57 protein-coding genes and 4 pseudogenes are annotated in these 55,985 nt (G+C 61.8%); 24 read left to right on the top strand and 37 right to left on the bottom strand.

Annotated elements, in window-relative coordinates; genetic code table 11:
- Window positions 1-419: 419 nt before the first annotated feature.
- Entirely contained in the window at window positions 420-1,223 is an 804-nt protein-coding gene (locus E1809_RS19735; RefSeq protein WP_165962402.1) for a nucleotidyltransferase domain-containing protein, read from the top strand.
- 623 nt (window positions 1,224-1,846) lie between these two features.
- On the opposite strand, the gene E1809_RS19740 is transcribed toward E1809_RS19735, so the two are convergent.
- From E1809_RS19740 to E1809_RS19760, 5 genes and pseudogenes are all read right to left on the bottom strand, one after another.
- On the bottom strand, window positions 1,847-2,611 hold the full coding sequence (locus tag E1809_RS19740) for a tyrosine-protein phosphatase (protein ID WP_133205945.1): 765 nt from the start codon (window positions 2,609-2,611) through the stop codon (window positions 1,847-1,849).
- Between the two features lie 81 nt (window positions 2,612-2,692).
- Entirely contained in the window at window positions 2,693-3,178 is a 486-nt protein-coding gene (locus E1809_RS19745; protein ID WP_133205946.1) for an AAA family ATPase, read from the bottom strand.
- Between the two features lie 84 nt (window positions 3,179-3,262).
- On the bottom strand, window positions 3,263-4,135 hold the full coding sequence (locus tag E1809_RS19750; RefSeq protein ID WP_133205947.1) for a hypothetical protein: 873 nt from the start codon (window positions 4,133-4,135) through the stop codon (window positions 3,263-3,265).
- A gap of 509 nt (window positions 4,136-4,644) precedes the next feature.
- A pseudogene (locus tag E1809_RS19755) lies at window positions 4,645-5,630 on the bottom strand (IS481 family transposase).
- Between the two features lie 88 nt (window positions 5,631-5,718).
- Window positions 5,719-6,084, bottom strand: coding sequence for a VOC family protein (locus E1809_RS19760; protein ID WP_133205949.1), 366 nt, complete (start codon window positions 6,082-6,084; stop codon window positions 5,719-5,721).
- 95 nt (window positions 6,085-6,179) lie between these two features.
- Here E1809_RS19760 and E1809_RS19765 point away from each other — a divergent pair, with 95 nt between their 5' ends.
- A complete protein-coding gene (locus tag E1809_RS19765) occupies window positions 6,180-7,151 on the top strand; it encodes a helix-turn-helix transcriptional regulator (protein ID WP_133205950.1) in 972 nt (323 codons plus the stop codon).
- Window positions 7,152-7,194: 43 nt separating this feature from the next.
- Here the strand turns inward: E1809_RS19765 and E1809_RS26820 are convergent, their stop codons facing one another.
- The gene (locus tag E1809_RS26820) at window positions 7,195-7,353 is read right to left on the bottom strand and encodes a hypothetical protein (protein WP_165962403.1); all 159 of its coding nucleotides are present in this window, start codon (window positions 7,351-7,353) and stop codon (window positions 7,195-7,197) included.
- Between the two features lie 63 nt (window positions 7,354-7,416).
- Between E1809_RS26820 and E1809_RS19775 the strand changes: the two genes are divergently transcribed.
- The 4 genes from E1809_RS19775 (at window position 7,417) to E1809_RS28020 (ending at window position 9,397) form a co-directional block, all read left to right on the top strand.
- Complete coding sequence (locus tag E1809_RS19775; RefSeq protein WP_133205951.1) at window positions 7,417-7,893, top strand: GNAT family N-acetyltransferase; 477 nt, start codon at window positions 7,417-7,419, stop codon at window positions 7,891-7,893.
- Window positions 7,894-8,342: 449 nt separating this feature from the next.
- A complete protein-coding gene (locus E1809_RS19780) occupies window positions 8,343-8,927 on the top strand; it encodes an NADPH-dependent FMN reductase (RefSeq protein WP_133205952.1) in 585 nt (194 codons plus the stop codon).
- A 70-nt stretch (window positions 8,928-8,997) separates the two neighbouring features.
- Window positions 8,998-9,240: a VOC family protein gene (locus E1809_RS19785; RefSeq protein WP_133205953.1), complete on the top strand. Its 243-nt coding sequence runs from the start codon at window positions 8,998-9,000 to the stop codon at window positions 9,238-9,240.
- Entirely contained in the window at window positions 9,191-9,397 is a 207-nt protein-coding gene (locus E1809_RS28020; protein ID WP_165962417.1) for a VOC family protein, read from the top strand. Before E1809_RS19785 ends, E1809_RS28020 begins: the two co-directional genes overlap by 50 nt.
- A gap of 167 nt (window positions 9,398-9,564) precedes the next feature.
- Here E1809_RS28020 and E1809_RS27140 read toward each other — a convergent pair whose 3' ends face one another.
- The 3 genes and pseudogenes from E1809_RS27140 to E1809_RS28110 form a co-directional block, all read right to left on the bottom strand.
- Window positions 9,565-9,966 (bottom strand): recombinase family protein, encoded by a 402-nt coding sequence (locus tag E1809_RS27140; RefSeq protein WP_205754266.1) that lies wholly within the window; start codon window positions 9,964-9,966, stop codon window positions 9,565-9,567.
- 52 nt (window positions 9,967-10,018) lie between these two features.
- Window positions 10,019-10,189, bottom strand: a pseudogene (locus tag E1809_RS28025) (hypothetical protein); the annotation flags it as partial.
- 4 nt (window positions 10,190-10,193) lie between these two features.
- Window positions 10,194-10,475 (bottom strand): annotated as a pseudogene (locus tag E1809_RS28110) (zinc finger domain-containing protein); the annotation flags it as partial.
- Between the two features lie 234 nt (window positions 10,476-10,709).
- Between E1809_RS28110 and E1809_RS19795 the strand changes: the two are divergent.
- Complete coding sequence (locus tag E1809_RS19795) at window positions 10,710-11,390, top strand: AAA family ATPase (protein ID WP_215279628.1); 681 nt, start codon at window positions 10,710-10,712, stop codon at window positions 11,388-11,390.
- A 45-nt stretch (window positions 11,391-11,435) separates the two neighbouring features.
- Here the strand turns inward: E1809_RS19795 and E1809_RS19800 are convergent, their stop codons facing one another.
- The 3 genes and pseudogenes from E1809_RS19800 to E1809_RS28030 all read right to left on the bottom strand — a co-directional run bounded on the left by E1809_RS19800 (window position 11,436) and on the right by E1809_RS28030 (window position 12,823).
- Window positions 11,436-11,900: a hypothetical protein gene (locus E1809_RS19800; RefSeq protein ID WP_133205955.1), complete on the bottom strand. Its 465-nt coding sequence runs from the start codon at window positions 11,898-11,900 to the stop codon at window positions 11,436-11,438.
- Window positions 11,901-11,953: 53 nt separating this feature from the next.
- Window positions 11,954-12,223, bottom strand: a pseudogene (locus tag E1809_RS19805) (Tn3 family transposase); the annotation flags it as partial.
- Between the two features lie 21 nt (window positions 12,224-12,244).
- Window positions 12,245-12,823, bottom strand: a complete 579-nt coding sequence (locus E1809_RS28030; protein ID WP_205754267.1) for a DUF4158 domain-containing protein — start codon at window positions 12,821-12,823, stop codon at window positions 12,245-12,247.
- Here E1809_RS28030 and E1809_RS19815 point away from each other — a divergent pair.
- Entirely contained in the window at window positions 12,728-13,243 is a 516-nt protein-coding gene (locus E1809_RS19815) for a recombinase family protein (RefSeq protein WP_133205958.1), read from the top strand. The genes E1809_RS28030 and E1809_RS19815 overlap by 96 nt on opposite strands.
- Window positions 13,244-13,690: 447 nt before the next feature.
- Here E1809_RS19815 and E1809_RS19820 read toward each other — a convergent pair whose 3' ends face one another.
- From E1809_RS19820 to E1809_RS19870, 11 genes are all read right to left on the bottom strand, one after another.
- Window positions 13,691-13,876, bottom strand: a complete 186-nt coding sequence (locus tag E1809_RS19820) for a hypothetical protein (RefSeq protein ID WP_133205959.1) — start codon at window positions 13,874-13,876, stop codon at window positions 13,691-13,693.
- A gap of 179 nt (window positions 13,877-14,055) precedes the next feature.
- Window positions 14,056-15,711 (bottom strand): thiopeptide-type bacteriocin biosynthesis protein, encoded by a 1,656-nt coding sequence (locus tag E1809_RS19825; protein WP_133205960.1) that lies wholly within the window; start codon window positions 15,709-15,711, stop codon window positions 14,056-14,058.
- Window positions 15,712-16,723: 1,012 nt separating this feature from the next.
- On the bottom strand, window positions 16,724-18,541 hold the full coding sequence (locus tag E1809_RS19830) for a YcaO-like family protein (protein WP_133205961.1): 1,818 nt from the start codon (window positions 18,539-18,541) through the stop codon (window positions 16,724-16,726).
- Window positions 18,538-20,094, bottom strand: coding sequence for a hypothetical protein (locus E1809_RS19835; protein WP_133205962.1), 1,557 nt, complete (start codon window positions 20,092-20,094; stop codon window positions 18,538-18,540). Before E1809_RS19835 ends, E1809_RS19830 begins: the two co-directional genes overlap by 4 nt.
- Complete coding sequence (locus tag E1809_RS19840) at window positions 20,091-21,224, bottom strand: lantibiotic dehydratase C-terminal domain-containing protein (RefSeq protein ID WP_133205963.1); 1,134 nt, start codon at window positions 21,222-21,224, stop codon at window positions 20,091-20,093. The genes E1809_RS19835 and E1809_RS19840 overlap by 4 nt, the downstream gene beginning before the upstream one ends.
- Window positions 21,190-23,580, bottom strand: a complete 2,391-nt coding sequence (locus E1809_RS19845; RefSeq protein WP_165962406.1) for a lantibiotic dehydratase — start codon at window positions 23,578-23,580, stop codon at window positions 21,190-21,192. Before E1809_RS19845 ends, E1809_RS19840 begins: the two co-directional genes overlap by 35 nt.
- Window positions 23,581-23,780: 200 nt before the next feature.
- Window positions 23,781-24,644: an ABC transporter permease gene (locus E1809_RS19850; RefSeq protein ID WP_133205965.1), complete on the bottom strand. Its 864-nt coding sequence runs from the start codon at window positions 24,642-24,644 to the stop codon at window positions 23,781-23,783.
- Window positions 24,641-25,603 (bottom strand): ABC transporter ATP-binding protein, encoded by a 963-nt coding sequence (locus tag E1809_RS19855; RefSeq protein WP_133205966.1) that lies wholly within the window; start codon window positions 25,601-25,603, stop codon window positions 24,641-24,643. The genes E1809_RS19850 and E1809_RS19855 overlap by 4 nt, the downstream gene beginning before the upstream one ends.
- A gap of 218 nt (window positions 25,604-25,821) precedes the next feature.
- Entirely contained in the window at window positions 25,822-26,052 is a 231-nt protein-coding gene (locus E1809_RS28035) for a thiazolylpeptide-type bacteriocin (RefSeq protein WP_407921059.1), read from the bottom strand.
- Between the two features lie 71 nt (window positions 26,053-26,123).
- Window positions 26,124-26,360, bottom strand: coding sequence for a hypothetical protein (locus E1809_RS19865; RefSeq protein ID WP_133205968.1), 237 nt, complete (start codon window positions 26,358-26,360; stop codon window positions 26,124-26,126).
- A gap of 3 nt (window positions 26,361-26,363) precedes the next feature.
- The gene (locus E1809_RS19870; RefSeq protein WP_133205969.1) at window positions 26,364-26,672 is read right to left on the bottom strand and encodes an ArsR/SmtB family transcription factor; all 309 of its coding nucleotides are present in this window, start codon (window positions 26,670-26,672) and stop codon (window positions 26,364-26,366) included.
- Window positions 26,673-26,929: 257 nt separating this feature from the next.
- On the opposite strand from E1809_RS19870, the gene E1809_RS19875 reads away from it, so the two are divergent.
- The 5 genes from E1809_RS19875 (at window position 26,930) to E1809_RS19895 (ending at window position 33,021) form a co-directional block, all read left to right on the top strand.
- Window positions 26,930-27,481 carry a DUF2306 domain-containing protein gene (locus tag E1809_RS19875; RefSeq protein WP_133205970.1) on the top strand — a complete coding sequence of 184 codons (552 nt, stop codon included), beginning with the start codon at window positions 26,930-26,932 and terminating at the stop codon, window positions 27,479-27,481.
- Window positions 27,482-27,846: 365 nt separating this feature from the next.
- Window positions 27,847-28,560, top strand: coding sequence for a hypothetical protein (locus E1809_RS19880; protein WP_133205971.1), 714 nt, complete (start codon window positions 27,847-27,849; stop codon window positions 28,558-28,560).
- Window positions 28,561-28,745: 185 nt separating this feature from the next.
- Window positions 28,746-29,060, top strand: coding sequence for a hypothetical protein (locus E1809_RS19885; protein WP_133205972.1), 315 nt, complete (start codon window positions 28,746-28,748; stop codon window positions 29,058-29,060).
- Window positions 29,061-29,431: 371 nt separating this feature from the next.
- Window positions 29,432-31,228 (top strand): ABC transporter ATP-binding protein, encoded by a 1,797-nt coding sequence (locus E1809_RS19890; protein WP_133205973.1) that lies wholly within the window; start codon window positions 29,432-29,434, stop codon window positions 31,226-31,228.
- Window positions 31,225-33,021: an ABC transporter ATP-binding protein gene (locus E1809_RS19895; protein WP_133205974.1), complete on the top strand. Its 1,797-nt coding sequence runs from the start codon at window positions 31,225-31,227 to the stop codon at window positions 33,019-33,021. Before E1809_RS19890 ends, E1809_RS19895 begins: the two co-directional genes overlap by 4 nt.
- A gap of 106 nt (window positions 33,022-33,127) precedes the next feature.
- Here E1809_RS19895 and E1809_RS19900 read toward each other — a convergent pair whose 3' ends face one another.
- From E1809_RS19900 to E1809_RS19915, 4 genes are all read right to left on the bottom strand, one after another.
- The gene (locus E1809_RS19900; RefSeq protein WP_133205975.1) at window positions 33,128-33,952 is read right to left on the bottom strand and encodes an alpha/beta fold hydrolase; all 825 of its coding nucleotides are present in this window, start codon (window positions 33,950-33,952) and stop codon (window positions 33,128-33,130) included.
- 239 nt (window positions 33,953-34,191) lie between these two features.
- A complete protein-coding gene (locus tag E1809_RS19905; RefSeq protein WP_133205976.1) occupies window positions 34,192-34,716 on the bottom strand; it encodes an ATPase in 525 nt (174 codons plus the stop codon).
- The gene (locus E1809_RS19910) at window positions 34,713-35,159 is read right to left on the bottom strand and encodes a GNAT family N-acetyltransferase (RefSeq protein WP_133205977.1); all 447 of its coding nucleotides are present in this window, start codon (window positions 35,157-35,159) and stop codon (window positions 34,713-34,715) included. Before E1809_RS19910 ends, E1809_RS19905 begins: the two co-directional genes overlap by 4 nt.
- Before the next feature lie 92 nt (window positions 35,160-35,251).
- Window positions 35,252-35,539 (bottom strand): hypothetical protein, encoded by a 288-nt coding sequence (locus tag E1809_RS19915; RefSeq protein ID WP_133205978.1) that lies wholly within the window; start codon window positions 35,537-35,539, stop codon window positions 35,252-35,254.
- A gap of 801 nt (window positions 35,540-36,340) precedes the next feature.
- On the opposite strand from E1809_RS19915, the gene E1809_RS19920 reads away from it, so the two are divergent.
- The 5 genes from E1809_RS19920 to E1809_RS19940 all read left to right on the top strand — a co-directional run bounded on the left by E1809_RS19920 (window position 36,341) and on the right by E1809_RS19940 (window position 41,080).
- On the top strand, window positions 36,341-37,567 hold the full coding sequence (locus E1809_RS19920; RefSeq protein ID WP_165962407.1) for a cytochrome P450: 1,227 nt from the start codon (window positions 36,341-36,343) through the stop codon (window positions 37,565-37,567).
- Window positions 37,560-38,561, top strand: coding sequence for a class I SAM-dependent methyltransferase (locus E1809_RS19925; protein ID WP_133205980.1), 1,002 nt, complete (start codon window positions 37,560-37,562; stop codon window positions 38,559-38,561). Before E1809_RS19920 ends, E1809_RS19925 begins: the two co-directional genes overlap by 8 nt.
- Window positions 38,558-39,115: a hypothetical protein gene (locus E1809_RS19930; RefSeq protein ID WP_133205981.1), complete on the top strand. Its 558-nt coding sequence runs from the start codon at window positions 38,558-38,560 to the stop codon at window positions 39,113-39,115. The genes E1809_RS19925 and E1809_RS19930 overlap by 4 nt, the downstream gene beginning before the upstream one ends.
- Window positions 39,116-39,143: 28 nt before the next feature.
- Entirely contained in the window at window positions 39,144-40,238 is a 1,095-nt protein-coding gene (locus E1809_RS19935) for a hypothetical protein (protein WP_133205982.1), read from the top strand.
- Between the two features lie 65 nt (window positions 40,239-40,303).
- Entirely contained in the window at window positions 40,304-41,080 is a 777-nt protein-coding gene (locus E1809_RS19940; protein WP_133205983.1) for a hypothetical protein, read from the top strand.
- A 323-nt stretch (window positions 41,081-41,403) separates the two neighbouring features.
- Here the strand turns inward: E1809_RS19940 and E1809_RS19945 are convergent, their stop codons facing one another.
- The 8 genes from E1809_RS19945 to E1809_RS19975 all read right to left on the bottom strand — a co-directional run bounded on the left by E1809_RS19945 (window position 41,404) and on the right by E1809_RS19975 (window position 47,895).
- On the bottom strand, window positions 41,404-42,057 hold the full coding sequence (locus E1809_RS19945) for an acetoacetate decarboxylase family protein (protein WP_165962408.1): 654 nt from the start codon (window positions 42,055-42,057) through the stop codon (window positions 41,404-41,406).
- Window positions 42,054-42,737: an NAD(P)-dependent oxidoreductase gene (locus tag E1809_RS26835; RefSeq protein ID WP_205754268.1), complete on the bottom strand. Its 684-nt coding sequence runs from the start codon at window positions 42,735-42,737 to the stop codon at window positions 42,054-42,056. Before E1809_RS26835 ends, E1809_RS19945 begins: the two co-directional genes overlap by 4 nt.
- A gap of 245 nt (window positions 42,738-42,982) precedes the next feature.
- Window positions 42,983-43,195: a hypothetical protein gene (locus tag E1809_RS19950; protein ID WP_133205985.1), complete on the bottom strand. Its 213-nt coding sequence runs from the start codon at window positions 43,193-43,195 to the stop codon at window positions 42,983-42,985.
- 266 nt (window positions 43,196-43,461) lie between these two features.
- Window positions 43,462-44,607 (bottom strand): glycosyltransferase, encoded by a 1,146-nt coding sequence (locus E1809_RS19955; protein ID WP_133205986.1) that lies wholly within the window; start codon window positions 44,605-44,607, stop codon window positions 43,462-43,464.
- A gap of 82 nt (window positions 44,608-44,689) precedes the next feature.
- Window positions 44,690-45,520: a glycosyltransferase family 8 protein gene (locus tag E1809_RS19960; RefSeq protein ID WP_205754269.1), complete on the bottom strand. Its 831-nt coding sequence runs from the start codon at window positions 45,518-45,520 to the stop codon at window positions 44,690-44,692.
- 144 nt (window positions 45,521-45,664) lie between these two features.
- Window positions 45,665-45,988, bottom strand: coding sequence for an ABC-2 family transporter protein (locus E1809_RS19965; protein WP_133205988.1), 324 nt, complete (start codon window positions 45,986-45,988; stop codon window positions 45,665-45,667).
- Window positions 45,981-47,006 carry an ABC transporter ATP-binding protein gene (locus tag E1809_RS19970; RefSeq protein WP_205754270.1) on the bottom strand — a complete coding sequence of 342 codons (1,026 nt, stop codon included), beginning with the start codon at window positions 47,004-47,006 and terminating at the stop codon, window positions 45,981-45,983. The genes E1809_RS19965 and E1809_RS19970 overlap by 8 nt, the downstream gene beginning before the upstream one ends.
- Before the next feature lie 88 nt (window positions 47,007-47,094).
- A complete protein-coding gene (locus E1809_RS19975) occupies window positions 47,095-47,895 on the bottom strand; it encodes a class I SAM-dependent methyltransferase (protein WP_165962410.1) in 801 nt (266 codons plus the stop codon).
- A gap of 302 nt (window positions 47,896-48,197) precedes the next feature.
- Here E1809_RS19975 and E1809_RS19980 point away from each other — a divergent pair, with 302 nt between their 5' ends.
- From E1809_RS19980 to E1809_RS20005, 6 genes are read left to right on the top strand one after another with little or no spacing between them, the layout of a single operon-like run.
- Complete coding sequence (locus E1809_RS19980) at window positions 48,198-49,277, top strand: radical SAM protein (protein ID WP_133205991.1); 1,080 nt, start codon at window positions 48,198-48,200, stop codon at window positions 49,275-49,277.
- Complete coding sequence (locus tag E1809_RS19985) at window positions 49,264-50,415, top strand: enolase C-terminal domain-like protein (protein ID WP_133205992.1); 1,152 nt, start codon at window positions 49,264-49,266, stop codon at window positions 50,413-50,415. Before E1809_RS19980 ends, E1809_RS19985 begins: the two co-directional genes overlap by 14 nt.
- Entirely contained in the window at window positions 50,412-51,056 is a 645-nt protein-coding gene (locus tag E1809_RS19990; protein ID WP_133205993.1) for an HAD family hydrolase, read from the top strand. The genes E1809_RS19985 and E1809_RS19990 overlap by 4 nt, the downstream gene beginning before the upstream one ends.
- Window positions 51,057-51,106: 50 nt before the next feature.
- Window positions 51,107-51,712 (top strand): nucleotidyl cyclase domain-containing protein, encoded by a 606-nt coding sequence (locus E1809_RS19995; protein WP_133205994.1) that lies wholly within the window; start codon window positions 51,107-51,109, stop codon window positions 51,710-51,712.
- Window positions 51,705-52,190: a YdeI/OmpD-associated family protein gene (locus E1809_RS20000; RefSeq protein WP_133205995.1), complete on the top strand. Its 486-nt coding sequence runs from the start codon at window positions 51,705-51,707 to the stop codon at window positions 52,188-52,190. Before E1809_RS19995 ends, E1809_RS20000 begins: the two co-directional genes overlap by 8 nt.
- The gene (locus tag E1809_RS20005; protein ID WP_133205996.1) at window positions 52,187-54,319 is read left to right on the top strand and encodes a phosphoketolase family protein; all 2,133 of its coding nucleotides are present in this window, start codon (window positions 52,187-52,189) and stop codon (window positions 54,317-54,319) included. Before E1809_RS20000 ends, E1809_RS20005 begins: the two co-directional genes overlap by 4 nt.
- A gap of 273 nt (window positions 54,320-54,592) precedes the next feature.
- On the opposite strand, the gene E1809_RS20010 is transcribed toward E1809_RS20005, so the two are convergent.
- Both E1809_RS20010 and E1809_RS26840 read right to left on the bottom strand, forming a co-directional pair.
- On the bottom strand, window positions 54,593-55,579 hold the full coding sequence (locus tag E1809_RS20010) for a tyrosine-type recombinase/integrase (protein ID WP_165962413.1): 987 nt from the start codon (window positions 55,577-55,579) through the stop codon (window positions 54,593-54,595).
- A 135-nt stretch (window positions 55,580-55,714) separates the two neighbouring features.
- Window positions 55,715-55,885, bottom strand: coding sequence for a hypothetical protein (locus E1809_RS26840; RefSeq protein ID WP_165962414.1), 171 nt, complete (start codon window positions 55,883-55,885; stop codon window positions 55,715-55,717).
- Window positions 55,886-55,985 lie beyond the last annotated feature (100 nt).

Consider the following 55,985-nt stretch of genomic DNA (forward strand, 5'->3'; position numbering starts at 1 on the left):
GAGACCCACCACAAAGGCTTTTTCCCACCATCCACGCGGCGTTGGTTGAAGTGTCTCTCCGACCACAGGGCCCCCTCGCGTTTGCCTTTGGGATCTATCTGAGTGCAGTCTCCCAGAGGATGGCACTGTCGGCATATCCCGGTAGACGCAAATACACAGATGCCTGGGCACTCTCGCCAGTAAGGAAACGATACGGGTGGTCATTCGAGCAATCCGTCTCAACGGTCCTGAATCAGGTTGACATCGGAAAAGTGGGGCCAAAAATAGCCGTCATGCCGGGGCCAAAAAGAGTTGACACAATCACCGTTAACCGATCCCTAAGCGGCACCGGGTCTCGGTATGTGGGGACGACCCTCCTCGGGCGCATTATTGCAACCGGTCAAGGCAGTCAATCAAGAATCAGGTGGGAGAATGCGTGCATGACCCAAGTCGATGATGCCGTTCCCGTTCGTCTTCGGCCCACTCTCGCCCGTCTGGTGGCTGCGTGCAGCGACGATGACCGCGTGCGCTCCGCATGGCTGGAAGGCTCCTTCGCCTCGGGCCTGGAGGATGAGTGGAGCGACATCGATCTGCATCTCCTAGTCGACGAGCCCAACGCATTCAATGCCGTCGAGTGGCTGGAATCGATCACGCCGCTGGTGCTGGCGGATTCTATTCCCGGGCTGTTCGGCGCCTTCATCTGTCTGACGCCAGAGTGGGTCCACATCGACCTCGTCGTCCATTCGAGGGCAGCCGAACTCGCCCAGGACACGCCGCGCCGGGTGCTGATCGATAAGGATTCACTCATCGGCCGTGACACCGCAAGGACATCGGATGTGGGGAGTCCATACTTTCCTGGCCGGCAGGTCCAGATCTTCCTTTACTCCATGGGAACCGCCGTCGCTTCGCTCCACCGCGGAGATCTCATCGCGGTCTCCCAGACAACCGCGATGATGCGAGACCACCTCCTGGTCCAGCTCATGCTGGCCGAGAACGGGATCGGAAACGAAGCCGGGCCGAAGAGGCTCACCGGGCGGCTGAACAGCGAGCAGATGGCCTGCCTTCGTGGCCTTCCTTCCCTCGGGGTAAACGAACCCAGCCAGCGTGAAGCGCTGGAGGCGATCGCCTCCGCGTACCTCGGGAGAGCCCACCGGCTCGCAGGGAGTTGTCATGCGGACTGGCCCGCCGAACTCGAACGGGCCACCAAGAGGCTATGGGCAGACGAACTCGGGATCGGCCTCTAACCACAGCTAGCCCGGTAATGGATCCTTCACCGGGCACTCGACGCTCCATCGAGCCCAGAAAGAGAACGAGTTCGCAGCGATCTCGACCACGACAGTTTGACCCCCGCCATCGCCGGTCAAACTGTCGGTAGTGAATTTCCGGATAGTCAGCTTCCTTAGCTGTTCTTCCCCGTGAGGTTGTGCGCGGGCTGAGGGGCTTGGCCGCCGAGTGGTCACTTCCTTCGGCGGACGACGTACAGCGCGACAAAGACCACGAACAGTGTGACAAAGACTGCGACTAAGGCGCCTGGGGTGATTCCCACTGTTGTCATCTCTCCTCAAACAAGTCGCCGAGTCTCCCCTGGGTGCGGCGAAGACTCTGGTACGTGATGTCCAGCGCCGCGGGGACTTGTTCCTGACGGTACACCTACCCTATCGATTGCGGTTGCTGCCGCAGCCGCGCGCGGAGCACGCTTCGAGGCTATCGGTCCACAACCTCACGGGTACGAATCTCAGCGCTAAATGGAGGCATTTTATTGCAGCATTGACTGTCACCTCGCCGCGCGAAAGCCGATCCCTCACCGAACAGACCAGGAAATCATCTCCCCTATGACTGTTACTGCGCGTGGAAGTTAATCGCAGCTTTAATTGGCCGCTGCGCTTAGGTTGTTGACGTTACCGCGCCAGCTAGCAAGTATGGCCCGGTCCTCGTGACTAAGCCGTGCAGCTTCGATGAAACTATCCAGATCGAAGCCTGCTAATGCGGCGCGGAATGCCCCTTCCGTGGTCGTGCCATGGCGTTCGCAGAGTTCGTTGAGCAGGGGTTCGACATTGTTCCGATTGCTGCTGGCGGCCCGCAGATCGCCTAGCCTCACTGTTTCAAGGTAGTCATCCACGATGGCCTCATCCTGGACGCCGATGGCCGAGAGCAGCAGCATGGCAATTATCCCGGTCCTGTCCCTGCCGCCCATGCAGTGAAACAGGACGCCTCCTGGTGGAGCGTTGACGATCGAGGACAGGGCGGCGCCTGCTCGTTCGGGCATGGTCGTGAGGTGAGGCAAGAAGTAGAGTGCGGTGCCTACCAGCCCGTTGTCCCAGTAGTCGGCCCAGAACTCGGTGTCCTCAAGGCCGTCGAGGTCTACGTGGATGGTGGTGAGCCAGCCGGGACGCTCCTGGGTGTCCTTATCACGCTCGCGTTGTTGGCGAAGGTCGACGACGGTGCGGATCCCGGCATCATGGAGCTGCTGCCACCCGTCCGGGGTGAGCCAGTCGACGTTTTCGCTTCGGAAAAACACTCCATGCGGTGTTACGGTCCCATCCGCCCGTCTGAGTCCACCGAGATCGCGGGCATTGACCAGGCCGTCAGCCTTCAGGGCACGGCTGTTGCCGTCAGCTGCTTCTGTTTCCATGGCCTCAAGTAAAACAAACCCGAGGTGGGCCGCCCGGCACCGAAATGCCTGCTGTCCGCGTAACGTCCGGCCAAGGATCGGCTATCGGGCGGCCATGCCGAGAATGCGCGCCACGATGCGGCTCGTCGATTCCGATGCGTTGATGCGCTCTTCTTCCACGAAAGATAGCGGCTGCCAGCCGTGGTACCAGGACCGCATCTCGGCCTCTGTGAAGTCCGTCGCTTGTGGCCGCATAGCGTGCCTGCGGACGGTTTCGTCGAACGTTAGGTCGTAGGCGTAGAACCTTGCGTCGTTGCTTTGGGCAGCGACGCGTTCGAGCATCGCCGAATATCGCTCCGCGTTGAATATCCCTTCAAGGATGACGTGATGCCCGGCGCGGAGGCAGTGAGCCGCCGCGACTTCGAGAAGGTCTGCGTGGGCGAGGCTCTCCTGTTCACGCTCCTGGTACACGATTCGCCGGAAATGATCCTGGCTGAGGACCGCAGTCGGCCAGCCCAGCGCTTCTTGTAGAGCCGCCGCGGTGGTGCTCTTACCGGAGCCGGAGTTACCACGCAGGACGACGAGCATGTTCCGAACGTAACAGAGCGAGGCCAGAAGCGGGATCCCGACCGAACGCAGACACCCTTGCACGTCTCACTTGCAATTGTGCGGCTATTGATCCCGATGGATAGGCTCACCGGTCCTGAAGTCGGTCTGTGGCTCGCCTTTCCTGATCCTCTCTAGATTTTCGACGGTATGAGCCATACGAGCCTCCCAGTCGCTGCCATCTGTTACCCCACCTGTCAGCAGGAGGTTCTTTTTCGCAATGATTCCGTTCACTTCGTCGAGAAGCGGGGCGTTTTCGTTAGCGCACTTTTCGAGAATCCAGGTCGTGTGGTCTCCCAGTGCAGTTAAGAACGGCTGCAACAACTTGCTCAGCTGGATCCCATCGCTCTGCAGCTGAATGAACTCACGCGCGGGCGACGTCCAACCATCGAATTTGAGGAGCGCGGTCGGCTCGAGCAGAACTTCTCCTGTGAGGTTGTCGTCGTTCAGCCGGAACCTGAATCCCCATGGGGCTGCGAGGTAGTGGAGGACATAGTTTCTCAGTTTCGTCAGGAACGCTGCACCTGGGATCGGGTCAATTAAGGCATTTCTGTGGTGGGCCTCTGCCTCTCGCAGTGAGGCACTTTGAAGTTTTAGTGCATTGCGAGTTTGGTCGACGACGGCACCGATCCCCGCTGCGTAGGCGATGATCGCTTGGTCGAGCGGCGTGATGATCGAAGCCCTTTGCTTCTGGTCACCGCCGCTTCGCATTGCAGCCGCAGTCGTGCCTGCATTGGTTTCGCAATTTTGGAGAATGCCTCCGAGGGTCTGCGAGAAGCGAGCCCATGCGTCGAACGTTCGAACTAGATCGTTTAGCAGCATTGTCCGACGCGCTCCCGCATGAGCATCTATCTGAGCGCTGAGTTCGTCGATCTCATCAGCATGGGGATGCCTCCAGTCGGCGTCGTCTTTGGCCTCGGTGGGGCTAGTTTCCTCCATCAGCCCAAAATACCCTGATGAGCCGACCGCTGCGAGCGAGCAGTCAACTGAATTCGCTGCCCGTAAGCCGGTCCTTTAGCGGGCGGATGGCTCGTGGGGAACAAACTGAAGCTGTGCCGCCTGTCACCAAGTGCCAGTTGTCCGGGGCGGAGCCGCGTGGTCGCCGGGGTAAACGTCAACGCGTCCATTCAATTGCGGGCAGCAGCCGTAGGTGAGGTGCTCTGTCGTTCTGCAAACCGGGCTATCACAGTCGCATCCGGTTCGTGGAAGGTGCGCCAGTCCGAGCGAACGTCAACCCAGCGCGCGGGTTGGCCGGCCTCCGGCAGGAGCTCCGTTGAGGGGTCCGAAGCGATCCTGCTGTGACCCTGCAAGCAATCGATCACAGCAACGGCTTGGTGGGAACGATTGCGAACTTCCCAATGGACGGTGACCGTGGGGTGTCATACTGGATCTCCCCACATCGATGGGGCGACGGACTGGCATCCGCGGCCCTCCGCGTGTTCCTGTACCTAGATGTACCGACCGGACAAGTTGGTTAATCGCGTGAAAGGCGGTTGTTGGCGCAGGCAGTGTGGGGCCGATGGTGGTTGTAGTGGTGCAGCCATGCCTCGAGCGCGTCCCGGCGCTCTTGCTCTGACTGGTAGCAGCGGGCGTAGGCCCAGCCGTCGGCCATCGTCCGATGGAATCTCTCGACCTTTCCGTTCGTTTGTGGCCGGTATGGGCGCGTGCGCTTCGGTTTGATGGCGAGAGCCTCGCAGGTGTCGCGCCACAGGAAGGACCGGTAGGCGCCACCGTTGTCGGACAGAACCCGTTCGATCGTGACGCCGCGTTCGGCGAACCACTCCACAGCGCGGCGCAGCACCCCGACGGCGGTGACCCCGGTCTCGTCGTCGAGTACCTCGGTGTACGCGACGCGTGAGTTGTCGTAGATGATTGTGTGTACGAAGGCGTACCCGAGCTTCCGGTTGCCCCACTTGCTCTTCGGCTTGTCGGGAGTGGCCGAGCGGTTCTTCTCGCCTTGGCGGCGGCCGACGTAGCGCCACCCGCCGCTGTCAGGGATGTTCCCAAGCTTCTTCACGTCCACGTGCACCAGCGAGCCGGGGTGAGGGTGCTCGTAAGCGCGGATGGGTTCCCCGGTGGCACGGTCGAGATAAGACAGCCGATTCAGCCGCGCCGCGGTGAGGATGCGGTGGAACGTAGAGGGTGCGATGCCAAGCCGGGATGCCAACTGGACCGGTCCTTCCCGCAACCGCATCCGTAAGCTGACGCAGCGCATCGTTACGGCTTTGGGCGTCTTGTTCGGCGAGATTTTCGGTCGTAACGAGCGGTCATGCATGGACTCGCCAGTGAGGTAGCGGTCGACCCAGCGCTTCACGGTAGGCCAGGAGACTTGGAAGCGGGCGGCGACTTCACTGATTGGCCACCCGTCGTCAACGACGAGGCGCGCGACTTTCAGGCGGTGGCGTGGGGTGAGGGCAGCGTTCGGATGTGACATGTCTGGGCACCTGGACAGGCCGAAGGGCCGACCATCGGGCGTGGCCGGCCCTTCGAGGGCGAACTATAGTGGGCGGGGTTCGTGCGGGTCAGTCCACCGGGGAGACCCGGATGAGGTTGCCGTCCGGGTCCGTGACCACGAACGTGCGGCCGAAGACGTCGTCGTGCGGCTCTTCCACGACGTGGACGCCTTTTGAGACCCAATTCGTGAAGGTCTCGTCAACTGCGGCCGCCGGTCCGGGCACCATTAGTCCGACCTCGCTCGTGCGCGGGGTGCTCGGGACTGCGTGCTCGTTGCGTCCTGTCCACAGCGCGAACAGGACGCCGGGGGCAGCCTCGAAAGCCACGTAGCGGGGACTGGTGAAGGTCGGTTCGATCTCGAACAGGTTGCTGTAGAAGGCGACGGCGGCCTCGGCGTCGCGGACGTAGATCAGGAACAGGTTGGGTGCGGGCATGGAGCGCTCCTCGAGTCAATGGGTTCTCGGTACCGCACCAGTTGACCGTCTAATCACGACAGAACCTGTCACCTTTTCTGCGAGGATTAGTCAGCATGAAGGCTTCGAGGTTGCTGCACCTGCTACTGCTCCTGCAGACGCGCCAGCGCATCACCACCACTGAGCTCGCCGAGCGTCTGGAGGTGTCACGACGGACGGTGCTGCGGGATGTCGAGGCGCTCTCGGCGGCAGGTGTGCCGGTTTATGCCGAACGGGGCCGGAACGGCGGGATCGTCCTGCTCCCCGGTGCACGGCTCAACGCCTCCAACCTGGAACCTCGGGAACTGGAGGCCCTGTCCGTCGCCGGTTTGGATAGCGAGCAGCTCGAGCGCCTGGGACTGACTTCGGTACACAAGACGGCCTCGCGCAAGATCGCCGCCAGCCAGGCCGCGGCACCCGGGGCTCCGAACCTGACGCGGCTGGCGGACCTGATCGTGGTTGACAGCACCGCGTGGCTGGCAGGTCCGAGCGCGGGGGTTGACGTCGCCGATCTTGCGTCGGCGCTGCGTCACCGACGTCGGATGCGCATCCAGTACCGGCGCAGCGTCGAGGGACAGGCGTCAACGCGGGTCGTCGACTCGTACGGGCTCGTGGCGAAGTCGGGCCGCTGGTACCTCATCGCCGACGACCAGGGCGCCGCCCGGCTGTTCGCCCTGGAACGGCTCTCGGCCTACGAGCTGCTCGATACTCCGGCCGCCCTACGGACAGGTCAGACCCTCCGCACCATGTGGGCCGCGCTGAAGGAACGCACCGAGACGCCAGGACTGGTGAGCGTGACCGCCCGCCTCCGAGAAAGCCGCCTCGACCTCGCACGACGCATCCTCGGAACCCGCATCCACGAGGTCTCCGACGCGGATAAAGGGTGGTGCACAATTGTTGTCCGCTACCCCGACGTCGAGTCAGTGCGCCAGCTCCTCCAGTTCGGCGATCACATCGAGATCCTCACCCCGGGGACAGCCCGCGAACGCGTCCGTCAGCTCGCCGTGGACCTCGCTGAGCGGCACTCGCCTCAATCTGATGACCGGTGAGCGGAGTGCTCCACCCGTCGATCAATGTCCCCGGTCAGTACACCTAGAGGTCGTTCGGCCACTTCTCGCCCGCGTAGCTGAGCACAATCTCCGATCGGCCGCGGTCCTTGGCCGCGCGGGATTCGTGGAAATCGGCTCCGAAAGGTCGTATGCCGATGGCCTCGGCCGTGATGTCGTCGAGAACATCTATCGACTCGCTCAATGACACGCCACACACGCCCCCGTCAACGTTCCCTCGCCGGACTACTGGAAGTACGGTAGGGAAGTGACTTTCCGACCACTCTCTGCAGGTGACCGGCCGCTACTGCGCCAGGCCACACTTGCGAACATGAATTGGAACACGTCCCGTTTCACCTTCGAGGATGTCGATAATTCAGACGAAATTTCGCACTACTTCCGCCATTTCCCCGGTGACCGCGACTTTGGGATCCTGGACCACGAGGCCGGTAATGTCCGGTCGGTCGCCTGGCTCGTCTTCCTCCCGGAAAGAAATCCTGGATATGGATTCGTGAACGCCGACACACCGGAATTGTCCATCACGACGTTCGATGGATTCCGAGGACAAGGCATTGGAACTGCAGTGCTCCGGGAACTCATCCATACCGCCAAGTCACGTGGAGTGAAAGACATCAGCCTCAGCGTTGAAGACGGCAACGCCGTCCGACGCCTCTACGAACGTCGAGGCTTTCGGATCGTTGGACGGAACGGCGGATCCGACACCATGCTCCTAAGCCTCACCTAATTCACGGACAGCCCGGACGCAGCCAGACTCGTCGTCAGTCGTCACGTCCAGCCACGGCGCCACCTATTGAAGTGTTCGAAGGATCCCCTAACGGCGTGCTACATACCTCTGCTAGAACAAGGCCACATAGCACTGGCGGTTCACAATGAGACGCACATCTGCTGGACCCGTCTCATGCCGAACTATCGGGCGTATCCGATCAAAGCCACGCTCAAATGTAACGCAAACGCCGTCTCTGATACAGAGATAGCGGACGCCGGTCATGAGACAAGACACGCCGAGGTTGTGAGTCGCAGCGATAAATGGCCGTCTTTTCGCAGCGCTATTTGTCACCCTCCAGCACCTAAGGGATCCTTTACCGTTACGGGCCTCTGCTTTTTCTCTAGCTAAGCTGCGGATCACCAGCAGCCACATCAAGTCGGTGGGCGCCGACTTGATAGCATCGGCTGATGGAGAAGTTGAAGCTGCCGGTGTTCTCCTGCAGCCTTGATCCGTCCAGCCGCAGCAGGGCGCTGGCACACATCAGCTCGGATCTGCTCAAGGCGGCCGGCCACGATGCGCCGGTGCTCGACCTCGCGTACCTCGAGCTTCCTCCGTTCGACAACGACCGGGTGTTCGACAGCCCCGTGTTCCGCGACCTGCACCAGATCGTGCAGGCCTCCGACGGCGTCATACTGGCCTTCCCGATCTACAACTGGGCGCCGTCGTCGACAGTGAAGTCATTCATCGAAGCGACTGGCGCGACCGGCGACAAGGGACAGACCGCCGCGTGGTTCGACAAGGTCGTCACCTTCGTCTGCGCCGCCGGGCTCACGCACAGCTACATGGCCACAGGAATACTGGCCCAATCGATGATGTACGACTTCAAATGCGTGCTGAACCCCTACACCGCCTACATCGCCGACCGAGACTGGGAGACCCAGATCGAACTCACCGCAGACAGGAAGACCCGGCTCGAGAAGACCGTCACTGTCCACGCCGAGTTAGCCACCCTGCTCCGCAACAGGAGCTACCGCTCCGACTGGGAAGTCTGACCGGCCACCCATCGGAGCCAGGTAACGCCGTGGCGGCATTGGCGGTGGGCCCTCCCGGAAGAATCGTCCCATGATCGCAGTAAGTATCGCGACGGTCACGCTCAAGACCGACCGCCCCAGGGATGTTGCACGGTTCTGGTGTGACTTGCTCGGCTACCGGGTCGCCCCGAACCACAGCGACTCCGTGATGCTCGTCGGGGACAGCGGCCCGACTCTCCTAATCCAGCCGTCGATGAGTCCGCCCACCGGCAGCGCGACACCATCTGGACCTCCGACCCGAAGACCAGCGCGCCTGCAACAAGCGCGCACTTGAGCTCGGAGCCTCCACGGCCCACATCGGTCAGTCCGGACAGGAGAGCTGGACCGTGATGGCCGATCCAGGCGGCAACCACTTCTGCATTCTCCAGTCGCGGGCCGACTACGAAGCAGCGCTGGCCAAGGACCCAGGCAGTCCAACGCCCCTGGATTGATTCCACTGGGATGCCGCCACCAGGCGATCAAAGAAGAGGTAGGAACCGAATAGGCCCGAAAGGGGCCGTGCCCGGTGTAGGTTCTGGTCAGGCGTCGTTGTCGGCGAGGGCGCGGTATCGCGAGGCGACTGAGGGGCGGTGGCCGGCGTTCTTGCCGGTTTTGATGGTCAGCTTCTCACGATGTCGGGTATCGGTGTGCCCTTGTCGCGGAGCGCGCGGGCGAAGAGCACGTCGTCCTCGTCGATCACCTTCGGGCGGCCGCCGTGGTTGCCGCGCGCGGCCGCGGCCTGCTGCCCTTCGAGAGTCTCGCGGATGTAGTCGCGGTCGAGTTGGGAGGCGACGGCAAGTACGGCGAAGAGCATGGAGCCCATGCCGTGCGGGTCGTAGACGCCGGTCAGCGGTCCGCTCAGCAACTCCAGCTGCACCCCGCCGTCATGGAGCCTTGCGGATAGGGTCATCAGCTCCGCGGCATTGCGCGCCAGGCGTTTCATCTCGTGCACGGTCAGGATCACCGGCTGTTCCGGTGCGGCGGTCTTGATCTCGTGGGCGAGGATGACTGCTTTCTCCAAGCTCGGGGCGGATCTTGATGCGGGTGCTGATCTTCTCGGCGAACATCCGCGTGCAGCGCGCGGCCGCGAGGGCGTCGAGCTGGGACTGTAGTTCCTGGGTGGCGCTGGAGCATCGGGCGTAGCCGATCCGGATCGGCGTCCCGGTCGTCTCCGACAACGCCGCAGCGATCGCGGGGCCCCGTGTCCACTTTCTGCCCGGTCCGCGGCCGGCGGGAACGGGCACGGCGAGCCCGTCGCAAGGCGGGCACGAGGATGAACCGCGCGGTGTGGTACTTTGCTGTGGTCTTCCCGGCCCGGGTCCGGCAGACGCTCCCGGCTGGCACCTCGCATTGTGGGCAGGGATGGCGTTCGACCGCTGCCGCGGCGTCGTCGGGTCCGAGTTGCATACCGACAGTCTCGCAGAACCCTGTCAAGATCCGGGTTGGTTGTGAGAGGGGATTGTGCGAATCGCGGCTTGCGGATCCTCGGCTTGGATTTGCACTGTTCGTAAAACTGTCACAACTGACCATTTATGAGAATTATCGGGAAGACCAGAGGACACGGACGGAGGATGGCGGAGTGGCCTGAGCCGCATCCAGAGCCCGTTCGGTTTCCGCTGCCGACACTGGAGATAGACTCGATGATGGCAGTTTTTGCCGTTGCTCTCTACGGGCCGAGGAGGACTCTTGCTCATCCACAGGGCGCATGTCCCAGTCCATCTCCAGCCTAAAGATCTTTCGAAGTGGCCTTTCACCGTTGCAGGTGTGAGGCAGCTCATTTCGGACGGACTGGAATTCATGGCACCGATCACGTTTCTCGTGGGCGAGAACGGCTCCGGCAAGTCCACCCTCATAGAGGCCGTGGCGGGCGCGCTCAAACTCGACTCGCACGGAGGACAGGCCGGCGGCAAGTATGCGCCGGCGCGGCCCAATACCGAGCTCGGGGAGATCCTCAGGCTCGATGCTTCGGTAGAGGGCATGAGGGAGTTCATGGGCCGGCGTCAGGCCAGAAGAGGATTCTTCCTCCGGGCCGAGACCGCCTTCAGCATGATGAATAGCTTCAGCAGGGTCCCCGGTTACTGGTCCGCGGACACGGCGACAATGAGTCATGGTGAAGGCTTCATGGCCGTCTTCAACGAGATGTTCAAACGCCCGGGCATCTATCTCATGGACGAGCCCGAGTCGGCATTGTCCTTCGTATCCACGCTCGAGCTTGCCTCGCTCCTGCAGACTCTTGCGGACACGGGGGCGCAAGTCATCTGCGCGACACACTCGCCGATACTCACGGCGATCCCGGGTTCTGAGGTCCTGGAAATCGACGAACACGGCTTCCGGTCTATGCCTTGGGAAGACCTGTCACTCGTGGGAAAGCGGCGCCGATACCTTGACAATCCAGCCAGGTTCCTCGGTGTCCGGGCTGGAGACCAAGACCGACGGCAAGCGTAAGCCGCATTAGGGTTCTGTCTGGCGACCTTTTTGCTTCGTCCGGACCTATTCCTGATCCGTATGCCGCAGCCCGGCACGCCACGCGGCATATACTTCGGTCCTGTACTCGGACGCCGGTTTGACCTCCTCATGTTCGAGTTTCGATGCGTTCCAGAGCACCGCCCCGCTATCGTGCATCAGTTGGTACAGATGGACGACATCGGCCACGGTGATTCCGAAAGTCGGTGTGGGTCTGTTGCCTGGGACCATCTCCGAGATCGAGGTGACCATGAGAGTTCCATCGTGCAAACGCAGCGGGAACCGGATGCCCGCCATGTGGTCCTCGGTTATTCCCGGGTGCTCTGCGGCGTAGTTCATGTACTCCCAGACGGGCACGGGCGGACGGTCCGGCGACACCGGTCCCGCAAGAGTGCCGAGCGGCTTAATCCGGTCCCGGGCCTCCTCCGGTATATGTTCTTCGACAGCGCGAAGCCTTGCCAGACGCGCGGTCTCGCTCATTTCGTGCGTCATGCGGGTTCTCCTGACTGGAATTCCACTTGCTGGACATAACCTATGGCTGAAATTTACGTGACGCAAAACATGACACCACGTCCGCGGGGCGAACAGTACACGCGGTTCCAGGGCGCTTCTTGGATGGTGAGATTGAGTACGAGGTCGCCCATGCGGCGGACGGTGTGCTGGATGTAGGGCGTGATGGTGGCCAGGTCATCGCTGTCGACGGGATAGCCCTCGGCGGCGAGGCCGTTGGCGACGTCTGTGATGTCCAGTGCGGTCGAGTAGATCGCGCAGTTGGCCAGCAACTCGTTGAACTTGACCACCCGCTCTTGGTGATCGGGGTCGTTGTGTTCGCCGCCTCATAGGTCATGCCCAGATACTCGCGGACGAATTGCCGGTGCCGCTTCGCGGTGCGTTCGCCCCCGTCTCGAGGGACACCTCAACCGGCAGCCCAGCACGCCGCGCATGGAATCGACAACCACGGCCGGGATGTCCGGCAACTTCGGGAAGTACCCCAGCCGCTGATACGCCTTCAGCCGCACAACCAGGGCCAGCAGGCTCTGCGTCTTCCCACGTGCCCACGCGATCTCCTCAGGCGTCGGCTTGAACGCCTCGGCCAACTCCCGTGCAGACACGACCCGCTTGAACCGCAACAGTAGGCGGTCCGATCGATCGACGCCAACCCCCGACACCCCCAGCAATATCACCACCCGGACCGCAAAACCGTACCCACAGTCCGGGATGGCCAGCCACCCTAGAGCACACCATGGACCGGGTCCCGCCGGGCCACGACCCCTTTCAGGCGTATTCGGTTCCCACCCCAAGAACACCGCCACATAGCGATCGAACCCACAAGGCGGGTCTCGAAAGCGGACGGCTCCCAGACCACCGACCTGCAACGCCACGCGCTCCTCGTCGCCGGCATCCAGACTGACCACTTGTACGAAGACAAGGCGTCCGGGAAGAAGGATGACAGACCACAACTGGCCCGCTGCCTCAAGGCGCTGCGGCACGGCGACACCCTTGTCGTCTGGAAACTGGACCTGCTCGGCCTGGACCTGCGCCACCTGGTCAACATCGTCCACGACCTGACAGAACGCGGCATCGGTCTGAAGGTTCTCACCGGCCAAGGCGCCGCCATCGACACCACCACCGCCTCCGGCAATCTCGTCTTCGGGAACTTCGCCGCCCTGGCCGAATTCGAACGCGAGCTCGTCCCCGAACGCACCAAAGCAGGGCTCGCCTCCGCCCGGGCCCGCGGACGCAACGGCGGACGCCCCTACAAAATGACCCCGGCCAAATTCGGGCTCGCCATGGCCTCCATGGGCAAGCCCGGCACCAAGATCAGCGACCTCTGAACCGACCTCGGGATCATCCGCCAGACCCTCTATAGGCATGTCTCACCCACGGGAGAACTGCGCCCAGACGGCCAAAAACTGCTGTCGAGATAGCGACTGCCGTGCGCCGGCTTCGACCTAGACCTGTCTCTGCTGTGTGCATTCGGGCGGGATTGCGGAGCCTCCCAGCGACAAACTCCAGACAGTGCTGCGGTGCCCCAGGAACGGTGAGCCCGTCAATCTGCACCGACCTGGTCGTCCCCACCGGCAAACGGAAGGACCACAGCCCAGCGCATCTAAAAGGCCCTCACCGCGCACGAGAAACGCCAGTCCTACCCCGATGCCGTTGAACAGGCACGCCCGGACTTTGGCGTGCCCTCGCCGGCATCGTGATTCGCCCGTCAGCCGGGGACTTCATCGATGCAACTTGCCTGCTTTCCGGCAGGGCTAGGCGGGCCGGCTGGATCATCATCCCCTTTCGCGACGAATTACCAGCGCCCGAAAGATGAGTCCCAGTCCTGCTCCGCAGACGGCGCCTGCACCAGCTTTGTTAAGAATCATTCCGATCCCCAAACCGAGGACGGAGACGCCAGCTGCAGCGACGGCAGCCCGCTCGTAATATGCGCGCTCATGCTCTTCGAGGATATTTACCATCTTCATTCCTTTGTCTCGTGGGATTGGATCTCAGCCCAAGTCAATTAGCGTCTCTTCACTTTGGCCCCTAGGGTTTCCGTTAGACGGGCTCTCCTGTCTTTCCTCTTTATGTATGCAGCGACGGGGCGCCGCGGTGAAGATCACGTCAGCGGCGTCTCCTCCGAGTACACCGCTCGAGATTACGAAGCCGGATCAGAGGGTCGACCGACAGCAACAATCGTGCTGACGAACGCGTCGATTCCGTTGAGGTGAAGGGCGGCATTCAAAGCGTCGTCGTTATATCCAGAAATTTCTCTCGTGGAAAGGCCTACTGCAGTAGCAACTAGAGCCAGGTTTTGCGCGATATGACCGCTCTCAAGTAACGCGAGACGAAGTGAACGCGAACTGTACTTCGAGCGAAGCACGTCCAGCCTGCTCACGAGCAGGAGGATAACGGGCGCCACCAGCCCATCGGGGTCCGAGAGGTATGGGCTCAGCTGGCCGAGTTCCTGCACACTAAGGCCACTGGGTTCCTTGATGAGTTCGTCGCCGCCGTCATACCGGAAAAGGCGAGCGGTTCCACGGCCGCCGTCGGTGACAATTACGCGGCATTCGGTTGGTTGGAGCGCCCCGGGACTTGGGTACGGGCGATGCCCGTCGGAGCGAACCCCGACAGCTTCCCTGAGCAGGGTTGCAACTGCCTCTTGGGAGACAGGTCCTTCCAGGGAACCAATCGCAGTTCGCCGATGTCTCAGCACATCGCGAAGTGCGACATTACCCAAGAAAGGCTCTGGCAGCCGGGTTCCGGATCCCGCCGTCTCTCCCCCGTCAGTTCGAATCACGGGTTGGCCGGCGATCGGCTGTCTGGCGTCGTCTCCGTAACGGCTTGCTTCAAGGAACGGAATCGTCTGCGTTTGATCGACTAAGGCCGCATTCTGGATCGTCATCAGCGACATCAGCCAGGAGAGTAGTCGCTCCTGCTCAATACTGAGACCGAGACGGTTATGGAACATGTGGATCTGCGACCAGAGGATTCGATTTACCTTATCTGGAGCTACATGATTCATAAGGCTGGCGTGATAGTCCCGAACGGCGTCGAACCAGACTGCGTAGGCGTTGTTCCGGTCATCTGCGTTGGAAGCGACCGAAATGGCCGCTTCCACACGTGCATGCCATATTTCTGCACCTGCGTCCCAGGCTTGCTGCGCAGCTTTGCGGGGAATCTCAGTGGATCCCGGCACGGCTTCGCGGGAGAAGTCCCAGCCGGCGAAGTAACCGCGGAGTTCTCGGGTCGCTTCCGCGGGCTCCCATCCGGCAGCGTTCAGTGTCAGCGCGAGGAAGTCGAAAGCAATACGGAATCGGCGGTCTGCCTGGCCGCGGGTATTCGCGATGACTGCGGCAGCCAGGCTGGCACTGACGCAGAAGAAGTCCTCGGCGAGATGGATGGCCCGTTCGCCCCCGTATCGGTCGGTTTCGGGCTCATATCCGACAAGGTCCACGTCGCCATCGTTCCGCCACTCCATGTCCGCTGATACGGAGTGGAATCGCTGGTAGAAGTCCGCCGGGTCGATGCCCAGGTTTCTTCCCCCGGAAATCATCCCGAGGAGGCGATCGCGCAGGGATTCCGTTGTCCGTCGTGAAGCTTTCACGCGCACCCTCAGGTGCGGGCCCCGGTGCCAGTAGCGCAGCCAGTACCACTCCTCAACTTTCCCGGCAGCCACAGCAGATTCGACTAGCGGAGTGATCGTGTCCAGTAGGACGGCATCGGTGCCTTCGAGTTCGCGATGAAGAAAGACTTCCAGGGTCCGCCAGATCATCTGGTTCTGGTCCTGCCGGCCTTCGGCGGTAACAGTCACGGATGGGTCCTTTCCAAGGGCGAGGGGCGGGTCTTGGTGAGCCGCAGTGCATACAGTGGTTGCTCATCGTGCGGAAGGCGAAGGCGGCTGGCGAAGTCGGCCTCGTCAAACGCACGGAAAGGGCGAGCTGACACATTCTGGGAGGCTGCGGCAAGGCACAACCATTGCGCCCACCATCCACAAAGGAGGTCGAAGTGATCCAGATCCTGTTCGTTCGCCCCCATGGCAGCCGCCGACCATACGAGGACTGTCGTTCCCCTTTCCGGCAGCACTCGGACAGTTGGTGCTGGCCGAAGGGCGGGGAAGGTCGATGCGGCGGTCATTCCGACCTCGGCTGACAATGCCAGGAGCGTCTCCACCGCGTGATGTGACGGAGGGGCTTCGTTTTCGGTCGGGGTGGGGCCACTCGTTCGCTTGTCGAAGAGCGCCCCTATCGTCCAGCCTGAAAACTGCGACAGAAACCCGGCCACCGGCTGTGGGCACCGTTGTTCCAGAACCACCCTCAGTGCAACTTCGCCGTGCTCCCACCGAGCGTGTTCCGGCCGCAGGGCAGTGTGCCCGCTCCAACTGATCAACTGGAGGTTTGCGATTAGGTGTCCTAGCTCGTGATTGACCAGAGATCGGCGGAGGGCACCGTAGGTATCGGGAAGATTGGAGCCGGTGCCCGACAAGCGCAGCGCCCGCGGGATGCCGCACCCGGCTGCCTCGGCCGCGGCCTCGGTGCTGCGTATCCCCCGGGGGCACGGATACGAGCGGTGCGGCGCGTACCACTCAGCAGGAGTCGTGCGTCTTATCCGCAGGGTCTCCCAGATGGCTGCAGCCCAGAACATGGCTGGATCAATGTCCGGGTTCTCTCCGACGGCTGTACGCCGAAGTTGTGCTGCCGCGTACTGGACCGCGTCCGCGGGCACTGGTTCAACCATCGCCGTGCGGAGCGTCGATGGTGCTGGCAGTATCCGCTTGCCCCATGTACGACACCAGACAGCATCCGACGGGTTCGCTTGTGGGTCTGTCATGGGAACGGATGCGGGACCGGGCTACCCACAGATCCGCGAACCGACGAGGATCTCTGAAGGAGCGCTCCAGCGCGGTGAATGCGTTCAATGCTGTGTGAGCGGTCATTGAGATGGCCGAAGGTCATCGGTACGGTGCCGGGGACGATCACTTTGACGCAATGGACCCCGGCGGACTCGCGGTACACGTCTGCGGTCTGGTCAACAACGATGACGTCCAGGCCCACGTCATGGAACCTTCCCAGCAGCAGGGTGAGCGCTTCAGCGGTGCTCTCAGAATCGCGCATCGCGGGATCCGTTGATGCGATTGCGTTCGGCTCCTTTTTAGCGGACCGGGATTCGCCGAGGAAGTCCCACAGCGGTCGCGATCCGTTGAGCCCGAAGACGCCGGTGTGGTCGTCGAGTGTGCGGATCTTCGTGTAATCCTCCAGCATTGGCTTGAACTGGTCGGGGGCATACTTTGAAGGAGAGATGCGCCGCCACCGCGGGTACATGAGGGCGTTGGTTGCGGCTTCCTCGACTGCCGCGCTGATGGCACGGTCCGGGTCAGGGTGGGCGCCTGCTGCGACATTCAAGGCCCTGGCTCTGTCGCGCTCCACAGCATCCCCGGAAGCCGTGACCACGGCCATCATGGCCGGTATTCCGAACTCGGTGGTCATGTCCAACACCCGGAGCCGCATGCCCCGGTCCGAGAGTCGTTCGGCCATGTTGCTGGCCAGCGGGAGGTGATTCCACCGGATTTCCTGGAGTTCGGCACCCGAATGCCAGGCCAGCAAGAAGGCGTCCCGCTCGATGACCTCGAACAAGCCGTACAACACTGCCTCGTTCAAGGATCCTCCGAGTGCGCACCCGTTCGAGGACTCGTAGAGGAACCGGGGATGTTCGTCCTGCACGTTCCAGTAGGCGACGTGGGCAGGCAGGAGAACCTGTCGCTGCTGAAGTGTCGACCACGCCCAGACCCACGATGTCTCCAGATCCGGCCGGTAGTTTGCCAGCCGGAACTGAGGATGCCGCACCGCATCCTCGTGGTGCAGGCCGAGGGAGGCCGGGTCGACGGCGTCTGCTTTCAGCAGGTCGAAGCTTCCAAGGACGTTGGTCCTGCGCCCAAGCGGGTTCGCGCTCATGGTCCGCTCAAGGCCTTCCAAGAGTGCCGGCACTTCGGATGAACTGAAGGTTGAAGAGCGCCCGAATCCCCCCTCGATTCGACCCGCACCGGGATGCAGGGTCTCGCTCATCGTCAACGACAAAGGGGAAAGCTCATCACGGGAGATGTGCAGGACCGGCCCCATACGGCGGTCAATGAGCGCGGAACGAAGAACCTTGCGGTCGAAACGGCGCACGCGCCACGAGCTTTTGTCGAGCAATTCATCGCCGTGCGGTACGGCGGGGACGTCGGGCCCGTCTTCACGCTGAATGGCGCACTGGGTGCAGAAAGGATGAACGTGGATCCTATGCCAGGTCAGCGATCCATCGACGACGTTGAGGCACGCGGCGCGCTCCAAGAACTCCGAAGGATTGCCGTGCAATCGTTCCAGGAGCGCTTGAACCAGCCCGGAAAGGTGCGCAGGCCAGGGCTGATCCCCGGTTTGAAAGCGACCGGAGCGCCCATTCAGTGCGTCCGTCGACCACCGATCGGTGCACTCGGAGCACGGACCGGACTCACGGCGCGCCGGGCCGATGACGACGGTGTTGCCGACAATGGCGGCAGAAATGCGCGTTCCATCGACCAAGGTGGAATGAGCCGTTTTTTGCGCGCGAAGCTGGTCGGACATGGTCGCCTGTACGCTTCCGGGGAGGCTTCCAACGTGTTCGCTCATGCGACCACCTCAGTGATGATCAGGCCGACCTCTTCGACCGCTTTAGCCCTTAACACCATCCCGTTCTCAATCGCGGATGCGACAAGGTCCCGGTCGGCGATCCCGGCGCTTCGCTCCGCCGGTGCGGATGTCTTCTCGTGCATGGTGCACCACTGGCGCATTCCTTCGGCGCGCGCGATGGCGATTTCCCGGGCGGAATCCTTGCCGGACGCCACCGCAGTGCTTCGCATTCCATCGAGCGTGACCGTAACCCGATGCGCAGCTACCGGGCCCCAACGGAGGACGGACTCGTCGACTTCCGGAACGCCCCATCGGTGGAGTCTGGCCAGGGCACGGCGAGGGTTAGAGCCCCAGTCTCCAAGGCCCCCATCCGGAAGCCACTCATAGTTGCCATTCAAGAGTTCGTCCACGACTGCTGCCGTCGCAGAGACCATCGGGGTCGGACCTATCGCCTTGCCCGTCGGAAGCTTGAGAGTCTGCCGAAGCAACGGTTCAAGGGCATCCCACCGGGCGTTCGGCAGCTCAGAAGCGGTCCCTCCCTGTACCCGACCGTGCGCGTCGGAGCAGACCGCGAGACTCACCGGCACTTGCGGGAGGTCCCGGGGATGAGGTTCCTTAACTGCGCCAAAGACTTCGTCCCAAACGACACTGAGTTCGTCAGGGAGAGCCTCGATTAAGCCCGTGCCATCGGCCGGGAAGTCTTCAACGGCAACAATGGGCCACGAAGAGAGCCCGTGAAGATTTTCCACATCGACCTGCCGATGGATTTCAGCTGTGATTGATCGGTCAGTGACCCACCATTTGCGCACGAGCGGGGGCTTTTCGTTTGCTTCAGCAAGAAGTGCGGCGTTATGGGCGAGGGCGATGACAACCTGGCCCGAGACGAGCGCTGCCGCGACAGGATCTGAAGCAAATGATTCGAGTCCGGGTACGGGTGTGTTCGTTTCGACCGCCGCTGCCGTCGCCAGGTCTCCTGTCACAGCCGGCACGGGACCAACCTTCACTAGGCTGCCGTCATCGCACACCAACAGATGACCGTCCTGACGGCCGGGCGTTTGCACCGTCACTGTCACCCTCGCACCCGTGGTGGTGATGCTTGCTCCTGCCAACGAGCCCCTTTGAGGCCCAACGTCGATACCTGCCGCTATCAGCGATTCTTCGATGTTCCGACGCAGGTCCGCGTCGGGTCCGCCCAGGCGAACTGTGGTCTTCGCCAACAGGCGGCTTGCGGCCAACGGTTTCTCCGTGATGCCGTCAACAATCCGAAACACATCTGCGCCAAGCAATCCGTCCACTGCCAATGGTTCTTCTGCCTCGGCAAGAAATGAAAGAGCGTCCAAGTCGGCCAGGAGAGATTCAACAGTCTTCCGTGCACCGATCGGCAGGGCTGCCACCAACCCCTCTGCAACGAATCCTGTTCGGAGTGCGGGTTCAACGGCGTCCCACAGCAGTGCAGCGTTATTCCCTTTGAAATTGATGGTTCGGTCCTGTGCGACGATCTGTACCCCGGATGCGTCCTTCCAGATGTCGACCGACGCGCGAAGCCGCTTCATTCGCCCCTCCATGGAAGGGTCGGCGCTGCGGACGGGTCGAGGGCTTGCCGCGCGACGCCGCCGGCCACCAGCGTCTTCCAGGTTGTCGCTTCCTGGTCCTCGACGGCCCGCGAGAGGAAGTAAGCCAAGGTGTACCGCTCGACCGGGTGGATGTCCATCAAGGTCAGAATGTCGAACTGACAATTGATGAGAAAGCGGAAGGCGCTGAAGGCGTCGCTGTCACCGAGTTTCGTGAAGTCAAGTTTCCGGAACTCGGTATGGAAGTCGCTGTACTTGCGGTCATCCCCGCCACCCCATCGTCGGCCGAGTTGCTCGCCCATCGACTTCGCCAACTCGAGGCGGTCGGCGTGCGGGTAGGGCAACACGAGTCCGCGCCGGGCCAGGTCAAGGGCTGGGTCCCACGCTGCGCTTACCCACCCTTCCCACCGCTCCAACATTGGATCAGGCTGGTTGCCCAACGATTTGAAGAGAGCTGCGATCGGTTCCCTCTGGTTCTCATAGCTTTTCGCCCACACTTCTTCAATGCGCTCCGAGGCAGGATTCCAGTGAAGGAACTCTTTCCAGTGCGAAAGGTAAGCGAGGTAGCCGTGCGCCGCTCCCCCATCGGGATACGCTTTGGCAAGCGCCAACATCGCATATAGCGCGATGACGGATCGCCGGTCATGCTGCTGTGTGAGGGCTTCCTGAACCATCGGAAGCGATTGGCTGATGAGCGCACCTTTGACCTTCAACACCTCCAGGTCGCGCACAAAGGTATCGGTCCCTACCGGTTGTTGCTCCCACTCGATGGTGTTGTCCTTGGCGACGGGACCGTAGGGGCCAGGGACCAGCTCTGCCTGGCCGAGAGAGATCGACGTCTTCTCCCACTCCTGGGGGTCGATCTCCCGAGTGCTCGGTCGGCGTTCGAGGGCCAGACGAGCCGCTTCCTCGATGCCCAAGCGGATGTCCTCTTGCAGCGGCGCGGCTGTGCTCATGTTGATGCGGAGATGCGGGCCGCGAAGCCAATGGCGCTGGATCCAGAGTGCATCGATCCCCGATACGCGTTCCATCTCCCGAAGGAGCGGGAGGAGATCCAGAAGGAGTTCTCGCTTGCGGTCATCGTGATGATTCAGGCGAAGCGTAGAGATCATCGGTGTTCCCCCTAAAGTCGTTCATTTCGAAGTACCATTCGCTGGCGTGGGTGCCACGAGCTGAACGGTGTTCACTGGTGTCTGGAGTCGGCAGGCATTCTTCGAAGAGGATTTGGTCGCCGAAATCTTCAAGCCGTCTGGCGAGCGTAATTCCGTGTAGCTGACTCATGAAGTCAACGAGCATGGGCTTTGGCCCGCGGCCGTCCTTCATCGGGTCCAATGGCTTTGGCAGATCCCGCACGAAAACCATTTCGGGCATCTTCTGCTCCAGCCTCCATTCATTGAGCCGGCGGAAGGCAGCCTTTCCGTCATCCAGGAGCGAGACCACCGTCGCGGTCGGCACGGCCCATCTTCTCCTGAGCACGACGAGCGATCCGACCGTAATCCTGGGGGCCGTGATGACTTCATCGCCTGTGCGTCGAGCCACCATGTCAGCGGCAATTTCGCCGAAAGACAGGTAGGGCACGCCTCCGGAGCAAGCCAAGAGGAGCTCCAAGGACGGCAGAGCGTAAGGAACCAGGAATCCGAGATACTTCACATCCACGCTGCGGCCATCCCGGCTTTCGACAAGAAGCGCGCCGTTCTCTTCGCGCAGCATCAGTTCAGCGGCCGAAACGCTCGGAGAGTGGGTCGTGTCATCGGGCGGTGCAATGTCGAGATCCAGCAACGATGGAGAGAGATTGGCATTGAATCCGAGTGTCGGGCGGAGTTGCGCCGGAATCGCGCCCGGGCCCGTGAACGAGCGGACATAGTCACTTACCATTTCCCTATAACCGTCAGGAGCCGCGGAAAGGAAACGGGATACAAACCGCCCTTCACCGCCGTAGACGTGATTCAGCACGAGGTCATTTCCGTGCCTCTGTCCGAAGATGGCAAATGACCGGGTACGGTCCTGACCCAATCCATGGAGCGACCGGCTGAGTTCGTTAAGATCGGCGGGATCGATCTCGACGATGTCGGCTTCTGATCCGTTCCATTGTGAAAACAGTTTGACTGCTGACCGTCGAAATGCCGCCAACGGATCGTCTGAAGACCTCATTATGGCCATACGCTTTGGAAGGTCGTCCCGAAGTCCTTGCGCAAACGACAAAATATCATCGCATTTTCCGCCGGGTCCAAAACGTTCACGAAATGAGTCAAGGAGGGCAGCATCGATGATGCGCTGCTCGTCCAGACCATGAAGTACTGGAAGCAAGAGAGCGAGATCCGCCGCCCAGGTCCCCTGTATTTCAGGGTCGAGGTCCGTAAATTCGTCACAGTAGGCGTCCTCATAAAAGAGGTTCGTGAAGGATCTACGCTTCTCCCCTCTGTCCTCGAGTTCGAGCAGCTCGGTCCATCGAGCCCTGATCTGTCCGATTAGCTCGGCACGGGTCGGGCCCGAGGCATCCGCAAGCCCCCGGCGCACGCCCATGGTCGCCCTGTGAGCATCGCGGTATTTTTCGGCCAAGTTTCCCGAGAGACCTTCAAGGAATCGCTGCCACTTTTCCTCGAAATCGGTTGCCTGCTCCGAAACGGGCGCAACCGGTACGAATACGCCGATACCAATGAGACGGTTGACGATCTCCTCGGCACCTGGGGCACCCGTACTCGTGCGGAGGCTCTCAACAAGGCTCTGGTATGAGTGTTCGACCGCAGGCAGCGACCGAAGGCCCATTACAAGACCTTCCCAAGCTGGCGTTGCCGGAAAGTTCACGATTTCTTCGCTGAATTCATCGACTGGACCACCGCGCCCTGACCAAACCCGCCGGGTCCAGGACAACGGTGCGCTGGAACTCCGGAAAAGATCAGACAGCCGCCATCCGATCTGTTGCTTCGTTTCGGACGATGCGGCCAGCTGACGAAGCAGCATCCGATAGAGAACCCGTGAGGTGGTGATCTCCGAGCGGATCCCGTTTGCAACCGTGTCAGGTCGCGGGCCAAGCGCGATCACAGTGTGTCTGCTGAAAGGGCTGACCTTGGCAGTGGAACGACCGAAGTAGGTCACCATGGACGGCATCGCTTTACGTGTGCGACCAGTGGGGTGCGCGGTAGCCTCGCCGGCCAGGCGATTCAGGGAATGGAGCAGGGCGTCTGACGACAGTGCGAGGCCCCGTTGTACATCAACATCGGCCGCCCAGCGACGGAGTATCGCCAACTCGTCCGACCCGCCGTCAGCCGCTTCGGTGTCGATGTGGCTCTCCAGTTCACGGATGCGGAGATCCAAGGTCTGGTAGTTCCCGATCTCACCACGCAGAGCGTCGCATCCAACAGCCACTGCCGACGGTCGAGCCTGCCTGCGGTTGTGCACATCCCGCCGAAGCTCGATGAGTGCCCGCCGCACCTTGGTGTCTTCTTCCAGGGGAATGCGCAGGGTCAAACGATCCGAAAGTATGCGGCCAAGTTCCTCACGAGACCGGCGGTGATCGACGAGTTCACCGATCAGCTGTCCTAGTTGATCTGTCCTCGGCGAAGTCAGTCGTACCCAGGGATGCGGGTTGACCCGTGCCATTCGAAACGGGCTGACGCGAGGGGTTGCACCGCGCGAAACCTTGGCTTCGCCTTCCAGTCTCGCCGGACTCATTCGGAATCGCTCGCAGGGGACGGTCGAAACGAGCGACGACGGGGGCTGCGCGGCTCTCGTTCGCTCGCCCAGCGGAACCAGCGGGCGGACACGAGCAGGCCGATGATTGTCCAGCCAAATAGGATCCCGAGTTCGTCCCAACGCTCGGGAAACGCTCCCGTCGCCAACGACCGCATGAGCAGGTCAAGGACCGGCCGGACGGGCAGCATATCCACGACGGACTTCAACCCATCGCTCAACGGCATCTCGAAGAACACCCCCGAAATGAAGGCCAAAGGGAAGTAGACGACATTCACAATCGGTACGGCGGTTTCAGCGTTGGGAGGAAGTAGCGAAAGGGCGATTCCGAGCGACATGAAGCAGATCATGCCCAAGGCCAGCGCCAGGAGCCCGGGACCGACGGCCGAGCCCGGGATCTCCACGTGAAAGACGGAGATCCCAATGGCGGCCACAACACCGATTACCAGGAGGCTCGTAATAGCTGAATTCGCCAGGAATCCAGCAATGACGACCACTGGAGACGCAGCGGAAGTTCGCAGCCTGCGATAAAGTCCGATACCGCGCCTGATGGCAAGGCCGATGGCCACGTTAGCGAAGGCGACGGCCATCAAGGCGAATACCAGAACACCGCCGAAAGTCCTGGTGCGGGCTTCCAAGGGAAGTCCGTCATAGACGACCTGGTCACCGCCCGAACTTGAGAATGAGACCCCAAACACGACGTACAGAACGACTGGCATGAGTGCGATGAACAACACCGTCACAGGCGTCGCCCAAAAAACCTTAAGTTCGCAAGCGATCTGTTGACGGAGCGCGGAGAACAAACGTCCACCACCGACAGTCTCCGTGAGTGTGCTGCTCATACGGTCCCTCCGATCAGTTCAACATAGGCATCATCCAGATTTGGTTCATGGATCGAGAGTCCAGCCAGTGGCACTTGCTCTGCTTCCGACCAAATACGCAGCGTCTGAATCAACGCTTCGGAATCGTCCGCGCTCACCTCGATACGATTGCCTGCGCGCTGAGCTCCCTCTGGGAGGGTCCTGACATCAGAGGCAACCGAGAACGTCGCCACGGTCTTGACCCCAGAGACATCGACAAGTGCCTGGGGCGCTCCCGAGAAGACAATCTCACCTGCACGAAGGACATGGATTGTGTCGGCCACCTCCTGAATCTCATCAAGCTGGTGGGACGTGAGCACCACCGTCACCCCTGCGTCCCTGAGAGATCGCAGCAGTGAGAGTGCCTCGCGCCGGGACACCGGATCGAGGCCGGCAGTCGGTTCATCGAGAAACACCACTTCGGGCGCGCCTACCAGCGCAAAAAGAATGTCAGCCCGGTGCCGGGTACCGACCGACAGACTTCCCAACTTCTTGTCCAGCTTGTCAGTAAGGCTCAGGGCTTCCGCAATGGGCTCGATCGCCCATCCCTTCGTGTAATAACTCCGTTGGCGGCGCGCCACGTCCCTGACCGTCAGGGCAGATTCGAAGCCACTGACCTGCAGGGCTACACCGATTCGCCGGCGCAGCTTTCGAAATTCTCTCGGATTCGACGGATCCAGTCCGAGTACTTGAGCCCGTCCGGTGGACGGAGTCCGGTGTCCCTCGAGCATCTCGATGGTCGTGGTCTTACCGGCCCCGTTGGGGCCCAACAGTGCCACGATCGTGCCTGGATCGACAGCAAAGCTAACATCCGCAACGGCGCTTGCGGCGCCGTAGGTCTTCCCGAGGTGCTGCGCCCATACCGCTGGCGATGCTTCCCCCTTGGCGAACGTGCGCGGCTCGCCTTGTGCTGGACGGCGCACGTGATTTTCGGTAGTCATGGGCAGACGGCTCCCTGCTGCCGGAGGCAGCGTAAATTAGATGGCCCATCCGACCCGGGAGACCCAGGGAGCCTCGACCGGGAAGGTGTTCAGATGGATGACATATTTTTGGCGCACTTGCTGTACGGAACATGTGCATGAAATTCAGTCCGGGGAGTCGAGGGGTGGAGCAGGGAGGCCCCACCCCTCAACAATGAAACGTCAGCGGCTGCTGATCATTAGGACGAGCAGCAGGAGCTGCTACCGCAGCACGAACTCGAGTTGCTGCTGCTCGAACCACTGGTTGCACCGGTTTCCGGTACAGCCACAGACTCCCGGACTGAAAGAACCTCGATGCCATCGAAGTCCAGATCCGGCAGCGTGATCGTCATGCCTTGAGTGTTTTCCAACGTTCCCCCTTGGGTTGAACCAAAACCGACCGTCCGGCTTGGTAAGCAAATATCTATCATATTGATTTACTGGAAGGGCAGCAGAAAACAACCCACCAGCGAATATGACGAGGGACCCAAAAACGGGAGCGTTAGCCCACTTGGTTGAGCGTCGTCTCGATCTGCGCGAGACGTTGCTCGATGTCACGGAGGAGGCGGGCCTGCTCACGTTCCGCTTCGCCGCGCTCACGCAACAAAGACCGCACATCCTGCAGCACATTCGCTTCCCGCGTGACCGTGCGCGACCGCATGACTGTGTTGACGATCGCAAAGGAAATCCCGCCGACGATCGCGACAATCGGGATAATGAAACCCCACGTTGAATCCATCTCTTAGTCCTGTTCCTCTTTGGGCTGTTGCTTTGCCGCTGCCTCGATCAGGGCCGGCGTCACGGTGAGCTCGAAATCAACCAGACTCATGTACTTCACGGAAGAGCCGGTCACGGAAAGCTCAAGCGAACTCTCAATGAACCCGGCCGCTTCAAGCTTTGCCGCATGCATGTAAAGCAAAGCCCGTGACATACCAAGGCGCCTCGCCAATTCACTGACGTGAAGCCGACCACCGCGAAGCTCGGCGATGATCGCCAGGCGATGCTGGCTAGCCAGCGCCGCGAGGGATCCAGTTAGTTCCTCCAACGTCATGATTATCAGAGTATTGCACCTGTAATAAAAAAGCTACACCCTACCGGCGGAGTGCGTTTTTGCCTCACAATCCGCCGCCTGCAAAGGTGTACCAAATAGTGGCCAAGGACTGCTGCCACGGACTGCGGGGCGCAAGGATCAATTCCGACGATCCAACGATCGATGGTCAGACAGCCGGCAGGACACCCGTACTGCCTCGGACGGGGCGCCCGCGTCCCGCACTCGGCTCTGCAATTTGTGCCCTTATCCTTGGGGGCATGGGGAATCTGAGTGTGCTTGTGGTCAGCCATCTTGTGGCGGCGTTGTATGTCATTGCGATCGGCCCGGTCCAGATCCTGCGGCCACGCCGGGATCGCCTACACCGGACCATGGGGTATTTGTGGGTTTCGGCAATGTATTACGTGTGTCTGAGCAGCTTTTGGATTGTCAGCGAAGGGCATTTCACGTGGCTGCACGCCCTATCGGCCTTCACTCTGGTGACGGTGACCCTCGGCCTGATGGCCGCCATCAAAGGCAATATTCGCGCACACCGCGGCAACATGATTGGAAGCTTCTTTGGCACGCTCATTGCCTTCGGCTTTGCCGTCGGTGTTCCGGGCCGGTCGCTTCCGCGGCTCATGGCCTCCAATCCCGGAACCGGAATCTTCGTTGCCCTGCTTGTGATTGTGAGTGTCGGAGTGGTGTATTTGTCACTGTTCCGGGGAAGCCGGTCCAGGGCCAAGGCGGGGCCGGGCGCCCCTCGACGACGGGCCGAGGTAGGGCGGATAGTTCCCGCAGGCGAGGCAGTCAGACGGGTCCCAGTGCGGTGAATGCCTCGAACTTTCCGCGGTGCCCAACCAGCCGGGATGTCGCTGATGACACCGTTTGCGATTCAGTAGAGCACCTGTCATAGAGTGCTGAAGGGTCGAGACGGACCCTTCGGTTCGAAACGCGAAAAACCCGGGGGTACCGAGTGCTGGACATTGTCACAGCCGCATACAAATCAGTCACTATACTGGTCAGTTTTTCAGCCATAGGGTCGTTCGTTTACGGCCTGGCTCGGTTCTCTGAGCTTTGGTCCCGGCCTTCAAGGGGTTCAGCGACTGAGAAGCGGCGGGCGTGGAGCAGGGGAACGTACGCTTACCTCATTGCAGTTACGCCCTTCCTGGTTTTGAGCTTATCGATTCCCTTTTCGATGGATGCGGGACGGCTCGCCACGATCTCGGTGACCGGCGCAAGCGGTCTTACCGTGGGTATCCTCGGGATGCTGGCAGCTCAGGTCGAGCAGCGCAGCGCTGAACCCGGTTGGACCGGCGACCTCCTTGAGGACCTCCTGCGTTGCTGGAGGAGCGAAGACCCGCTCACTCCTCGGATCCTACTGCGTCATCGGGCAACGCTGCGCCGGCTCAGCGCCCAGGATGCCGGCAACGCGTTCCACCCTGGGCGAAGGGCTAGGATGACCGGGCCTTTCGAGGATGCAGTCCAGTCGATGCTCGGGTACAGATACGAAGTGAAGGCGCACCGATTCGCATCCTGGCGTACTTGGGGTCTCGCCGCCCCGCTCCTGAAGAGCCGGAACCCCATGATCTGGTTGCTGTCCCTCCCGCTCGGCGCAAGCGTCCTGCTCACTCCATATGTTGCAAGGGAAGCCCACGAACCCGTGAATACCCTTTTCGCCGCGGCATCCTTGGTCGCAGTAGGTGCCGGAGCGACGTGTTTCAGCATGTGGGCCTGGCTTGCCGCAGGCCTGCGCCGTTACTGCATCTTTAAGACGCGGCAGGAACGGTGTAACAGCCTCATCTCCGATCTCAGCGAGAGACTCCAGTCCTCCACACCGGTCCAGTCCCAGAGCCTCCGCCAGTCCCCATGGAGGTCCAGGCTGACGTCCATCCTCACGCCGCGTTCCTAACACCCCCGACGAACTTCAGCCAGGGCGTAGCCCGCGGCCAAATATCGTCGGCACCCCATGGAATGTCGGACCTCGACATATGACTGAGCGGCCGGTTACTTCCATATATGGCTAACAACAGGTAAGTCCGCAGAACCGGGCCATGACGCATTTGCCGTAGCTGGTGGAACAGCTAGCATCGCCCCATGAGTGCGATCCAGTCGGCCAACAGGGATTTCGGCGTGATCCAAGAGCTCCTTCGAAGGACGCTCAAGATCAAGCAACTTGACCCCCTTGAATTTCCACGCGATGAACGAAACGACGGATCCCGTGAATATGGCGCGAGCGATAATTGGGACGTCGCAACGATCATCCGCGCCGGGCAGCTTCGAGTGATCTACAAGGACGGCATGTTCTGGGGCGCACAAAAGGGCGCCGAGGAACCGCAGTATCTGGCTGACCTGTTCGACCATATCAAGGCACAGTCTCCGTCCACCGCCCTCGCCGAAGGCGCCCTATAGCGGGAACGTCCGACTCGCCACCAGGTCGCACATTCCCATGTCCAAGTACTCCGCGCACTGCATCCATTGAGATGGGACGGGCGGAGAATGGATCCGCGATCCGCCGCCAATCAGTTCGCTAAAACTTCCAAGCGGAAGAACCGCGATGCATCGGTCGCCCACTTCTGACGTCATGACGTGGACGTGTGGCTTGGCGATCTAAGCTACTCGAGTAGACTGGTCGTGTTCTGCCGTGATGCGTCTTTGCTCACTGACGTTCAGTGAGGTTTGGGTGCCGCGTCTGGCGGACGTGTGGGCATGGTCAAGTGCTGACGCCCACCCCGGAACTTGTGGACCGGGCATCCTTAGGACTGGCAGAGATAGGGGGCGTTATGGGCATCAGAAGGCTCGAATCGTGGATCCGGCCGTACCGGGCGAGGGTCGCGCTCATGATCGTCGGAGATGTCACCGCCCTGGTGGTCGGGATGATCGTGCCGTTGGTTATCGCAGCTGCCATCGACGGATCGGTTGCGCGGGACGATGTTGCGGCGCTGTGGACGAACGTGGTGATCCTGCTGGTCCTGCTGCTGGTGCAGTCGGCGGCGTTCGCGTTCCGGTTCGTCCCGACGGCGCACGCCGCGCAGCTGAACCGTGAGCTGCGCACGGGTCTTTTCGACCGGTTGCTCCGCCAGCCGCCCGCTTACCACCACCGCACTGGCGCGGGGCAGGCCGTCGCCCGGCTCGTCGGCGACGTCGAGCAGATCGGCTTCTGGTACAGCAACACCTCAGCCTTTCTCATCTCCACGATCGTCAGCCTGCTCGCGGCGACCGTGATGATGGTGGCGATTCAGCCGATTCTCGGCGCCGTCGCCGTGCTGGCGCTATCGCCCCTCACGTGGGTCGTGTGGCGGGCCCGCCAGCGCATGGGCACGGCGATCACCGAGGCCCGCCGGTGCGCCGGCGAGCTTGCCACGGCTTCGGAAGAGTCTGCCGTCGGGGTACGGGTATGGAAGGGCGTCGGCGGCGGGCCGGCTGTGCGGGCACGTTTCGACCGGCTCTCCCGGCTCGCCCGCGACGCGCAGATCGTCGTCGTGGACCGGATGGCGTCCAACCTCGGCGTCACGCAGGGCTACCCAATGCTTGTGCTCGCCGGACTGATCGTGGCCGGCATCGCGCTGGTCGCCCGCGGCTCGCTCAGCGTTGGCGACCTCGTCGCGTTCGCCGCATACTACTCACGGATCCAATTCCCCCTGGTCATGCTTGGCGTCAACCTCGCGGGCCTGCAGGTCGCCGCAGTGGCGGCGGATCGGCTCGGCGACGTGTTCGACACCGACGGCGAGATACGCTCCCCGGACCGCCCCGTCGCGTTCCCGGCCCACGACGGCCTCTCCCTGCGCTTCGACGACGTGCACTTCGCCTACCCTGGCACGGAGCATCCAGTACTGCACGGGGTTGAGCTGCAGATTGAGCCGGGCGAGGTCCTCGCCCTGGTCGGCGCCACGGGATCCGGAAAGTCCACCCTGCTCTCGCTCGTCAACCGACTCGCGGATCCATCAGCCGGAAGGGTCCTGATCGACGGAGTCGACGTGCGGGACCTCGAACCTACTGAGTTGCGCGCCCACGTCGGAGTGGCGTTCGAGGAGGCCGTGCTGTTCTCCACCAGCGTGGCGGACAATCTGCATGCCGGGCGGACCCGTACCACCGACGTCGAAGTCGGCGAGGTGCTCTCCGTGGTGCAGGCCGACTTCGTCCACGATCTGCCGGACGGTGCCAACACGATCGTGGGCGAGAGAGGACAGACGTTGTCCGGCGGTCAGCGCCAACGGCTGGCCCTCGGGCGGACGCTGCTGGGCGGGTCTCGCATTCTGTTGTTGGACGACCCCACGTCCGCGCTCGACGTCCGCACGGAAGAGGCCCTGCTGAAGCGTCTTCGACAGACCGTCGCTGGCTCCACGGTGCTGCTGACCGCACGCAGGCCGACCACCGCGATGCTCGCCGACCGGGTCGCCGTGCTGCAGGAGGGACGGGTCGTCGCAGTGGGCACCCACGAGGAGTTGCTACGAGGCAGTGCCGAATACCGCCGGGTGATGATCGCTGACGACAACCGGCCGACGCGCGAATTAGCTGCGGGCCACGACCAGAACGAGGACAACGCCCACCCGGCGGACGAGACTGAGGTAGCCCGATGAGCCGTGCCCAGACCAGCAGCCCGGTGCGCATGCTCGTAGCCTTGGCGCGCCCGTACCGGCGGAGCCTCGCCCTGCTGCTGCTCGTCTCCGTGGTCGTGGTTGCCCTGCAACTGGCCGGCCCCAGGCTCGTAGCCGTGGGGATCGACGCCGCCGTGCGGCCTGCCTCCCGGGGCGACTATTGGCCGCTCGCCGAGATTGCCCTGGCACTGCTCGCCGCGGGGGCGCTGACGTGGGTTCTCACCGTCGTGTCGAGGCGTGGCATCGGAAGGGTCGGCGAGGCGGTCACCTATGACCTGCGCTGCAAAGTTGACGGCGAGTTCGCCCGTCTGCCGATTGCGTATCACGAGCGTTGGTCAACGGGCCTGATCATCTCACGGCTCACCGCGGATGTAGACACGGTGAGCGATCTGTTCGCGAACGTCCTCTCCGGTCTGCTGACGTCGACACTGATGTGTCTTGGCGTGGTGGCAGCGATGCTGCTGCTCGATCCCATCGTCGCTGGCGTGGTGATCGCCTCGATCCTGCCTGCACTGGTACTCACGACCTGGCGTGTGCGGCGGATGGCGCCGACGCGGATCGCCGAGCGCGACGCCATCGCTCAGGTCACCGCGGACGCCGTCGAACCGCTCGGCGCCGTCGCTGTCGTGCAGTCCCTCGGCACCGAACCGTGGCACGCCCACGAATTCGGCCGCAGCTCGGAACGTCTGCAGAAAATCTCGCGCCGCATCGTCGCTACCATGAGCACCTATTACGGAACGATCGAAGCCGCGACTCAGCTGGCGGGTATCGTCGCGCTCACGGTCGGCGCACTGCGGGTGATGAGCGGATCCCTGCCGCTGGGCGCACTGGCCGCTTTCATCCTCTACGTCGGAATGTTGTTCGGCGGCTTGCGGTCCACATCGTTCGTGCTCGATTCGATGCTGACAGCGTTCGCGGCGGCGCGGAAAATCGCAGACTTCCTCGACGGAGAGCAAAGCGTGCCAGAGTCATCAGATCCGATCGCGCCACCTCTTCCGCTGCGCGGAGAGGTCCGTCTCTGCGCCGTGAGCTTCGGCTATCAGGAGGGGAGCCGGGAGGTCGCCGATCTGGATCTGGTGCTGCGGCCCGGGGAGGTCGCGGCGATGCTCGGATCCACCGGCGCGGGCAAGTCGACGATCGCCAAGCTGATTGCCCGGTTCTACGATCCGACGTCGGGTCGCGTGCTGCTGGACGGGATCGATCTGAAGGACCTGGCGGAGGTCGACCTGCGCTCGATGGTGGTGCTTCTCACTCAGGAGATGTTCCTCTTCTCCGGAACGATCGCCGACAACATCCGGCTCAGCCGACCCGACGCGACCGACCAGGAGGTCACCGTCGCCGCCACCGCGGTCGGGGCGCACCCGTTCATCGCCGCCCTGCCCGAAGGCTACGCCACCCACGTGCATCAGCGGGGAACGCGGCTGTCGGCCGGGCAGCGTCAACTGATCGCCTTCGCCCGCGCATTCCTCGCAGATCCTGCGGTCGTGATCCTCGATGAGGCGACTGCTTCGCTGGACATTCCGACGGAGCGCACGCTGCACCAGGCGCTGCGGACCCTGCTGTCGGGGCGCACGGCGTTGATAATCGCGCATCGGCTGTCGAGCCTCGACATTACGGACCGCGTCCTCGTCATCGAGGGTGGGCGCATCATCGACGACGACACCCCGGCACGACTGCTGGCGAAGGGCGCCGGTGCGTTCGCAGCCCTGTACCGTGACGCCCACGGCCAGCCCCGCGGAACGGAAGACCCGGCCGGGACTTGGATGCCATTGTGACAGCGCTTGATGACATGGCAGGCCTGACGCGGTCGGCGAGCAGTATCCAAATGGTCGGTGTTGATGGCCGGTCCGGTGCAGGCAAGCGCCGGGCGCCGTGGAGCAGTCAGTGCAGGTCGTTCGGGTCTGTGAGAAGAAACGATCTGAGCGCCGAGATCCATTCCTCGAATGCGTCAAGGTGAGCGTCGTGTGACGCACCCGCGAGGTCGCGCCGCCTGACATTCCGGCCACGCCTGACGAACTCGGCCTTCTCATCCTCCGTGAAAATTCCCATGTCTGCATAGATGACCAGCGAGGGGACACGGACGCTCTCCCACTCCGACCACCTGGGTACGGCAACCTCGTTGAGTGCGGCAACCATCACTTCCGGGTCGAACCGTGGCCAGAGGCCGTCGTCGCGTTCTTCCAGATCGGCTGCCCAAGCCGTTTCAAGCGGGCCCTCGCCAAGGTATGCGCGCGCCGCGGCGCGGTTCCCGAACGGGACAGGCCAGGAACGGAAGAAGTTCCCCATGGCCTCGGTCTCCTCGGGGTTGGCGCTGTCAGCGCCGACCTCGAGCAATACCATACGGGTAACAAGGTCTGGCCGTGCGGCAGCGACCAGCATCGCGGTGTGGCCGCCCATTGACTGTCCCACGAGAGCAACCGGGCAAGCGGCCGTCTCCTCGATCACGCGAACAACGTCGGCCACGAATGCTTCCCTGGACAGGTCCGCCGGGTGGCGCGTGCTTCCGCCATGTCCGCGGAGATCGACGCAGATGGTCCGAAACTCAGGCAGCGCTTGGGACGTCCGGAAGAACTCTCTTGCGCTGCCGGCGAGACCGTGCAGGATCACGACCGGCGGGCCGTCTCCACCGCTATCAAAGCACATGATTTGTACATTGGTTCCCACGTCGACGGTGAAGCTCTTGGCGGAGGCCACAACAGATTCCATTTCCATCACACTAGTGCCAGCCGGATGCACCAGGCTTCAGAAACGACGCAATCAGATGCCGAGAAAATCCGTGCCACAACGAGCGTGCATGGGATTCAGCTAAGGGACGCGGGACTGGATGACGGACCGAGTCAAGTGGCCCGAATCGCAACACCCGCCGCGTTTTGCTGCGCATCGCGGTGCGGACATCGTACTGCGCCAACGACGAATTCGGTGCGATCCGTTCAAGGAAAGGGAACCTACACCCATCCTGTATGGCGAACGAGTTCCTCTGCAACCTGCGTCGGGCTGAGGGCGTCCGTGTCGAGACGGAACACTCCCGTGCCCGCACCGTCATTGAGTCCTCGCGCAGCTTCGCGGTTTCGTTCAAGGTCTTCCGGCCGAGTCGCACCGTGGTTTCGTGAGGAAAGCCGCCTGGCCGCGTCCGAATCCCCGCAGCAAAGCAGGACCGGAATGATTCTGGGATGCCCGCCGATGGCCTCAGCTATGCGGTCGGCGAAAAGTACTGACGCCGTGTTCGCGTAGATCAGTCTCCGGTACCCAAACGCATGATAATTCGCCCAGACGGCCTTGAGGTTTCTCCATGCGAAACCAGCCGATGGGAATTCACGGTGTGGTGCGGGGTAAGCCAGATCCATGTAGTCGCCCTCAATGACTGCATGGTGGACATCGGATTGTTTCAGGAGTTCGTGCGCAGCCAACGCCGACGTCGTTTTTCCCACACCGGACCGGCCGCCCAGCAGAAGAACCTCCGTTCTGCTCATACCGTCCCCTGTGACAGATTCATCAGACCGGCTGATGTCGGGCTGAATCCGCAACCGGCGTAGAACCCTTCAAGCAGCCGTTCATAGTCAACGTGCGGCCATTGCGCCCCGCGCGCCTTTGCCTCGGGCGCGGCGAACCCGAGCAGCCGGAGACCAAGTCCTGTCCGCCGGTGATCAGGATGCACTGTTGTATCAAGGATGAAAGTATGAATTCCTCGGTCACCGGCTACATTGACAAAACCGACCAAACGCCGGTCGAGAAATGCGCCCACCCACAGCAGGCTCTGAGACAATACCGGCGCGAACGACCGTGATTGGTGCCCCGGCCAGGACTCCGAAAAAAGGTCGTTGAGGGCTTCGTCGGTCAGTTTCGGACAGAGTTCGAAGGCCGCTACACTGGCGCCCGAAAATCGTCTGTCAGTAGCCAATATTGCTGCCTCCATGGTACTCAACTTGCACTTGTAAGTGTTTTGAGCAACGGGATCCGCTTCGTTGGAGCGGCCGGGGCTGCGGGTTCGAGCGGCGTCGTCGGGGCTCACAGCCCAATGGCCGAAGCCGCCTTCTCGTACCTGGCAATCTCGTCCTTTAAGAAGTCCATCCCGACGCCGTCGTTGATGCGCTCCTGGGTCGTGAGAACCCTGAACAGCAGCCCTCGGGCTATCGCGGCCACCGGCACGTTCAATTCTTCAAGTGCGGCTCGATCCAATCCGTGCCAGCACAAAGCATCCGCAAGAATGATGCCGTCGGCATATGAAGCGGGCCGCCAGTACGGCGAAACGTCGATGATGCCGGGAGGCCTTTCCGCCTCAAACAAGACATTCATGGTGAGATCCCCGTGAATGAGTTGTGCTGGCCCCAGGTCGGTACAGGGGGCCCGTAGTCGAGTCACAAGGGACCCGAGTTCGGGTTCGAGGGTCCGGCTGTCGACGTCCCAGGTACGTTTGTCGGCCTTCGACCACCAACCCTGGGTCCGGTGCAGGAAGTCCGGTTTAGGAAGAGCGGACGTTGCCTGGTGAAATGCGCGGGCAGCTTTGATGATTTCCAGCCATGTGGTCAGGACCCGGTAGTTCGGTTCGCTCCCTGAGAGCACGACCGTGGCTGACCAGCCGTTATGTGTCCATGCCCCGTCGAGAGCTGGAACCGCTTTGGCAAGTCGAAATCCCTCGTCCCCTATCGTGCCGAGAACAGTTCCGTACCATTCCTGGAACTCCGGTGCCACGTCGGGCTTGAAAACGAGTCCCCCGGAAACCCATGATGTTCCTTGCCCGCCGGGAAGCCGCCGAGGTTCATCATGTACCCCGAAGGCCTGCAAGACTCCAAGAGACGGCGGCTTGGTCTCAAAAGTCTTACCCGCTCCCGCGGCAAGCACACGGGTTCCATCTTCGGAGTTCAGTGGGTGCAAGAGCCTTCCCTTTGATCGGGCAGGCAGACCTCAAGATGGGCCGCCTCGAGTTTCTACTCATGTAACCATGCCTTCGAAAAGAGCCGATCGTCAAGCGATTAGAGTAAGCGCGTCACGGAGATAGCGCGGTCTGGCGCACCGTCCGCGGTGCTGGTACCGTCCTTATCACTATCTACACGAGGCGATTCAATGAAGGAATCGCGCGCTGTCCATTGGGGGGCCATGAATCTCGAAACGTCCGCTGTACGCGACGAAGCCGCGCCGGGCACGCAACACGTGAACATGCGCGAGTACCCGTTCGGGGATCACCATACCGGCAAACTTGAACCTGAATACGCGAAGATGCTGCACGCCAACGCTCTCCTTCCGGTTCAGATGCCCGTCGGTGGGTGGGCGTGGCTGGTGTGTCGGTACGAGCACGTGAGATTCGTCCTTGCGAGCCCGAAATTCTCGAGGTCGGAAGCCACCCGGGAGAACAGTCCGCGGCTCTCCCCCGAGGTACTTCCTTCAGCGTCCGTGATGGCAATGGACCCGCCCGATCACACGTTGGTCCGTCGAGCAATCGCTCCCGCCTTCACCGCACGCCGAATGGAGTCCCTTCGTGCCGGCATCCGCGCCGAAGCCGAAAAGCGAATATCCGAGGCCCTATCCGAGGGGCAGGACGCAGGATTGTCACTGCTCGCAGCCTGCGAACAGCTTCCCGTGCAGACGATCGGTGACCTTTTCGGCCTCGATCCGGAGGACCACGAGGAATTTGCCCGGCTCGCAGATCCTCTGACCTCCCGCAACGTGGCCGCATACTTCATCAGCAACGCCCGTACTGCGCTTGAGGCGTTCCTACTATCGCGCATCTCATCGGCACGCTCCGATGGCCTACTTGCCCACCTTGGCGATCTCATCGACGCTGAAGAGCTTTCAAGTGCTGCGGCCGTCAACCTGGTCGTCGCTGTCCTCGTCGGCGGCCGCGGGAGCCCTGCCGTCTTTCTCGCCAGTGCCACGGCGCTACTCTGCGAGCAACCAGAGCGATGGTCTGCCTTCGACGATAAGGCCAGTGCGCGGGCAGCCGTGGAAGAGCTTCTTCGCTTCATTCCGATCGGCGTAGGTGGCGGCTTTGTACGTATCGCAACGGAAGACGTCATGGTCGGGGAAACCTTGGTACAGGCCGGGGACGCGGTCCTTCCCGCGATGTTCGCTGCCAACCACGACGCTGCCGTGTTTCCCGACCCGGAGCGTCTGGACCTCGCCCGCACTGGCCCGAGCCACCTCGCCTTCGGACACGGTATCCATCACTGCGTGGGTGCACCGCTGGCGAGGATCATGGCCGAGGAATTCTTTGGTGCCCTCCGGTCCCGATTCGGCGAACTCCGGCTCGCGGCGCCGCTCACATGGGAGCAAGGACGGGTCGTTCGCCGGCTTGCAGACCTCCGAGTGGAGGCAACTCGTGGCTGAGGTCAAATCCGAGAGCGTCAGTGTCGACCCGGCGAGCTGTATTGGTTCGGGTGTGTGCGCCGGGCTTTCGCCGATATTTGTCACGACGTCGGGGGCAACTGAAGTTCGCCCCCATGCGTTCATCGACAGCTCCACGCTCGACGACGCGATCGGCCTCTGCCCGGTCGAAGCCATCGCGAAAAGGCGAGACGCCGAGCTGACACAGGATTGGGGGGCGCCTGGAACTGAATATTCGAGCCTTGATCCTCTGCGGACTCGAATGGAGATCCATCGCCGTTTCAGCCAGCAGCCCGACGACATTGACGCACGCGTCATCCGCGCACTGGTTCTCGGAGAATCCGGAACGCTGGTCGATGTCGGCTGCGGCACCGGGAGCTTCCTGGCTAGGATCCAATCGGTCCACCCGGCCTTGGATCTGACCGGGGTCGATACGTCCGCGGCCGCTGTCGACACAGTCTCAGCCCTCGGGGGAATCACCGGCCTGATCGCCGACGCCCGGGATCTGCCCATCGAATCCGCTTCGGTCGACCGTGTAACCGCCCGGCACATGCTCTACCACGTCAGCCACCCGGAGCGGGCAGTCGCAGAGATGGCCCGCATCCTTGGGCGATCCGGACGCTGCATAGTCACAGTAAATCACGCCGCCACAGCCCCCTGGATCGGTGAGGCAATGTCAACCGCCGCATCCGAAGCCGGTGTTGACCTCGCGCACACCTTTGCGCCGGTCCACTCAGACAATGTCGATGAACTAATCGCCACGGCGTTCCCAGTCGTTCGATCCGTACGGGTCGACAACGCCTTTGTCTTTCCCGAGCCAGCTCCTGTCATCGCTTTTGGTGAGGCGGCGGCATCCGTCTACGGGGTACCCGCTGCTGGCGAACAACGAGACGCGATCCTGGGTGCCTTTCGTGCCAGGGTCAACGACTGGTTTGCCCACCACGACCGGTTGATCGACCCGAAGGGCTACTCCGTGGTCGTCGGGAGTTTTGCATGAGGCCGGACATCCAGCTGCACAGCATGCCCCTTGCGACGCTTGGCCCTGCGGGAACTGACGCCTTCGCCGTCGCAGAACAACTGACGTTGAACGTGATTGCCTGTGACACGTTCCCGGAGGCTATGAAGGTCGCGGAGGAGTCCCGAATCCCCGCCCTCATTTGCGCCGGCTACCGGGAAATGGACCGGTCAGGCTTTGTCACCGATGACTGGAGCCACCTGCACTTCCGGTACAGAAACAGCATGCGCGTAACCCACGTATGGACGCAACCGACGAAACCAATGTGCCTCGCAGTCCGGGATGGGATCACCTACCCGGAGCAAGTCTCGTCTGTCGCGTTGCACCCTGCAACGTCGGCCATCGCAAACGACGTCTTGCCCTCTGCAGACCAGATTGCGTTCAGGTCCAAGCCGGCAGCCGTCCAAGCGGCAAACACCGGACAAGCAGACGCCTGTATCGGGTCCGTCGACGTGATTACCGAAGCCGGCAACCTGCACATCGTGGAGTACTTCTCAACGGAGATGATTTGGTGCCTGTACGAACATCTGCGGTGAGGACGCAATGACAACCAAGGAGCCGTGCATGAGCCCTGCCGCCAAGGCCATCACGCGCGACTACCGGATCGCGCTGACTGCGGCAGCCCGGGATCTTGCCCCTGCCGGATCATTCACCCTCCTTCTTTCAGACTCCTTGGCGCGCCATGAGCCCGCGATCACGCAGGGCACTGACGGCCAGTGGCGCCTGGTCTCGGACATCGACCTGGTCCTGATACGCGATGGCGGGGCCGACGACGCACTGGATACGCTGCCTGACATCATGCGGTCCCTGAGGCCGACGATCGTGACAACCATGTTCACTGTTGAAGCAGCACACTCCGGCCATCTGCGTTCGCTGTTCGGCGCCGACACAGTCCTGGCTGCCCGGTCACCTGTCCTCACCGGTACCGGAACGCCACGAGTAGCCAGCGCACCAATACGACGCCGCGAACTCTATGAGAACTTCATCCATCAGTTGGCGAACCACGCCTTCAAAGACGGCACCCTGGAAGAAAGCAGCTGGCTCGGTCCGCACGCAACCGAAAGGTACCGCCACCTGAAACTCGCACTTGAAGCTTTCCGCCTCACCTATCCGACACCCGATCGCTGCCGCCCCGTCTCCTATCACCGGGCGGCGCATTACTCACAAGCCGTGGACCGCAGCGCGACACGCCGCCTTCTCGAGCGACAGTTCTTCACCGACCAGAGCGGGAGCGGGATCGACGTCGAACACTGCGCGATAAAGGCCTTGGATCTCTTCTTTCGCAGAAGCCGCACCCCGTATCGCACGCCGGGCGAGGCCGCGGCCCGGGGCCTGACGCAGCTCGTCCGCAATATCCGGGGCCCCTTTGACCTCTATCAATTCAGCCTGCCCCTGGTGTACCTCAGGGCATCCCTCCCCGAGCACACCCGGCAAACGGCGGCCAAGGCCCTGCACTCCGCCTGGATGCAATACGCCGATGAGACTGGACGCTCCGTACCGGACCAGCTTCTCCGCCAGACTCGTCAGACACTCGACGAACAAGGCTGGAACTCCCCCTCCGTTCGGGATCTCTACCGAGCGATGCGGTCTACGCATTCAGACTTGCTCGGAGCACACAACTTCGGGCGCCTTCAAGGAACGTCGTATCAAAACATTTAACAGATCGAGCACGCCGGCCCAGTGAGATCGGTCCACCCTGCCACCACATGAGGAAACCCCTACACATGAACAAAAGAAACGCGATAATTTTGGCTTCCCCTGGCGGAGTGAGCTACGAAGGCGGCGGCGCCCACGTCGTCGTCAACCACATCATTGAAGGCTATCCCGAGCTTGCCGCCCAGTATGATGTCTTCGCGGATTCGGAACTCCACATCATCGGCGCTTCACTTGACTCCAGCAGCCGCGACTACAGGCCCGACCTCCTCCGCAGAGCCGAATCAACGGCCAGCACCTTCAACGGCGGCGTGCACCTGGTAGGTCTCGACAAGCCATTCGAAGGATTTCGCGATGTCTACGCCGACTCACGCGACATCGAACGCAGAAAACTCATCTGTAAACAATACGCCGGGCAGATCATCAGCATCTCCGAAAAATATGACCGCACCGTTGTCCTCGCCCATGAGGACCACCTCGCATGGCTGCCAAACATGCTCGGGGTCAGCCAACAGGACTGCGCCAAAATTGCGATCTTCTGGTTCCCCCATGTTCTCTCGACCATGTATCCCACCGTCTATGAAGAGAGGCTGGCGGCAGAACGGGAATCGCTTGAATCATTTCGAGACCAGGACCGGGGTGTGGCAGTCGGAAAGTCTGTCCGCACCGAATTGTTGGAAAACTACGGGGTGACTGAGTCCCAGCTCGTTGACTGCTTCAACGAGGTCTATCCAGGAGCGGAGCGCTACCAGAACAACGACCAGGTGCCGGCAGGAATTCTCGAGCGCGAATTCGCAGCTGTTTTGCGGGAGAATGACGCCGGACAAACAGCCCCACCTCGTACTTGACGCCTATTTGGCCGACACCGGCTTCTCTTTGCCGGACCTGCTGTTCATCTGCCCGATCGGGGACCCCAACTCGGAATACACGAAGAACGTCAGGAGCAAGCTCGATGCTGTTGAGGACATGGCGACCCACAGGCTGCCCGGATGGTCTTCACCTGCACGGAAGAAAACGCGAGACTGGCTGCATCCCGCATCCTTGCAACGTGCACAGGGACATGAACCTGTCATGAAGATCAGCGGCGCACGGATGCCGGAAACGGCCGAAAGAAGGGCAGCGTGGCTCCGTGCGAGGCGAGCAAACGGGCAACCATCCCCTGCACACTTACTCACAGTTCGACGCTAATGACTCCATTTAACTGGAAGGTATCTTCTGTCTCGAACACATCCCCCAACTGCCCTGTGTGGCCTAGGATGGTGCAGGAAGATTCCACATCAACGACTCGGCCGCAGGCTGTGAGCTGGTATTCGCTGACATCGAGGATACCTAGCCGATTTCGGGAAAGGTCGCCGTCTATCATGAAGTGGGCGTCGACCAGGAAGGGCAACTGCAGGAGTTCGCCCCGGTCGTGAGGTTCGCAGGCTTGACGGGTACCGCCGCTGAAGCAAATGTCCATATCGGTGGATGAGAAGCTGAAATCGCCGCTCATCTGTGTTGAGAAGCGCTTGTTGAAGCCCAGGAGATACCCGCGGACGAGGGAGTACTCATGGTCGACCCACGTCACCACCGGATAGATGTAGTCCCGCCCACCTACCCGGACCGGAACCTTGACGATGACCTCGTGATACTCGATTTCCGTTCCTGGCCGCACGGTTGATGTCGCGCTCGACACGGTGAGGACGGCCCGGTCCGAAATCAACTGGCTCGCGATCTCATACCGGGTCTCGGGGGCTGCCAGAAGGCCGAAATCGATGGGCGTGTCGAATTTGATCTCAGCGGTTCGGTTGTGAGTTTCGAATTGGTTCGGAAACGAGATGGTCACGCTTCCTGTCCCGGATTGATGGCGGTCACCGATGAAAAATCGCTTTCCGGTCCGTAAATGCTGATCGCTTGCAAGTATTTGTCCCGGAGTTGATCGATCTCGGTGCCCGGCCCAAGCACGCGAAGAACGTAGTCGAGATCCTTCACGGTATGGCGCAGTGCAAAGTCGGCGTTCTCGAATTGTCCCGAGCGGATCCGGTCAAGCTTGCTCGCAACGACCAGCGACATCCATCCGTCGGTCGAGAGGATCTCCTGAGCCTGCTCAAAGTCCTCCGCAAGGACTGAAAACCTCGGCAGGTGAATTCCGACCGTATCAAGCAGGGTGTCACCCCAGGCGTTATAGAGGAGCTTGAAGGTCGCTGGTCTACCGGCCGCCGAGAACCGGTAGACACGCGAACAGAAGGCAGCGAGTACCACTTCGGCTCTCGCGTCATGCTCGGTGAAGTACCCGAAAGCAGACATTGTCCCGCCTGTTGCGCCGACTCGACTGCCTGTCACGGGCGACTCCGTTGCAATGGAGCCGCTGTGCGCCACCATTGCCGACCATTCGGTAGCCCATGCGACACTCAAGGTCGAGATCTCGATGGCAGTGCGCAATCCGGATTCAAGATGTGCCCGGATCAGCGGGGCCGCCCACCAGACGCGACTTGATCCGTCACTGTCAAAGCAGCCAATGATCACATCCGGCTGGGACGCTACCGCTTCAGGCAGTGACTTCGTGAACCGAACCCCCTGGACGACCCCACCGGACATGTGCCGCGAGTAGACGACGAGCTCCTCGTCGCACAATTCCGCAAGGTGCGGGACAATGCCACTGGTGATGACGCCCCACCCGCCCACCAAGATACAAATCTGTATTCTTCACTGGACTCTGTCAAGTGGAATTGGAACGCATGTCTTTCACATACCGCGGGCTTTTCACTGGCCTACGAGCGGAAAGGAATGCGGCTAAGGACGACGTCGACGCTCTCGTGCCCGTGGGACCGAAGCAGCTTCCGCACACAGTCCTCCGCCTCTGCTGAATACCGGGTCGGCCCGACAACGACCCCGAGGACCGGAAGGCTCTCCATTAGCTCGGGCTTGTCGGCCAGTATCTGGAACCAATCCTCAGGGTCCCCGAGCTTGACGTACGGGATCACGCCAGTGGCCTGGGCGGCGCTTCAGGTGGATATGCTCAGCGTGCATGTTCGCGATGCGTGCAAGGCCCCGGCTCTGCGGGCTCGACGTCCGCCTCATCAGGGTCGAATACACAGAACCCACCCGCACACGGACACATCCGCGACGTACTCAGGCTCGCCGGGCCAACCTTGCCCGGTACCGCCAGCTGAGTTCAAAAATCACCAGCGGTCGACAGTGAGACGCCGACACGCTTGACCGGCACTGTACTGCATCGAAGCCGCCCACGTCACCTGCCTGATATTGGCTGCTGCCCGGTCTGCTGACGGCAAACGGCGAGATGGTATGGCAAGCCTGCGAACCGGGGGACACATTCGTGGTCCAGATGCGCGAATGGGTCGTACTCCAGTTTCGGGGGCCAGAACTCGTGCAGGAAGCCTGGGTTGATGTCGGCCACGCGCTCGAGACGTTCAAGGGCAGAGTGCCACCGTCCCCGAATCTGGTCTAGAACTCCAAGATTGATCTCGACGTGCCGGTAACGGGGGTCGCAATGCATAGACCTCAAGAATGAGGCCTCAGCCGCATCGTGCGATCCTTGGCTAAGCTGGACAAGGCCCAGCATGCTCCACGCCCGGGCGTTCTGCGGGTCGAGCTCGGTGGCGGACTCCAAGTGCCATAGGGCCTCGTCGGCCCGGTCCATACCGCGAAGGATCTGACCGCGTGTGAGATGAGCCCCAGCGTCGTCCGGGTCAAGGACCACCGCTCGCTCCGTGAGCTGGTCCGCGGCATCGAGCAATCCGAGCTTCTTGATAACCATCGCCAGTTTGCAGAGCAAGTCGGCGTTCTCGCCCTCACTGGAGATCCGGGACCTCAATAGTGATTCGTACCACTTCGCTTTCATTTCACGAACGTTCCGTGGTCGCAAGTGGCCGAAGTGATTGATCGTTACATCGACCGGCTGGCTACGGCCACCGGCCCGAGTCACGGCCGGTATGACCGACTCGCCGATGGGGTTCTCGTACCGGATGTGGGGCATAGAGCGAAATGCGCGTACGGGTTGGTCTATCGAAAATCCACCGCTGACGAAGAAGTGCACTCGAATGAACGTCAGTGCGTGGACGTCGATGGGTTGTGTGCTGATCACATCCCTTAGTCTGTTGGCGCTCTCCGGAGTGAACTGTTCGTCCGCATCGATATACACGACCCAGTCGCTTGTCACGAGATCCAGCGCGACGTTGCGAGCACGGGCGAAATCCCCGCCCAATGTTGCGACTCCGACCTTGTCGGTGTAGCTTTTTGCGATCTCGATGGTGCGGTCGCTGGAGCCCGTGTCAACGACGACGAGCTCATCGACGGCATCTAGGGCCGATTCGAGGCACCGCCCTAGGTACTGCTCCTCGTTTTTGGTCATGACACACAACGTCACGCTGGTCATCCGCAACTCCCTGAATGTTGGACGGCTATAAGTGAACGTTCGGAGGGCCGTGGCCCTGGGTAGCGAGCGGCTCCGGTGCAACCTAGGGGTTCCCCTGAATTTTGTTGAGGGCACATCTGTATGCTTTCCACCCCCAAGGCATTTTGTTCAATCTGGGGTCGAGCCAAGGCTTTTCTGGTCCGGAGTAGTGTCTAATCTGCACTGCTTGCATCAGTCGCTCGCCCTCATCCAGCGGTAGGTCATCTCTGGTCCAATACCACATCGCATTCCAGGATTGGGGCAGTTCCAAGAACTGTCCGCCAACGGCCGCATTTAGCCCTTCCTGATCGGCCCATGCGGCTAGGCCAGCGCTGGATGCGCAATAACTCCAGGCGCTTTCAAAAGTTCCCTGTGCACGAATCAGATCGAGGTTCAACAGCATGACGCCAGCATTGAAGTATTTTGCGGCGGGGTCAAGGTGGTAGTCAGGCCAGTTCTGTATTCCTCCTCGAGACCCCACAAACGGTATCCCGCAGTCGTGGATCGCGGCCAAAGGCAGGTCCCCGAGATCAAGCTCCCATAGTTCTCCGAGATCGCTCAATGTTAATGTGTCGGTGTCGATGTATATGACTCGGCGCCATGAATCGGGCAAAATCTCTGGGAGCAGTAGTCTGGCGTATGTCGCGGCAGATATCCAGGTTCGGGCGGGATCAGCGAGGGAGAGCCATGATTGGACAGCTGGCTTTACAAATTTGACACGATCCCCATGCGGCGCCCAAGCATCCGATAACATCTTCCGTGATTCTCGGTGAATGCCGCAGTCTATTACGATTATCTCGACCTTTGTTGGATCGCTGGCTACGTCCAGAATCGACCCGACTGCGACGGCAAGCGGCAGGGAATATACCTCGTCTGCACAGAGTGCGATTCGCATCGGATGCTGAATGGTAGCTTGTTCGATCGATTTTGATTGTCCAGTCCAACTAATCATGTTCCCCTCTCTCGCTTCTATTGGCAGCTTGCGGTGTTGCCTTTGACTCAGTCTCGTTCCTAACGGGGCCCAGGGAGCTAACACTTATCATCCGCTGGACCCTTGGTATCGGTTGATGCATAACTGGAAGGTGGCCCGGGCGATGCCATATCCGATCAGCCCGGCCAATGGGGAACCCCAAGCTAGCCAGGCTGGCACGCCCGATGTCGCGGCATGTCCGGTGATGGCGGCGGCGGGGAGGTAGGCGATGAATGCGACCGGGATGATGGTCAGTACGGATTGAACAGGATTGGGCAGGATGGTGAGAGGATAGTTGCCGACGGTGTCCATCAGCTCTTGGAACCGGAATGCCCAGGTGGCGGCTCCGATCGTGACTGCCCGGCGCGCGGTCCTGAACCCAGCCTCAGACATGGTCGTTCTCGGGCTCGGCGTAATGCAGGAACGCCGTTCGGACAACGTCTTCGAGATCGTCCTCTTCTACCGCAATGTTGTCCACCTCGAGCGTTTGGATCACTGATGTCAGCGCTTCCTGTAATGACGGCGGCGGCGTCATGCGCATGTCCGGCACCCGTGCGACGAGCGGTCCTCGGCGCTCTGCAACGCCGAGCCCTGGAACGTCCACCGGGGCGTCCGGGCGCGCGAGTTCCACCTCGATGCGGAAGGCGGCGCCGAAGCGCTGTCTCAGCTCAGTGATTTCGCCGTCGGACACCACCCGTCCGGAGTCGATCACGATCACCCGTCGGCCGAGGCGCTTCACCTCGTTCATGTCGTGCGTGGTGAGTAGCACGCTGCAGCCGCGCTCGTCGACTTCCTGCCGCAGGAATCGGCGGACCTGCTCCTTGGCCACCACGTCCATGCCGGTGGTCGGCTCGTCGAGGAAGATCACTGGCGGCTCATGGAGCAGAGCGCCGGCGAGGTCCGCGCGGACCCGCTGCCCGAGAGAGAGGTTCCGCATCTTGTTGTCCCAGAACTCCGACAGAGCCAGCATTCCATCCAACTGTTCGAGCCGTCGGTGCATCGCCCGGTCCGAGATCCCGTAGATGTTCTGCAGGATCGTGAACGACTGGCGAGCAGGCAGGTCCCACCACAACTGACTCCGCTGGCCGAAAACCACTCCGATCGCCTTCGCGGTCGCGACGCGGTCCCGCCGAGGGTCCGACCCGTCCACGAGGACTCGGCCCGACGTCGGCTGTACCACGCCGGTGAGCATCTTGATCAAGGTCGACTTCCCTGCGCTGTTCGGCCCAAGCAGGACCACCAACTCCGCCGGAGCAACGCCGAATGTCACGTCCTCGACCGCCACGTGGGTGCGCTTGACGGGACGAAAGAGCGACTGTATCGCTCCGGACAATCCGGGCTGTGACATCGTGGTTGTGAAGGTCTTGCGCACGTGCTCGGCAACAATGGCGGTCGCGCTCGTCGAGGACACTGCCCACTGCCTTTCGTCTCGAAGGTTGATCCGGGACATAAGTACCTGCCCCTGAAGCGCAGGACTCGTTCGGGTAGGAAAAGGTCGGTTAGTCCCGGGGACGCCGGGCGGTCAATACCTCCGACTGCAGCGTCTGCACAAACGTCCCGGTGTCGCTGAAACCACGAAGAACTGCGAATAGCTCGTCCTCAAATCGTGGCTTGTTCTCGCCGAGCAGCGCTGGCGAGCTGTGGGAGTAGGAGAACTGGCAGCCGACGAGTTCGTCGAGAGTCTGCGTCAGAGGCCATGTGAACGACGTCACCGTGACCTCGGAGAAGGCCGACCGCTGCAGCACTGTCTCGTGGCGGTCCTTGGGGTGCTCATAAACACCTGATCCAGCGCGACGCACTGGCCCCAACCATCGCGCGCGGACGTCGTCAATAGCCGTCTGCCAAGGTGGGTCAGCCGTTGCCGAGGCACCGCTCACCACGACCACCGCACCGCCGGACTTGATCATGTCATCGAGGACCCGAAGGGTCTCGTCGCGGTCAGTCCAGTGGAACGCTGCCGCGAAAAACGCTGCTTCGAACTGGTCACGCCCAAGCGAGCGGAGTGTCGATGAGTCGCCCTCGACGATCCGGATGTTGTGTACGCCCTCCCGCTCAGCCGCCAATCGAACCTGATCGTTCATATCTCGCGCGGGCTCCACCGCCACGATCTCCCCGACGTACGGTGCCATACCCAATGTGAAGTGCCCCGTGCCAGAACCGACTTCGAGAACTCGCGATGTTGTGGACAACTGGAGGTCCCTAACGATTGCCAGGAACATCTCGGACGGGTACCCCGGTCGGAACTTTGCGTAGTACTCGGCGGTTCCCGTGAAGAGTTCGGCTGGATCAGCATGACTCATGGAACCGCCTTCGACGTCTGGAAGTTTCGCTCGACCGGTCTCGGTCGATGGCCGCCGCAGCCATAGGTTTGTCGCTATGGGTTCCGGCGATTGCCCGCTGCCCCTGTTCACCATTAACCTTGCCTCCCCCTGCCGGTCGTTTAGGTGCCTGTGCCGTCACACTCTAGTCGAGTAGATGCTCCAGCTTCAAGAGTATAGACAGCATCAGCTACACGAGTATATGGTCCATGTTCATTGAGTCCTTCCGGCAATCGCAAGCGCCGTTTGGAGGGACGACACGCCGAATTGTGGGGAGCGGACCAATGACAGCAGGCCTTGTTGAAAGCCGAACGCAGATTGCACGCCTGGGGCAGGAATGGGATGTCCCAGAGGAGGACGTTCTGCTCATCGCCCTCAACAAGGCGGGCGTACGATCGCGCATCCCGAAGCCACGAATGCGTGTCCGGTTGAGGCTGACGTCGCGCCCGGAGGAGGAGATCTTCCTCATTCTCTCGTTGGGTAGGATCGACTCGCCGTTCCAACTCGAGGAGCACGAGATAACCCTGTACGGCGAGCGGGTTGCCACCGTCGAGGAGCTTGAGGACGACGATGCGGTCCTCGGTTACTTCCGGAATGGGCGGAAGGTACTTACCCTCAACTCCAACGCCCGCAGCCAGTGCATCGGGTGCGCTTTCTGCCCCAACACCATGGAGGCAGCTTCGGACCCCAAGCTCGCTGTTCTCGACGACTTGGACGCCTACCTGTCCGCCCTCGTCTCCGACTTCGAGCTCGAGGACCTCAGTGGCGTAGAGACCGTAACGATTTGCACGGGGTGTTTCCACCACGAGCAATTGGCGCTCGATCACCTCCGAATGGTTCGTGCGTCCATGACGAACCACAACAGTCAAGGCAAGATTCATTTCCTGTCGAGCGTTCTCACATCCGACGAAGGGCTGGATGCTGCTGCCGATATCGGGCCGTTCCACCTCACGACTACCATCGAGTGCTTCGGCCGGCGTGGCGAGATCCTCAAACAGTCGAAGGCGAAGCTGCGTCCGATCGACGTGATCCCGATCCTCAGGAAGGCCAAAGATCGGGGGATCCTCGCCGACTACACCTATATCGTCGGTCTCGATTCGCAGCAGCTCGCCGAGGAATACCTCTCGCAATATGCGCCGCTCACGACGACGTTCCCGCGGTTCCAGATCTTCCAGCCTCACTCCGCGTTCATGGACGTTTACGTCGCTCCGGGCGCTGGGCAGCTCGAATACTACCTCTCCATGCGGAAGATGATCGAGAGATTGTTTATCGACACGGCCCTTCGCCCTCAGTCGTGGGAGAACTACCGGCCGCTTTGGTACTTTTCATTCGCCGACGAACCCCTCCACAGTGTGCGCCTCTAAGGCGGGGTCGTGCTCTCACGACGTCGGTGCAGTCACAGTCACGGCCAGGCGCCTCGAGCCGGGGCCGGTACGTCGTGTCATTCCTGACTGGACCGCGGAGGCCCTCCGCCCGACAGGCGGCTCTGCATGGCCGGAGGAGCGGGACCAGTGGGTCGTCGTCGTAGAGGATGAGCACGGGTTCCGTGGTGAGTGGGGTCCCGTGTCGACTGCGACTGTGGAGATCGTCAAGCTACAGCTGGCCCCGGTCCTTGTCGAAGGCGTCGGGCTGCCTAGCTGCACCGGGACCGATGCGCTGGCACCCGTGGGTCGGCATCAGCGCGGGGCACACATCCGCATCGCACAGGGAAGCGTGGATCTCGCGTTGTGGGATCTCCGAGCGGCTCGTCACGGCGTCCGGCTGCAGACCTGGCATGGCGACGCTCCGGTGCGGTGTTATGCATCGGCGCTCGGCTTCGATGTTCGACACCCGCTTGCCCCGGACGTCGCCCAATGGATCGCCGCCGAGGGCTATGCCTTCCAGAAGTGGCGCATGCTAGGCGACCCCGAAGAGGTGGGACGTGATCTCAAGGGCGTGAAACGGATCGTCGAACGCCTCGGCGACGGTCAAGAAGTCGCCGTTGATGGGGTGGGTCGTTGGGATCCCGCGTACGCCGCAAGGGCGTTGCGCGGGCTGGCCGATCTCGGAGTTCGATGGGTTGAAGAGCCGGTAGCGGACCCGAGGTCGATCGCCCGTTTTGGCGTGCATGTCCCGCTCGCCTACGGGGAACACGTCTATGACCTGGCAGATCAGATCGATCTGGTGACGAGCGGACTGATCTCAGTGTGGCAACCCGACGTGGGTTGGTCGGGCGGCCTGACTCCGGCCCTTCTCGCCGCACAAGTTGCGAACATCCGTGGACTGCTGACCTACCCGCACGGTGGCACGCTAGAGGCTGCGCACGCTCTCGCCGTCATGGCGGGTCCTTCTGTAGTCCCAGCTGTCGAGTACCACCTAACCCAGGAGCCGACCCGTCAGCGCTTCTGTCTCCACCCCCAGCAGCCGGTCGCAGGCGTTCTGACCCAGCCACCGCCCAGCGACATTGGTTCGCGGTTCAGTGTGTCCGATTCCGATCCAGTGAAGTTGGTGGGAGCGTCATGATCTCAGTCGTCAGCTTGGACATAGGCGGCACGGTCGCGGTGAATTCGCGTGGTCCGGTGACCGCGCAAATCGCGACACTGGTGGGGCGGCCCTTCCCAGAGGTGCGCGAGTTCCTGCAGCCGTATAAGTGCATGAGGATCGAGATCGAGGCGTTAGCCGACATTCTCAACGACGCGTTGTCCCCTGAGCGAGACGTGCGCATCGAGCTAGCGGGTCTCCTCACCGCGGCGAAGAGAACGGCGTGCGACATTACGACGTTCAGTGATGTCGAGAAAACCCTTGAAACACTGAGGGATCGCGGCCTGAAGATCGTCCTGTTTAGCAATGTTCTCGGCGCGATCGCACCGACAGCCGGCGAGGCGTTCCCGTTGACGGATCTGGTGGACGGGGTCTTTTACAGCTGCGATATCGGTGCCGCCAAACCGAGTTTGGCTGCGTTTTCCTATGTGCAGTCGGAAGTCGGTGCACGTCGTGAACAGATCCTCCATGTCGGCGACGCAGTCGCCACGGATATCGAGGGCGCGACGGATGCAGGTTGGCACAGCGTGCTCTTGGACCGAGAAAGAAGACACCCTAACTGCATTCACAGCTTGGAACAGATCGTTGAATCGTTAGAGCGAATCGGGGGAACACAACGATGATCACAGAGAACAAGGCATTTGGTCGCGTGTCATGGCGCCAGCCCTCGGATATGAGGATGCCCGTTGCAGGGTGGTGCGTCGAGGCACGCCAGGATCCGATCACGGGTCTCGTCGCCTTTCCAGACTTCTACGACGAACTGCCTGACATCCTTGAGGACTGCCGAGCACGCGGCGTCCACCTGGGGATTGCGATCGGCGACGTCGATGACCTCAAGGCCTATGTCGAGCACTCGAAGAGCTCTGACCCTGCCGCGTTTGGTCACGTAGCTGGCTGCGCACTCATGCAGTCGCTTGGGGACTCATCTACCCGCTGGTACCACGCGTTGAACCTCGAACTGGGTTGTCTCGCAACCTTTGGAGGCGACGAAATCATCGTGGCTCTTCCGGTCGAGCGCAATCGGGAAGGGGAGTTCGTCCAGCGGATCTCCGACCTCCGCGACCTGCTAAAGTCCGAACTCCCGCGTACGGTCTCGTTCGGTTTCGGAGTCCTGTGGCATGAGGATCTCGCCCGGCTTGAGTCCAGCGCGAGCCTCAGCGAGATGGCGGTCGGCTTGCTGAGCCGAATCGACCAAAGTCTTTTCGGGGCAAAGGCGGAGGCCCGCGGGCGCGGTGAGCGATATGGTGGTCTCCTGTCGGAGGCGAAGGTCCATGTCTGACGTTTCCCAGCTTCCCGAACTGCCGAGTACGCCCGGATCACAGGTCGACTGTGAGGCAACCGTGGTGGAGGTCGACGGCCGGCGAATGCTGGCACTGCCATACAGGGCGGGTTTCGGACGGTCCCGTGGCCGCAAGTTCCGGATCACCGGGAGCGAGGGCAGTCGGCTCCCCTCCCAGGTGGTGATGGTCGTGCGCGACCAGGCGATGGTTCCATTTCCGGGATCAGCCGGGCTGGGCGATACCGTGTGCGTCCGTCTGCGATGCCTCCGCCAGCGGCCGAGGATCTCGGTACCCGCTGACCTGGCGACCGAGCTGGAAGCGGCAAGATTGTCGGTCGACGTCATGTCCGCCCCCGAAGCAGCGCAATTCCTCACCATGATCCACGAAGCCAAGGACCCCGAAATCCGGTCGCAGCGAATCGATACCACGATCGCTGCGATTCGCCAGCGAACTCTCGAGACTGGGCGGAGCGAATGAGCGAGAGCGGAGTGTCCTGGGCCGTGGAGACCCTTTCCGCGGTCAACATCGACAGCGTGAGCGCCTGGCAACGTGCGATGGACTTCCTCTGCGTGGCCCAACTCTATCTCGATGTCGTCGACCCGACACTGCCTATCGAACGTGACCACGTCAAGGCCCGACCTGCTGGGCATTGGGGCGTGTGCCCTAACATGAACGCCGTTCTCGCCGTTCTCGCACACTTGAAGCCCGCAGAGGCCGAGGGTCAGCTGACGGTGGTGCACGGCGCAGGCCACGCGGGTGCGTCCGTTCGTGCGGACCGATTCCTCGACGGGTCTCTCGGACTCGTGGACCGTGACTACGAGCACGGCGTAGGTGGCATGACACGCCTAGCTCGAGGCTTCTCGTCTGATGATCGGTGGGGCCACGAAATATCGCCTCTGCTGCCAAGGGTGATGTACATGGGAGGACATCTGGGAGGAGCCTTGGGCCATGCCCAAGGGGTAGCCCTCGATCGCCCAGACCATCTTGTTGTACCTATCATCGGAGATGGCGAGTGCGAGACGGGAACCACTGCGGGGGCATGGTTGGGAGCACACGCGCTGCACGGAACAGGCTCGCACGGTCACGTCCTCCCCGTCATCCTGCTAAACCATCAGCGAATGGGTGGAGCCTCGGTCCTCGCAGGAATGGGTCGGGAGCGAGTCGTCGACTACCTCATGGGTGTCGGTTGGGAGCCGGTATGGGTGGATGGCACGCAGCCTGGCTCCTTGCTTGCCGGAATGACCCGCGCTCTTGATCGGACCAAACCTCTGGGAAACGAGGGCCAAGTCTGCATCGTCCTGGACATGGTCAAGGGGTGGGGTGGGCCGACTCACGACTCCGAGGGCCAGATGTTAATCGGGACTCCGCGCGTCCACAAGGCTCCACTTCTAGATCCCCGTAGAAATCCGGCCGAACTGGAGCTTCTCTCCCAGTGGGTGAGCTCGTACCGCCCCGGAGATCTATTCGTTGAGGGGCGACCCGACTTCGTCCCAGACAACCTCCGACGCGTCGCCTTCGGGGACCCATGCCACTCCGACGAGGTCCCGACGAAGTCATGGAGCCCTTTAAGTACAGGGGGTTTCGCTGAAGCGGTCCAAGGTGCACTGACCTTCAAAGACAGTAGCTGTCGGGTCTTCAGCCCAGACGAGCTCTCATCAAACAGGATCAGTGCAGCGGCACTGCCTACAAAGGTTCCCGAGATCCTCAATGAGGAGTTGTGCCATCTCTGGCTCCAGGGTTACCTGACGAGTGGTCGCCGTGGTATCGCCATCGAGTACGAGTCATTCGCGTCGATTGCGCTGCCGTTGATCCGGCAATACGCTAAGAGCCGGGCGTTGGCACGTCAGTCTAATGGCGGCGGCTCGGTCCCAACCATGACCTACCTCCTCACGAGTCTCTGCTGGAACAACAGCTACTCCCATCAGGACCCCGCAGTCGTACTTGGCATGGCGGAGTCTGCGCCGGTCCCCGTCCGTCTGCTCACACCCGCTGACCCGGTTCGTCTAGCGGCTGTTATCCGCCAGTGCGTATCATCGAACGACTCAATCGCGGTCATCACGGCTTCAAAGTACGCCACTGAGAACTTCCCTCGCGACACACTTGACGAGGAACTGCGGACCGGCATGGCCGTCTGGCCCACACTGTCAGACCCAGGCACACCGGACATCACATTGTGCGTAGCGGGAGACGTCGCGTCGTCGGTGGCCGCTCAAGCCCTCTCCGCATTCCGCGAGACGGCGCCCGGGAAGAAGGTGCGTTGGGTGACGCTCCTGGACCTGAATGCGCTCGATCCGAAGATGCGCGGGCCGTGGCCGGCTAGGTTCGAGAAAGTGTTCCCTGACCATGGTCCTGTGCTCTTCGTGGTCCCCTACTTCGCTGCAGCCGTCAAGTCCAGGCTCTTCGACATCCCCCAGATGGCCTCGCGAAGTACCGTGCTCGGTTTCCAAGACCTAGGTCATCATCTCAAGGGCGAGGCCCTACTCGACGCCTGCGGGATGAGCCCTGATCGATTGTGTCAGTTGATGCTGACGTCGACACAGGAGCCTGTTGCTGACCGACGGCTCCGCGACCAGGACCACTTGTCCACGGGAGCAATCCATCGTTGAGAAGCGGCACGGAAGCCCCTCATCTGACTCCACGACCCTGCCCAGCCCACGCATCACGGCCTCCACCCTTCCATGCCCTGACGGCGTTGAGCTGACATGCCCACCGTCCGTCAACGGGTCAGGCCACTTAGGCGGCTAGCTCAAGCAAGAAGACCCGGCAACGGGAGTCTATGGGATCGCGGGAGTTGAGGCCGGCACATCGCGAAATTGTTGACATCGGAGCCGCGGTGCTCCGCCACGCCTTTTCCGGCCCCAGAAGCGAGCTGGAGCAAGTCAGCCAGGCGTTTGAGCGTGGCTGATTAGATCGGTGTTTTGGGCTGTCGGGACTTCTGGCCGGAGCCGTTCAGCCTCTTCCCGCCTCCGCCGAAGGTGAACGAGGCTTTCTTCGAGCGCGCTGACTTCTCCGAGCCAATGGTGTTCGCGTGCTTCGGCCAGGCGTTGCTCGGCCTTTTCGGTCATGGTTTCAAGACGGCCGGCTTGGGCGGGATCTACTTGCAGGAACCGGCATTTGACGCAGGCGTGTTCGTGCACGCACGGGGTGGCGTAAGGTCGGTGGCAGGTGCCCAGGGCCACCCTCCGGAGCAGGAAATGCTCTTCGAATTCCCTCCATTCCTCGGTCGACGCGGCTCGGAATTCCTCGTCGGGACGGGTTTGCCGGCGGCGTTCGATGAAGGCGTGGTGCGCTTGGATCACGTGTTCGGGGAAAACGGCTGTGTATCCTCTGGTCGTTTCTAGGCTGAGGTGGCCGAGGAGAGTTGAGACGATGTGCAGGGGCAGGCCAGTCCCGACGAGCTCGGTGGCGAAGAGGCGGCGGAAGTCGTGGGGCGTAAAGGTGAGTGGTGCACCGGCGTCCATGAGGCCGGCGTGGGCTGCGATGCCGTTGAGTACGCGGCTGATGTAGGTGTGGGAGAGGACGTTTTGTGTAGGTCCGACCAGCCGTGCGAACAGGTGCGGAAGTGGATCGCTGAAAGTCTTTTCGTTGGGGTCATAGCGGACAGACAAAGGCACCGACTGGCCCGTACCGCGGGCACGTCGCTGAACCTCCACGAGAACTTTCACGAGCTCGGGCGACATGGGAACAAGACGTTCCTGATCCGTTTTCAACGGAACGATGTGCAGCAGGGGCACGATGGTGTTGGTTGTGGGGGCGACATAGTGGCGCAGGGACAGCTGGGTCAGTTCCTGGAGCTCCTCGAGCCTGACTCCGGTTTCCTTCAGGGTCGATGCAAGAGCCCAGCCCCAGAACCCGTCGGCTTCCACCGCCGTGACGTCTGCTCGCTTTCCAACCGCTGTGGGCGGAACGGAGCCGTCATCGGCGGCGATGAGTTCAGCCCAGACACGGGCTCTGGTGTTGGCCGCGGCGCGAACGGGTGGGTCATGTCGGCGATATGTGACTCAGTCCACCACGTACGTTTCACCGTGGGCCGCCGACAAGGTCGATTCCAACAACCGTGTGCCGCGTTCGCGGAGCGCGGCGGCGGCATGCATGAAGGCGGGCAGGAGCGGCGTCAGGGACCGGGTGCGTTGCTGCATCCGCGACTGGACGTGTTTGCGTTGCTTGGACACACTTCGGGATTCGGTGCGTGGAAATGGGGTGGGTGCAACCCAGACTGCCCACCGCTCCGACTGTTCGTACGACCACTCGGCGATGTCACGGTAGAGGGCA

This window comes from Arthrobacter terricola (assembly GCF_004354015.1).
Classification (GTDB): domain Bacteria; phylum Actinomycetota; class Actinomycetes; order Actinomycetales; family Micrococcaceae; genus Arthrobacter; species Arthrobacter terricola.

Coding starts and splice junctions, on each gene's coding strand:
- E1809_RS19735 (WP_165962402.1), top strand. CDS start 420: ATGACCCAAGTCGATGATGCCGTTCCCGTTCGTCTTCGGCCCACTCTC.
- E1809_RS19740 (WP_133205945.1), bottom strand. CDS start 2,611: ATGGAAACAGAAGCAGCTGACGGCAACAGCCGTGCCCTGAAGGCTGAC.
- E1809_RS19745 (WP_133205946.1), bottom strand. CDS start 3,178: ATGCTCGTCGTCCTGCGTGGTAACTCCGGCTCCGGTAAGAGCACCACC.
- E1809_RS19750 (WP_133205947.1), bottom strand. CDS start 4,135: ATGGAGGAAACTAGCCCCACCGAGGCCAAAGACGACGCCGACTGGAGG.
- E1809_RS19760 (WP_133205949.1), bottom strand. CDS start 6,084: ATGCCCGCACCCAACCTGTTCCTGATCTACGTCCGCGACGCCGAGGCC.
- E1809_RS19765 (WP_133205950.1), top strand. CDS start 6,180: ATGAAGGCTTCGAGGTTGCTGCACCTGCTACTGCTCCTGCAGACGCGC.
- E1809_RS19780 (WP_133205952.1), top strand. CDS start 8,343: ATGGAGAAGTTGAAGCTGCCGGTGTTCTCCTGCAGCCTTGATCCGTCC.
- E1809_RS19785 (WP_133205953.1), top strand. CDS start 8,998: ATGATCGCAGTAAGTATCGCGACGGTCACGCTCAAGACCGACCGCCCC.
- E1809_RS19800 (WP_133205955.1), bottom strand. CDS start 11,900: ATGACGCACGAAATGAGCGAGACCGCGCGTCTGGCAAGGCTTCGCGCT.
- E1809_RS19820 (WP_133205959.1), bottom strand. CDS start 13,876: ATGGTAAATATCCTCGAAGAGCATGAGCGCGCATATTACGAGCGGGCT.
- E1809_RS19830 (WP_133205961.1), bottom strand. CDS start 18,541: ATGAGCGAACACGTTGGAAGCCTCCCCGGAAGCGTACAGGCGACCATG.
- E1809_RS19835 (WP_133205962.1), bottom strand. CDS start 20,094: ATGAAGCGGCTTCGCGCGTCGGTCGACATCTGGAAGGACGCATCCGGG.
- E1809_RS19840 (WP_133205963.1), bottom strand. CDS start 21,224: ATGATCTCTACGCTTCGCCTGAATCATCACGATGACCGCAAGCGAGAA.
- E1809_RS19850 (WP_133205965.1), bottom strand. CDS start 24,644: ATGAGCAGCACACTCACGGAGACTGTCGGTGGTGGACGTTTGTTCTCC.
- E1809_RS19855 (WP_133205966.1), bottom strand. CDS start 25,603: ATGACTACCGAAAATCACGTGCGCCGTCCAGCACAAGGCGAGCCGCGC.
- E1809_RS28035 (WP_407921059.1), bottom strand. CDS start 26,052: ATGATAGATATTTGCTTACCAAGCCGGACGGTCGGTTTTGGTTCAACC.
- E1809_RS19865 (WP_133205968.1), bottom strand. CDS start 26,360: ATGGATTCAACGTGGGGTTTCATTATCCCGATTGTCGCGATCGTCGGC.
- E1809_RS19870 (WP_133205969.1), bottom strand. CDS start 26,672: ATGACGTTGGAGGAACTAACTGGATCCCTCGCGGCGCTGGCTAGCCAG.
- E1809_RS19875 (WP_133205970.1), top strand. CDS start 26,930: ATGGGGAATCTGAGTGTGCTTGTGGTCAGCCATCTTGTGGCGGCGTTG.
- E1809_RS19880 (WP_133205971.1), top strand. CDS start 27,847: ATGGATGCGGGACGGCTCGCCACGATCTCGGTGACCGGCGCAAGCGGT.
- E1809_RS19885 (WP_133205972.1), top strand. CDS start 28,746: ATGAGTGCGATCCAGTCGGCCAACAGGGATTTCGGCGTGATCCAAGAG.
- E1809_RS19890 (WP_133205973.1), top strand. CDS start 29,432: ATGGGCATCAGAAGGCTCGAATCGTGGATCCGGCCGTACCGGGCGAGG.
- E1809_RS19895 (WP_133205974.1), top strand. CDS start 31,225: ATGAGCCGTGCCCAGACCAGCAGCCCGGTGCGCATGCTCGTAGCCTTG.
- E1809_RS19900 (WP_133205975.1), bottom strand. CDS start 33,952: ATGGAATCTGTTGTGGCCTCCGCCAAGAGCTTCACCGTCGACGTGGGA.
- E1809_RS19905 (WP_133205976.1), bottom strand. CDS start 34,716: ATGAGCAGAACGGAGGTTCTTCTGCTGGGCGGCCGGTCCGGTGTGGGA.
- E1809_RS19910 (WP_133205977.1), bottom strand. CDS start 35,159: ATGGAGGCAGCAATATTGGCTACTGACAGACGATTTTCGGGCGCCAGT.
- E1809_RS19915 (WP_133205978.1), bottom strand. CDS start 35,539: ATGAATGTCTTGTTTGAGGCGGAAAGGCCTCCCGGCATCATCGACGTT.
- E1809_RS19920 (WP_165962407.1), top strand. CDS start 36,341: ATGAATCTCGAAACGTCCGCTGTACGCGACGAAGCCGCGCCGGGCACG.
- E1809_RS19930 (WP_133205981.1), top strand. CDS start 38,558: ATGAGGCCGGACATCCAGCTGCACAGCATGCCCCTTGCGACGCTTGGC.
- E1809_RS19935 (WP_133205982.1), top strand. CDS start 39,144: ATGAGCCCTGCCGCCAAGGCCATCACGCGCGACTACCGGATCGCGCTG.
- E1809_RS19940 (WP_133205983.1), top strand. CDS start 40,304: ATGAACAAAAGAAACGCGATAATTTTGGCTTCCCCTGGCGGAGTGAGC.
- E1809_RS19955 (WP_133205986.1), bottom strand. CDS start 44,607: ATGACCAGCGTGACGTTGTGTGTCATGACCAAAAACGAGGAGCAGTAC.
- E1809_RS19960 (WP_205754269.1), bottom strand. CDS start 45,520: ATGCGAATCGCACTCTGTGCAGACGAGGTATATTCCCTGCCGCTTGCC.
- E1809_RS19965 (WP_133205988.1), bottom strand. CDS start 45,988: ATGTCTGAGGCTGGGTTCAGGACCGCGCGCCGGGCAGTCACGATCGGA.
- E1809_RS19975 (WP_165962410.1), bottom strand. CDS start 47,895: ATGAGTCATGCTGATCCAGCCGAACTCTTCACGGGAACCGCCGAGTAC.
- E1809_RS19980 (WP_133205991.1), top strand. CDS start 48,198: ATGACAGCAGGCCTTGTTGAAAGCCGAACGCAGATTGCACGCCTGGGG.
- E1809_RS19990 (WP_133205993.1), top strand. CDS start 50,412: ATGATCTCAGTCGTCAGCTTGGACATAGGCGGCACGGTCGCGGTGAAT.
- E1809_RS19995 (WP_133205994.1), top strand. CDS start 51,107: ATGAGGATGCCCGTTGCAGGGTGGTGCGTCGAGGCACGCCAGGATCCG.
- E1809_RS20000 (WP_133205995.1), top strand. CDS start 51,705: ATGTCTGACGTTTCCCAGCTTCCCGAACTGCCGAGTACGCCCGGATCA.
- E1809_RS20005 (WP_133205996.1), top strand. CDS start 52,187: ATGAGCGAGAGCGGAGTGTCCTGGGCCGTGGAGACCCTTTCCGCGGTC.